This is a genomic window from Pseudomonas sp. NPDC086112 (assembly GCF_044746425.1).
In the GTDB taxonomy this organism is placed as follows: Bacteria; Pseudomonadota; Gammaproteobacteria; order Pseudomonadales; family Pseudomonadaceae; genus Aquipseudomonas.
The window spans coordinates 1-57,671 of record NZ_JBIVCD010000030.1; the positions used below are offsets into that span (position 1 = coordinate 1).

Consider the following 57,671-nt stretch of genomic DNA (forward strand, 5'->3'; position numbering starts at 1 on the left):
ATGGTAGTGTGGGGTTTCCCCATGTGAGAGTAGGTCATCGTCAAGATTAAATTCCGAAACCCCTATCTGCGTATGCAGGTAGGGGTTTTGTTTTGCCCGCAGGAAAGTTCGTACAGCATTATCGGACCGCTCCCGGCTGTCACAGTCTGATGACAGTGCTAAGGTTCGGCCCTAGCTTTTGTATTTTCCCAAGGAAGCCTTTATGCCGGACGCTACGTCCCTCAGTGCTGGTTTTATGGTGGTTCACGGCAACCGTCTGGACGAGTTGCGCAGCCTGGTGGTCAGCTGGATGCGGCGCTACCCGCTGGCTCCCTTGGAAAATGAAATCGCCCTGGTACAGAGCAACGGCATCGCCCAATGGCTGAAGCTGGCATTGGCCGAAGATCCTGAAGATGACGACACGGGCGGCTGCGGAATTGCGGCAGCCATCGATGTGCAACTACCGGGCAGCTTCATGTGGCAGCTCTATCGCATGGTGCTGGGACGTGACGAAATCCCGGTCAAATCCCTGCTCGATAAAGCCCCGCTGACCTGGCGTCTGATGCGTCTGTTGCCACAGTTGATCAACCAACCGCACTTCGAACCTCTGCAGCGCTTTCTTACCCATGACACCGACTTACGTAAACGCTATCAATTGGCGGAGCGACTGGCGGATCTGTTCGACCAATATCAGGTCTACCGTGCCGATTGGCTCGAAGACTGGGCAGAAGGTCGTCATCAGTTACGAAATGGTAGAGGCGAAGCCAAAGCCCTGACCCCGGCCAACTGTTGGCAGGCGGAGCTGTGGCGTGCGTTGTTGCTGGATGTCGGTGAACAAGGCATGGCGCAAAGCCGCGCAGGCGTCCACCAACGTTTTATCGAGCGCATCAATAGCCTCGACATAGCGCCGAGTGGATTGCCTTCGCGGGTGATCGTTTTCGGGATTTCTTCACTGCCTGCTCAGGCCCTGGAAGCGCTTGCCGGGCTTGCTCGATTCAGCCAGGTCTTACTGTGCGTACACAACCCATGTCGTCACCATTGGGCAGACATCGTCGCTGATAAAGATCTGTTGCGACATCAGTACAAGCGCCAGGCTCGCAAGAGCGGCATGCCGGTCGTGCTCGACGCGCAAACGCTCCATCAGCATGCCCATCCGCTACTGGCCGCGTGGGGCAAGCAGGGGCGGGACTACATTAATCTGCTCGACAGCTACGACGATCCCAATAGCTATCGCTCGGCGTTTCGCGACGGGCGCATCGATCTTTTCAGCGAAAGCCAGCCACAGAGCATGCTCAATCAGTTGCAGGACGATATCCTGGAATTGCGTCCCTTGAACGAGACTCGCGAGCGTTGGGCTGCTGTCGATCTGAAAAAGGACGATTCGATCCGTTTTCACATCGCCCATAGCGCTCAACGCGAAGTGGAAATACTCCACGATCAGTTGCTCGCACGATTCAGTGCTGACACAGACCTCAGGCCTCGCGACGTAATCGTGATGGTCCCGGACATCGACAGTTATGCCCCGCATATCCGTGCTGTTTTTGGTCAGATCGATCGCTTTGATCCGCGCTTCATTCCTTTCACACTTGCGGATCAAGGCCAGCGAGGCCGGGATCCGCTACTGATTGCTGTCGAACACCTGCTCAAACTTCCCGACAGTCGTTTCCCTGTCAGCGAGATCCTGGATCTGCTCGACGTTCCCGCATTACGCGCCCGGTTTGGCGTAGAGGAACGAGATCTGCCGACCTTGCATCGCTGGATCGAAGGCGCAGGCATTCGCTGGGGGATGAACGCCGAGCAGCGCGCGGGCCTGGGTCTGCCTGAGGAACTGGAGCAAAACAGCTGGCGTTTCGGTTTGCGACGGATGTTGCTGGGTTATGCCGTGGGCAGCGCCAGTGCCTGCGAGGGGATCGAACCCTACGACGAAATTGGTGGTCTGGATGCCGTGCTCATAGGCCCTTTGGTGGCGTTGTTGGATACATTGGAAGTTGCTCACCAGGAACTCACTCAACCTGCAGCGCCCAAACAATGGGGCTCGCGGTTGCAAGCTTTGGTGCAGTTATTCTTTCTGGCCAGCAACGAGCATGACGACTATTTGTTGGCCCAACTCGAAGAGCTGCGTGAGACCTGGCTTGAGACCTGCGAGTCCGTAGGTTTGCACGACGAATTACCGTTGACCGTAGTCCGTGAAGCCTGGCTGGCGGGTCTCGACCAAGGTCGCCTGTCTCAGCGCTTCCTTGCCGGGGCCGTTAACTTCTGTACCTTGATGCCCATGCGAGCGATCCCCTTCAAACTGGTCTGCCTGCTTGGCATGAATGACGGCGATTACCCTCGCGCGCAGCCGCCGCTGGATTTCGACCTGATGGGCAGTGACTACCGCCCCGGTGATCGCTCCCGACGTGAAGATGATCGCTATCTGTTGCTGGAAGCATTGTTGTCGGCACGCGACCAACTCTATATCAGTTGGGTCGGCCGCAGTATTCGGGACAACAGCGAGCGCCCTGCTTCGGTGTTGATAGGGCAGTTGCGTGATCATCTCGGCAGCGGCTGGCGACTGCACGATGATAATGATGACCTGCTTGAGTCCATGACTCAGGAACACCCGCTGCAACCTTTCAGCGCTCGCTACTTTCATGAAGGCGATGATCTATTCAGCTACGCCAGCGAGTGGCAGGTTCTACATCAAGCCAGTGATCTGGCGACTGATATCGAAGTGCTTGAACCCTACGTCCAGGACGAACCGCTGAGCCTGGGTCAGCTGCAGGATTTTCTGCGCAACCCTGTACGACATTTCTTCAGCCACCGGCTCAAAGTGTTCTTCGAGGCTGCAGAAGTGCCTTTGGCTGATGAAGAGCCATTTGTACTCGACGCGCTGCAACGCTATAGCCTCAGCGACAGCTTGCTTGAAGCGGCACTGGGGCAACTGGACCAAACCGATCAGGTACTGGAGGCGCAGGCAAAACGCCTGCAAAACAGCGGGCTCTTGCCCATGGCCGGTTTTGGTGAATGTCTTCAGCGAGAGTTGATCGAGCCGCTGCCGGATCTGCTGCTGCGCTATCAGCAGCTTCTGGCGTTATGGCCGACCCCGCTCACCAGCGCGTTGCCGGTGAGTCTGGAACTACAAGGATTGCGTCTGGAAGGCTGGCTCAGTGGCCTGCATCAACGCGCAGATGGCGGGTTGTTGTCGGTGACTACGATTCCCAACAGCATCGGTTCGATCAAGGCCCGCAAATGGCATCGCCTGACGCGACCTTGGGTCAATCACCTGGTTGCCTGTGCCAGCGGCATGCCGATGACCACTGCGTTGGTGGCCAGCGACGACAGCTTGTTGCTCGGTCCGATGGAGGAGGCCGCAGCATCCAGGGTGCTGGGCGACCTGTTGTTGGCTTGGCAAACGGGCATGCGCCAGCCGCTGCCGATTGCAGTAAAAACAGCGTTCGCCTGGCTCGCTCAAACCGACCCGGCCAAAGCTGACGCCGCTGCCCGCAAGACTTATGAAGGCGACGGCCAGACCACTGACGGTGAGCGCCGCGAAAGCCCGGCGCTCACTCGGCAATACGCAGATTACGATGCACTGATTGCCGACGAGACCTTCCCCGATTGGTGCAACGCTTTGTATCGGCCGCTGTTTGAGGCCTCCTGGCGTTCATCGACCAGCGAGGAGGCGCGCTCATGACCACGAAAACACCGCTGGCCCTGGCATTCCCCCTGCGTGGCAGCCAACTGATCGAAGCCAGCGCAGGGACCGGCAAGACCTTCACCATTTCTGCGCTGTACTTGCGTCTGGTCCTTGGCCACGGCGGCGAATCAAGTGGTTTTGGCCGTGAGTTGCTGCCGCCGCAAATCCTCGTGGTGACCTTCACCGATGCCGCGACCAAAGAGTTGCGCGAACGTATTCGCACACGGCTGGCCGAAGCCGCACGGTTTTTCCGCGATGAGACACCGGCACCGGATAGCCTCATTGCCGAGTTGCGCGAGCAGTACCTCCCCGAACAGTGGTCCGGCTGTGCAAACCGCCTGGACATCGCCGCCCAGTGGATGGATGAAGCGGCGGTATCGACCATCCACAGTTGGTGCCAGCGCATGTTGCGCGAACATGCGTTCGACAGTGGAAGCCTGTTCACCCAGACCCTGGAAACCGATCATAGTGATTTGCTCGGCGAAGTCCTGCGCGACTACTGGCGACTGTTCTGTTATCCAATGCAAGGCGATGCACTGAACTGGGTTCGCGGCAATTGGGGCGGCCCGGCGGCGTTGCTACCACGAGTGCGTGGGTTGTTCGCCAGTGAGCGTGACAGCGTTGAAGGTAAAGAGCCTGCCGAGTTGATTGCCGAGTGCCTGCAGGAACGACGGGCCGCTTTGCTCGAGCTCAAGATGCCCTGGCGCCAATGGGCGGATGAGTTGCTTGCCATCTGTCACCAGGGTGTCGCAAGCAAGAGCGTCGATGGCCGCAAGATGCAGCCGCGCTACTTCGAACCCTGGTTCGAAAAGTTCCGGGCCTGGGCCGAAGATGAATCTCTCGAGCAACTGGACATTGGCACCGGCTTCACTCGCCTGACCCCCGATGGCATGGCTGAAGCCTGGAAGGGTGAAGCTCCCCGTCATCCCGGTCTCGATGCAATGCCCGGTCTCAAGACCAGTCTCGATAGTTTGCCGACCCCCGATGCCGCCGTGCTGCAACACGCTGCTCACTGGGTGGGTGCACGGTTCGAGGAGGAAAAGCGTCGCCGCGCGGAAATGGGCTTCGATGACATGCTGCTGCGCCTTGATGCGGCGTTGCAGTCCGACGGCGGTGAGCGCCTGGCCACACTGATCCGCGAGCAGTTCCCGGTCGCGTTGATCGACGAATTCCAGGACACCGACCCGGTGCAGTATCGAATCTTCGAGAGCATTTATCGCATCGAAGATAACAATCCTGAAACCGGTCTGTTTCTGATCGGTGACCCGAAGCAGGCGATCTATGCCTTCCGCGGGGCCGACATCTATACCTACCTGCGCGCTCGCCAGGCCACCACTGGCCGCCTGCATACCCTGGGCACTAACTTCCGTTCCAGTCATGGCATGGTCAGTGCGGTAAACCATGTGTTCGAGCGCGCCGAATCTCGCGGGCAGGGACGCGGAGCATTCCTGTTCCGTGAGAAAAGTGGCGAGAACCCGGTACCGTTCCTGCCCGTCGAATCCCAGGGGCGCAAAGAAGTCCTGCAGATTGATGGTCAGGTTGTACCGGCCCTGAACATCTGGCACCTGTCCGCCGATCAGCCACTGTCTGGCGCGGTGTATCGGCAACAATTGGCCGCCGCCTGCGCCAGTGAAATCACCGCGCTGCTCAATGGCGGTCAGCAAGGCTGTGCTGGCTTCATCCAGGACGGTAAGGACTTCAAAGGTCTACTGCCATCGGATATCGCAATTCTGGTGCGCGACGGCAAAGAGGCCCAGGCCGTGCGTGGCGAACTTTCGGCTCGCGGCGTGCGCAGTGTTTACCTGTCAGACAAGGACTCCGTGTTCGCCGCGCAGGAGGCCCATGACCTGCTGACCTGGCTCAAGGCGTGTGCCGAGCCGGATGTCGAGCGTCCCCTCCGCGCCGCGCTGGCCTGCATCACACTGAACCTTTCGCTGGCTGAACTGGAACGGCTGAATCAGGACGAACTGGCGTGGGAAGCGCGGGTCATGCAGTTCCGCGGTTATCGCGAGCTCTGGCGCAAACAGGGTGTGCTACCAATGCTGCGACGTTTGCTGCACGACTTCCAACTGCCCCAGGCGTTGATCGCGCGCAACGATGGCGAGCGGGTGCTGACCAACCTGCTGCACCTGTCCGAGCTGCTACAGCAGGCCGCCGCCGAGCTTGATGGCGAGCAAGCGCTGATCCGTCACTTGTCCGAGCATCTGGCATTGTCCGGTCAGGCTGGCGAAGAACAGATCCTGCGCCTGGAAAGCGACGAGCAACTGGTCAAGGTCGTGACCATTCACAAATCCAAAGGGCTTGAATATCCGTTGGTGTTTCTGCCATTCATCTGCTCGGCAAAACCGGTGGATGGCAGCCGTTTGCCGTTGTATTACCACGACGCGATGGGCAACGCTCAAGTGAGCTTGAAGCCGACACCGGAGTTGATTGTGCAAGCCGATGATGAGCGCTTGGCCGAGGATCTTCGCCTGCTCTATGTCGCCCTGACCCGGGCACAACATGCCTGCTGGCTCGGTGTAACTGACCTCAAGCGCGGCAATAACAATGGCTCGACGCTGCACCTTTCAGCGTTGGGTTACTTGCTGGGCGGTGGTGCGCCATTGGCCGAGTCGACAGGGTTGCGGCGTTGGCTGGAAGATTTGCAGCAGAACTGCCCGGCGCTGAATTACGGTGAAATGCCTGAAGCGAGCGCCGAGCATTACCATCCGCCGCGCAATGAAGCGACCTTGCTTGCGCCGCTGATACCCAAACGCAAGGCCAGCGAAAACTGGTGGATCGCCTCCTACAGCGCCCTGCGCATTGGTGACAGTCTTAGCGTGGGCAGTGACGAAGCCCCGGAGAGCCCGCAAGCACAAAAGCTTTTTGACGACGAACGTCTCGATCCGCAAGCGCCGCGAGAAGTGATTGCCGGCGGCGCTGATATCCATCGATTCCCTCGCGGGCCAAACCCCGGCACTTTTCTCCATGGATTGCTCGAGTGGGCCGGTGACGAAGGTTTTGCCGCTGCACCACAAACTGTGGAAGACGCCATCGCCCGCCGCTGCAATCGCCGTGGCTGGGAAGGCTGGATCACGACGTTGAGTGACTGGCTACAGCACTTGCTCAAATCCCCACTGCACATTGGCGGCGGGCAGGCACCGGTGGTGTTCGAGCAACTGACCCAGTATCGGGTCGAAATGGAGTTCTGGTTCGCCAGCCACAAAGTCGATGTGCTCAAGCTCGATGAACTGGTGCGCCAATACACCCACAACGGCGTGGCCAGGGTGGCCGCCGAACCGGTGCTGCTCAATGGCATGTTCAAAGGCTTCATCGACCTGACGTTCGAGCACGACGGTCGTTATTACGTCGCCGACTACAAATCCAACTGGCTGGGCGTCGATGACGCGGCCTATACCGAGCAGGCCATGGAGCAGTCGATTCTGGACAACCGTTACGACCTGCAATATGTGTTGTACCTGCTCGCCTTGCATCGCCAGCTCAAGGCGCGGCTGGTCGATTACGATTACGATCGGCATGTCGGTGGGGCGTTGTATCTGTTCCTTCGCGGTACTCGCGCGACCAGCCAGGGCGTGTATTTCGCCCGTCCGCCACGGGAACTGATCGAGCGTCTGGACCGGTTGTTCCAGGGTAAGCCAGAGCCCAAGGCCGAACCCGCCTGGGAACAGGGAGTACTGCTATGAGTCGCACCTTCGCCGATTTGCTGCCCACGCCGTTGGCGGCCGAAAGTCTGGCGGACCTGGCCCCGCTGAGTCGCGCAGATGACTTGTTGCTGCTGCTCACGCGCTGGGTCGAACGCGGTTGGCTACGGGCGCTGGACAAGGCCTTCGTGGCCTTTCTCCACGAGCTCGCCCCCGACGATGATCCGCTGGTGCTGCTGGCCGCCGCGTTGACCAGTCACCAGTTGGGCCACGGCCATGTTTGCCTGGATCTGTTCGAAACGCTGAAAGAGCCGGACTTCGCTCTGTCGCTGCCGCCGGAAGGTGATCTGCAAAGTGGCGCGATGTTGCTGCCGTCGCAATTGCTTGAGGCGCTGGAGGGGGCTCATTGGTGCAAGGTGCTGGCGTCCAGCCGCTTGGTGGCTCTGGCCGTCGACGGGCGCGAGGCCGCGCAGCATCGGCCGTTGGTGCTGTCGGGAAAACGCCTGTACCTGCGCCGCTACTGGGCTTACGAACGGCGCATCGATAACGCCCTGCGTCAGCGGCTGGCTGCACACGAAACAACACCGAGTGATTTGCCCCAACGCCTGACCGGCCTGTTCGGCCCTGCCAGGCCTGATGAAGTGATCGACTGGCAGAAGCTCGCTTGCGCCCTGGCTACCCGTAGCGCATTCAGCATCGTCACCGGCGGCCCGGGGACCGGCAAGACCACTACGGTCGTACGCTTGCTCGCATTGCTACAAGCGCCCGCGGTGGAAGCCGGCAAACCGCTGCGCATTCGTCTCGCGGCACCCACTGGCAAAGCTGCCGCACGATTGACCGAATCCATCAGCCAACAGGTTCAAACCCTGGAAGTTGCTGAAACGGTGCGGGAGAAGATCCCGTCGGATGTGACCACCGTGCACCGTTTGCTCGGCAGTCGTCCCGGCACCCGGCATTTTTGGCACCACGCCGGCAATCGTTTGCCGCTGGATGTATTAGTGGTGGACGAAGCCTCGATGATCGACCTGGAAATGATGGCCAATCTGCTCGACGCATTGCCGGCCCATGCCCGTCTGGTACTGCTCGGTGACAAGGATCAACTGGCGTCGGTAGAGGCCGGTGCCGTCCTGGGCGATCTGTGCCGCGATGCCGAAGCCGGTTGGTACAGCCCGCAGACCCGCCAGTGGCTGGAGTCAGTCAGCGGGGAAAACCTTGGTGCCAGCGATTTGCACGAAGACATCAACGGAGCACATCCCCTGGCTCAGCAAGTGGTGATGCTGCGTCACTCACGGCGCTTCGGCGAGGGCAGCGGCATTGGCCAGTTGGCCCGTTGGGTCAACCGGCAGCAACCCGAGGAAGCCCGCAAGTTACTGGCGGCTGGAAGCCATGGCGACGTATTTTCCCTGCCTCTCAAGGGTGAGCAGGACCGGGCGCTGGAGCGTTTACTGCTCGAAGGCCATGGCGAGGGACCGCAAGGTTATCGGCATTACCTGAATCTTTTGCGTAGCCAGCGGCCGCCGCTCGACAGCCCGCTGGACGATCCACGCTGGACCCATTGGGCTCGTGTGGTCCTGCAAGCTTTCGACGCCTTCCAGCTATTGTGCGCGGTACGCAAAGGGCCTTGGGGTGTGGAAGGCTTGAATCAGCGAGTGACCGACGCGCTGCTCAAGGCTCGGCTGATCGACAGCGACCACCAATGGTACGAAGGTCGGCCCGTGCTGATGACCCGCAACGACTATGGCCTGGGTTTGATGAACGGCGACATTGGCATTGCCCTCAAGCTGCCGGAACGTGAAGGCCCCGATGCTGGACGGCAAGTGCTGCGTGTGGCCTTCCCGCGCAACGATGGTCAAGGCGGTGTGCGCTTTGTCCTGCCAAGTCGGCTCAACGATGTCGACACCGTGTACGCCATGACCGTACACAAATCCCAGGGCTCGGAATTTGCCCATACGGCGCTGATTCTGCCGGATGCCCTGAACCCTGTGCTCACCAAGGAACTGATCTATACCGGCATAACCCGGGCCAAACACTGGTTCACCCTGATTGAGCCTCGTGCCGGCGTATTCGAAGAGGCCGTGCGGCGTAAGGTCAAGCGCTTGAGCGGGTTGATGCTGGAGCTGGAAGAGGGGATCGAGCCGGGTCACTGAAAAGGGGAGCAGACGACGGAATCTGTCCGAGGTGCCGTGGTGCGTGGCCTCGCTGGTGTTTCGGTGCTGTGCTATCGTTGCGGCATCATTTCGTTGCGATCGAAGAGAATCCCTGCATGAAGGTGGCTGTCTGGGCGACAGAGCGCGTTGTTGGCTGCAAGCAAGTGCTGCTTGCCGGCCTTCTCTGTTTGTTGACGGGCGTTGCCTTCGCTCAGCCTGAAACCGTCGAGAGCAAGGCAGACCAGCGTGCCAGATCAGTCACTCAGGTGGTGCTCGGGATCCTCAGCTATGCCCGGTGGCCTGTTGAGCCTCAACAGTTGCGTCTGTGCATAGTCGGCCCTACCGAGTACACCGACGATCTGGTCAAGGGCACTACCCAGGCCACTGGTCGGCCTGTCACCGTGCAACGGCTTTTGGCCGACAACCCGGCCATTGCCGGTGAATGCGACGCGGTGTACATCGGCAAGCTGACCAGCGACGAACGCAGTCGATTATTCGCCTCGCTGACAGGGCGCCCGGTGGTGAGCATCAGCGAAGGCGGCGATCAATGCACCGTCGGCAGTCTGTTCTGCCTGCGGGTCGGCGATGAACAAGTATCCTTCGAGGTCAACCTAGACTCAGTCGCTCGCAGCGGTGTGCGCATCCATCCCAGTGTGCTGCAACTGTCGCGTCGCAAGCCGGCGGCACCATGAGTCTATTCAAATCCCGTATACGTCCGACCCTGGGGTCGGTTATAGGTCGTGGACATTTGATCGTCGCCCTGGTGGGCGTGGCCATGGCCAGTGTTTCGTTGACCCTGCTGGGGGTGCTGGCCTTGCGGGTTTATGCCGATCACAACCTGCATCTGATCGCCCGTTCGATCAATTACACCGTGGAAGCCGCGGTGGTGTTCAACGATAAGTTCGCCGCCACTGAGGCGCTGGCGTTGATCGCGTCCACCGAAGAAGTGGCCGACGCACAGGTCCTGGACGAGCAAGGCGAGTTACTTGCACGTTGGCAACGACCGGAAACGGGGTTGCTCTCCGATCTTGAAATGCAGATCGCCCGGGTGATTCTGGAAAAGCCCATCAGCATGCCGATCGTCCATCAAGGTCAGGAAATTGGCAGTATCCTGCTGGTCGGGCACGGTGGCAGCCTGATGCGCTTTTTGCTCAGCGGTCTGATGGGAATCGTCTTGTGTACCGCCATCAGCGCCTGGGTTGCGCTCTATCTGGCGCGGCGGCAATTGAGTGGGATCACCGGCCCTTTGCGCAGCCTGGCTACTGTGGCTCACGCCGCCCGCAGCGAGCGAGCCTTTGACCAGCGCGTACCGCCCGCCGACATTGCCGAACTCGACAACCTGGGTAATGACTTCAATGCCTTGCTCGATGAGCTCGAGTCCTGGCAGACCCACCTGCAAAGCGAAAACGAAACCCTGGCCCACCAAGCCAGCCATGACAGCCTGACCGGACTGCCGAATCGAGCATTTTTCGAAGGCCGCCTGATGCGTGCCTTGCGCAATGCCGGCAAGCTCGATGAACGAGTGGCCGTGCTGTTCCTGGACAGCGACCGGTTCAAGGAGATCAATGATAACTTCGGACACGCTGCCGGCGATGCGGTGCTGGTCGCCGTGGCAACCCGGGTTCGTGCGCAACTGCGTGAAGAGGACCTGGTTGCGCGTCTGGGTGGCGACGAGTTTGCAATCCTGCTCACACCGCTGCACAAGGCCGAAGACGCCGAACGGATTGCTGACAAAATCATCGCCAGCATGGAAATACCCATCCAGTTGCCGGGCAGTACCCAGGTGTTGACTTCACTCAGTATTGGCATCGCCGTGTACCCCGATCATGGGGTCACACCGGGCGAGTTGCTCGATGCTGCCGACGCCGCGATGTACCAGGCCAAACGCCTTTCCCGAGGCGCGCAGCAAACGGCAGGAGCGGAGCTCCCTGTCGCCCATGTTCAAACCAGGAGCTAATTTCTGTGTTCACCTTCAATCAGCGTTCTCTGCGACTTTTCACGATCTCCCTGTTCCTGGCCTTGCTGGCATTGACCGGTTGCCAGACGGCACCGCAAAAGGGCCTGACCCCGGCGCAGATCGCTGTGCTCAAGCAGCAAGGTTTCGAAATGACGGATGATGGCTGGGCCTATGGCCTGTCAGGTAAAGTTTTGTTCGGCAGCGATGTCGAGAGCCTCAATCCTGCCAGTACCGAGATCGTGGAGCGCATTGGCAAGGCGTTGTTGAGTGTGGAAATCGAACGGGTGAGGATCGACGGCCACACCGATGCGTCAGGCAAAGAATCCTATAACGAACAGCTTTCTCTGCGTCGCGCAAAAAGCGTCGGCAAGGTGTTGGCCACTGTCGGCATAAAAGAAGAAAACATCCAACTGCGCGGCCTGGGCAGCAGTAAGCCCGTCGCTTCCAACGACACCGCGGTCGGACGCACCGAGAACCGTCGGGTGTCGATCGTAGTGAGCGCGGATTAATCGGCGAACAACATTTCCCGACTTTCCCCCATCAACAGCGCTTGATTCTGCTCGGTAACGGCACGGATGTAATCCCACAACAGGGTGATCCGCTTGAGCTTGCGCAGGTCCTCGCGGCAGTACATCCAGAACTGCCGGGTAATGGTGATCTCTTGCGGCAACACCGGCAGCAATCGCGGATCCTGAGCCGCCAGGAAGCACGGCAGAATCGCCATTGACCGTCCTTGCTGAGCGGCTACGAACTGCGCAATCACGCTGGTGCTGCGCAGATTGGCACTGGCACCAGGCAACACATTTGCCAGATACAGCAGTTCCGAGCTGAACGCCAGATCGTCCACATAACTGATGAATTGATGCTTGCTCAAGTCTGCCGGGCGGCGGATCGGTGGGTGCTTGTCCAGATAATCCTGAGTCGCATACAGCTGCAATTTGTAATCGCAGAGTTTGCAGCAGACATACGGGCCATGTTCCGGTCGCTCCAGTGCGATGACGATGTCTGCTTCGCGCTTGGACAGGCTGATGAAGTGCGGCAGCGGCAGGATGTCCACCGAGATCGCCGGGTAGGCGTCGACGAAATGGCTAAGCTGCGGAGTGATGAAAAAGCTGCCGAACCCTTCGGTGCAACCCATGCGCACATGCCCGGACAACGCCACGCCGGAGCCCGAAACCTGCTCGCAGGCCATGTGCAGAGTGCTTTCGATCGACTCGGCGTAACCCAGCAGCCGCTGGCCTTCGGCAGTCAGGACGAAACCGCTGGTCCGGGATTTTTCGAACAGCAACGTGCCCAGCGAGGTTTCCAGCGAACTGATGCGTCGCGACACGGTGGTGTAGTCCACCGCCAGGCGCTTGGCTGCGGTACTGGCCTTGCGAGTGCGGGCAACCTCGAGGAAAAACTTGAGGTCATCCCAGTTCAACGAGCCTAAAGACGTGATGTTTTTTTGCATGATGGACCGGCTTTTATGTGCGTTCTTATTAGAAGTTTGCACATCTATACTCCAAAAACAGTCCGATAACCAATTCGTGACACACGCCTCATCTCAAGGCGACTTTCTCGCCTTGGCTCCAAAGATCGCTCTCTAAATAAGAACAACGTCCGGAGACCAATATGAACGCATCGCTAGAAACCACCGTGCAAAAGGTCAAGCTGTTGATCGATGGCGAGTGGGTCGAATCCCAGACCACCGAATGGCACGACATCGTCAACCCGGCGACCCAACAAGTGCTGGCCAAAGTCCCCTTCGCCACAGCCGCCGAAGTCGATGCCGCCATCAGCGCCGCCCATCGCGCCTTCCAGACCTGGAGGCTGACGCCGATCGGCGCGCGGATGCGCATCATGCTCAAGCTTCAGGCGTTGATTCGCGAACACTCCAAGCGTATTGCCGTGGTACTCAGCAACGAGCAGGGCAAAACCATTGCCGACGCTGAAGGCGATATTTTCCGCGGCCTGGAAGTGGTGGAGCACGCCTGCTCCATTGGCAGCCTGCAGATGGGCGAGTTCGCCGAGAACGTCGCTGGCGGTGTTGACACCTACACCTTGCGTCAGCCGATCGGCGTTTGTGCCGGCATTACCCCATTCAACTTCCCGGCGATGATTCCACTGTGGATGTTCCCGATGGCCATCGCCTGCGGCAACACCTTCGTGCTCAAGCCGTCCGAACAGGACCCGATGTCGACCATGCTGTTGGTGGAACTGGCCATCGAGGCCGGCATTCCGCCGGGTGTGCTCAACGTCGTTCATGGCGGCAAGGATGTGGTGGATGCGCTTTGCACCCACAAGGACATCAAGGCTGTTTCGTTCGTCGGTTCGACTGCGGTCGGCACCCATGTCTACGACCTGGCCGGCAAACACGGTAAACGCGTGCAATCGATGATGGGCGCGAAAAACCACGCCGTTGTGCTGCCCGATGCCAATCGCGAGCAGGCCCTCAATGCGCTGGTCGGCGCCGGTTTCGGTGCGGCGGGGCAACGCTGCATGGCCACCTCGGTGGTGGTGTTGGTGGGCGCGGCCAGACAATGGCTGCCAGACCTGAAAGCGCTGGCGCAGAAACTCAAGGTCAATGCCGGCAGCGAGCCGGGCACTGATGTTGGCCCAGTGATTTCCAAGCGGGCCAAGGCGCGGATTCTTGAGCTGATCGAAAGCGGCATCAAGGAAGGCGCCAAGCTCGAACTGGACGGTCGCGACATCAGCGTTCCGGGCTACGAGCAGGGTAACTTTGTCGGCCCGACCCTGTTCTCTGGTGTCACTCCCGAGATGCAGATCTACACCCAGGAAATCTTCGGCCCGGTGCTGGTGGTATTGGAAGTCGATACCCTCGATCAAGCCATCGCACTGGTCAACGCCAACCCGTTCGGCAACGGCACGGGTCTGTTCACCCAGAGCGGTGCGGCGGCGCGTAAATTCCAGACGGAAATCGACGTCGGCCAGGTCGGCATCAACATCCCGATTCCGGTGCCGGTGCCGTTCTTCAGCTTCACCGGTTCTCGTGGTTCGAAGCTCGGTGACCTCGGTCCTTATGGCAAGCAAGTGGTGCAGTTCTACACTCAAACCAAGACCGTCACTGCGCGCTGGTTCGACGACAACAGCGTCAACGACGGTGTGAACACCACCATCCACTTGCGTTAAGGAGCCGGACATGAAAATCGCTTTTATCGGTCTCGGCAACATGGGCGCGCCGATGGCGCGCAACCTGATCAAGGCCGGCCATTCACTGCGCCTGGTCGATCTGAACAAAGCTGTGCTGGCAGAGCTGGAGCAACTGGGCGGCAGCATCAGCGCTTCGGCGCGTGAAGCCGCTCAAGATGCAGAGCTGGTGATCACCATGCTGCCCGCCGCTGTGCATGTGCGCAGCGTCTGGCTGGGCGAAGATGGCGTGCTGGCGGGGATTGCCCAGGGTGTGCCCGCGGTGGATTGCAGCACCATCGATCCGCAGACGGCGCGCGACGTTGCCGCCGCAGCTGCCAAACAAGGCGTGGTCATGGCCGATGCACCGGTCTCCGGCGGTACTGGCGGTGCTGCGGCCGGGACGCTGACCTTCATGGTCGGCGCCACGCCTGAGCTGTTCGCGACCCTGCAACCGGTGCTGGCGCAGATGGGCCGCAACATCGTCCATTGCGGCGAAGTCGGCACCGGGCAAATTGCCAAGATCTGCAACAACTTGCTGCTGGGGATTTCCATGGTTGGCGTCAGCGAAGCCATGGCCTTGGGTGACGCGCTGGGGATCGACACGACGGTGCTCGCGGGGATCATCAACAGTTCCACCGGGCGGTGCTGGAGTTCGGAGATGTACAACCCGTGGCCGGGCATCGTCGAAACGGCGCCGGCCTCGCGCGGTTACACCGGCGGTTTCGGTGCCGAACTGATGCTCAAGGATCTGGGGCTGGCCACTGAGGCGGCACGTCAGGCGCACCAACCGGTGGTGCTCGGCGCGGTGGCGCAGCAGTTGTATCAGGCGATGAGTCAGCGTGGGGAAGGGGGAAAGGACTTCTCGGCGATCATCAATAGCTATCGCAAACCCCAATAAGGATTTTTCGGGATGGTGATGGGAGGCTTGCCTGTGGGCTTTTGTGGCGAGGGAGCTTGCTCCCGTCCGGCTGCGAAGCAGTCGTAAGTCCTGAGTATGCGGTTTATCTGAAACACCGCATCAGCTGTTGGGTTCGCTTCGCGAACCAGCGGGAGCAAGCTCCCTCGCCACAGGATTTTGTGCATGCCAATAGTTTTTTTGCCGAGAGACCACGTCGGGTGGTCTCTCGGTTTTTTGCATCAGGCAAACACGAAATACTTGCGCACGGTCTCAACCACTTCCCACGTGCCTTTCATGCCTGGCTCGATGACGAAAATATCACCGGCGCGAAGATGGATCGGTGCCATGCCTTCCGGGGTGATGATGCAGTAGCCTTCCTGGAAATGGCAGTATTCCCACTTCACGTATTCCACGTACCACTTGCCTGGCGTGCAAATCCAGGTGCCCATGATCTTGCTACCGTCTTCGCTGGTGTAGGCGTTGAGATTGACGGTGTGCGGGTCGCCTTCGAGTTTTTCCCATTTGCAGGCGTCGAGCACGGGCAGTGGATGAGTATCGCGAAGGACGGTAATCGGTGCGGTCATGATGACTCCGGGCAGTGGGTTCAAGAACTGAAGTCGCACCCTATAGCGCCCATACACCGTTCAGTTGTCTGTATTCGACATTGAGCTGTCCAGAAACGCGCAGACTCTCAAAGACTTTCCAGCGGGCAATCGGCTCTGGCCTGTGTGAGGCTGGCTTCAAACTCGACCAATTGCTCGTGTTGATGCCTGAGTGCGGTAATCCTGTCGCTGATTTCGCACTTCTTGGCATCGATGGCTTGCTGCGCCAATGACCAGGGCATCGCCAGGCCTTGATGCCCGGTAAAGATCGCCTGCAACTCCTTGAGCCTGAAACCTAAGTGTTGAGCGCACTTGATGAAGATCAGCAGGTCGACGCTGTGCTGATCATAGACACGGTATTTTCCTTGCCGCCGAGCGGCAGGCAGCAAGCCGATCGACTCGTAATGGCGAATACTCTTGATCGTCGTGCCCGAGCGATGCGCGGCTTGGCCGATGTACATGAAAAGTCCTTTTTTTGCCGAGGGTAAGTCAGCCCCATTATCGGCAGACTCATCGGCTGGCGATAGCCTGGGCTTGCAGCAGCCAGGTTTCGCGCTGACCGGCGCTGGACCCCAGGACTGGCCCGAAGGTGAGCGTGCGCTGAGGTTGGATGCCGCAAAACGCCAGGGTGGTTTTGCGCATTTGATGCAGGCCGGGCATGCGGTAGATCCAGCGGTAGTACCAGGGTGGCGTGTCCATGGTCACGAGCAGATGCGCACTGCGGCCGTGCAGCAATTTGTCGGGAAAGGCTTTGCCTTCGCGATACTTGAAGGCGAAGCCCGGAAGCAACACCCGATCAAGAAAACCCTTGAGCAAGGCCGGTACGCCGCCCCACCAGATCGGATAGACCAGGGCCAGGTGTTCGGCCCACAGAATGTCCGCCTGAGCACGGCGCAAGTCGGCTTCCAGCGGTTGCACGTGTTGGTAGCCTTCGCGCAGCACCGGGTCGAAGTCCATTTTGCCCAGCCACAGTTGGCGCACCTCATGACCGGCACGCAACGCTGATTGTGCGTAGCGTTCGGCAAGTGCGCCGCAGAAACTGTTGCTCGAAGGATGACCGAGGATCACCAGAATTCGCTTGCTCATCGTAACGGTCCCTGAAGATGAAACCTCAAGGGTAAAGTCTGCCCCTCAGGGGAGAGTCAAGACGTTCAGCAAAGCCTGGGCATAACCGGGCAGCACGGCGAAGTCCCGGGCGCACAGCAACAGTTTGCGTCGTGCCCATGGCTCTTTCAGTTCGATGCTTTTGAACGGTGTTTCAGTCGGCCAGCGTTCGACTGCCGCCAAAGGCACGATCGCCAGCCCGGCACCTCGGGCGACCATGCGCATCACGCCATCGAAGCCATCGGCACGGATGCGGATCTGCATCCGTAAACCACTGTGCAGGGCTTGTTCTTCCAGGTACACGGCCAAGGCGCTGTTGGCGTTCAGGCCGACGTAATCGTGGTGCAGGGTGGCGCTGAAACTTAATGGTTCGCTGTCGGCCAAGGGATGATCGCAGGGCAGGATCAGCACCAGTGGGTCGTCACGGAAATAGCGGGTCTGAAGGCCGTCGGCATCCACGGCGTCGGACACGATGCCCAGGTCCGCCGCACCTTGGCGCAAGGCGTGGGTAATGCGCGCGCTGGGCAGCTCTTGCAGGTCGATGTCGAGGTTCGGATGATCGCGCAGAAAGTTTGCCAGCAACTCCGGCAGGTACTCGGTGATTGCAGTGGTGTTGCACAACAATCGCACCTGGCCTTTGACCCCTTTGGCGTATTCGGCCAGGTCCTGCTGCATGCGCTCGGCCTGTTGCAAAAGAACTCGGGCGTGCTGCGCCAGGGCCTTGCCGGCCGGAGTCGGGCTGACACCGCGGCGACCTCGCTCAAGAAACTCGATGCCGAGTGAAGATTCCATGGCGCGGATTCGCGCACTCGCCGCCGCAAGAGACAGATGACTGCGGGCGGCACCGGCGGTGATGTTGCCGGTGTCGAGGATGTTCAGGTAGAGGCGCAGGTCGGTGAGGTCGAAGTGCATCGTTGCAGCCTCGGGAGGTTGGTTGTCTGGACGGGCCCCTTCGCGGGCAAGCCTCGCTCCTACAAGGATGTGTCGATCACACAGTCCCTGTAGGAGCGAGGCTTGCCCGCGAAGACGTCATCAGCCGTAACAAAAACTTTAGCCTCTACCAAATCAAGAGGCAGCCTCAGTATATGGCAGATTTTCAAGGCAACCTTCAGGGCTCAGGATAGCCCCATGAATACACTCGCCGCGTTCTACCAAAATCTGGGATTTGCCTTGTCCTTGCTGGTCATCGCGACCTTCCTGCTGGCCGGGATGATCAAAGGTGTGATCGGCCTCGGCCTGCCGACCATTGCCATGGGCTTGCTCGGTCTGGCTATGGCACCGTCGCAGGCTGCGGCGTTGCTGATTATTCCCGCTACCCTGACCAATGTCTGGCAACTGGCATTCGGCGGTCATTTGCGCGGGCTGCTGAACCGGATGTGGCCGATGCTGCTGACAATTTTCATCGGCACGGGTGCCGGTACTCTGTGGATCGGCATGGCCGGCGGGCATTGGGTCGTGCGGGGACTGGGGGCGGCGTTGTTGATTTACGCCTTGAGCGGATTGTTCCTGCCGACCTTGCGTGTCGGCAGTCGTAACGAGCGTTGGCTCGGTCCGCTGTGCGGTGTGCTGACGGGCATCATCACTTCGGCCACCGGGGTTTTCGTGATTCCGGCGGTGCCTTATCTGCAAGCACTGGGCTTGAGCAAGGATGAACTGGTGCAGGCGCTGGGCCTGTCGTTCACCGTCTCGACCCTTGCATTGGCCGCCGGGCTGTTATGGCGTGGCGCCCTCGGCGGAGGCGAGTTGAGTGCATCGCTGCTGGCGCTGATTCCGGCGGTGCTCGGCATGCTGTTGGGGCAATGGCTGCGCCAGCGGATCAGCGCCGTGTTGTTCAAGCGCGTGTTCTTCATCGGCCTCGGTATGCTCGGCGGCCACTTGCTGATCAGCGGCTAGCGGACGAAGTGCTGAGCATCTCGATCGGCCGGATATCGAAATCCCGTTCCAGATACTCCATGCGCTGGTCGAGGAATTGCTTCATGTGTGGCAGGTTCGAGTGCGTATCCAGATGAGCCTGGGATTGCCAGATCTCGTAGAAGATAAACAGTGTCGGGTCCTGTTTGTCGCGCAGCATGTGGTACTCGATGCAACCGGGTTCGGCGCGACTCGGTTCGACATAAGCACGGAACAACGCTTCGAAGGCCTCGGCTTTTTCCGGGCGGGTCTTGGCGTGCAGAATGAAGCCTTGCAGTTCGCTCATCAGGTTTTCCTTGAAAGTCAGAATCGGCACAAGCTTATGGCAACAATCGCCTGTTGATTCGTGCGTATTGGTCAAATGAATTTTGCTGAATGAGGGCTTATTCCGCGCGAGGTCGATCGCTACTCTGCCGCCATCGAATTTCAACCTTGCGAGACTTCTCATGAAAAAAGTCCTGTTGCTCAATGGCGGCAAAAAATTCGCTCACTCCGATGGTCGCTACAACACGACGCTGCACGAAGCGGCGCTGAGCGTGCTGGATCGCGGCGGTGTGGATGTAAAAGCCACGTTCATTGACGAGGGGTACGACGTCGCGGAGGAAGTCGCCAAATTCCTCTGGGCCGATGTGATCATTTATCAGATGCCCGGTTGGTGGATGGGCGCCCCCTGGACCGTCAAGAAGTACGTCGATGAAGTCTTTACCGAAGGCCACGGTAGCCTCTACGCCAGCGATGGTCGCACGCGTTCCGACGCGTCGCAGAAGTACGGCAGCGGCGGTTTGTTGCACGGTAAAAAATACATGCTGTCGCTGACCTGGAACGCGCCGCAGCAGGCCTTCGACGACCCGACCGACTTCTTCGAAGCCAAAGGCGTGGACGCGGTGTACTTCCCGTTCCACAAGGCCAACACCTTCCTCGGCATGACCGGTTTGCCGACCTTCCTGTGCGTTGACGTGATGAAGCGCCCGAATATCGAAGCCGATGTGGCGCGCTATGAGCAGCATTTGACCGAGGTGTTTGGCCTTAAGGCATAACGCTCGGCTACTATCGAAAGTCTGAACCTGTGGCGAGTTGGCTTGCCCCAACGCCAGTTAGTCATGCGCAATCCAGGTGGGAGCGGGCTTGCTCGCGAAGGCGATTTATCATTCAACATTAATGTCGACTGACACACCGCTTTCGCGAGCAAGCCCGCTCCCACAGGTTCTGCACTTTGGCTGGCATTAGGGTACGCCCCCTCGCCACAGTAGAGCCGCGCCGGACTATCGATAAGGGACACACGTGAAAGCCAGATCCGATGAGTTGCAGATTTTCGTCTGCGTGATTGAGTGCGGGTCGATTTCAGCTGCGGCCGAACAGGTCGGGCAAACACCGTCGGCGGTCAGCCGCACGCTGTCGCGACTGGAGGCCAAGCTCGACACCACGCTGATCAACCGCACCACGCGGCGCATGGACCTGACCGAGGAGGGCAAGTACTTCTTCGAGCACGCCAAGCTGATTCTCGATCAGATGGACGAACTCGAAGAGCGCCTGTCCTCACGCCAGCAAACCCCCTCCGGACGTCTGCGAATCAATGCTGCCTCACCATTCATGCTGCACGCCATCGTGCCGTACATCGATGAGTTCCGCCGTCTCTACCCAGACATCCAGCTCGAACTCAACAGCAATGACCTGATCATCGACCTGCTCGAACAAAGCACCGACATTGCCATCCGCATCGGCACGCTGGCCGACTCGACCTTGCACGCCCGCTCCCTGGGTTGCAGCCCGCTACACATCGTCGCCAGCCCGGCGTATCTGGAACAACACGGCGTACCGGCCGCCGTTACCGACCTGGCCGAACATACGCTGCTTGGGTTTACCCACAACGAAGGCCTCAACCAATGGCCCTTGCGGTATGTCCACGGTGATCGCTGGCCGATCCAGGCGTCGATCAATGCGTCCAGCGGCGAGACGATCCGGCACCTGGCGCTGGCAGGGCAGGGCATCGCCTGCTTGTCGCACTTCATGACCATCGACGACATCCGCGCCGGTCGCTTGCAGGTGCTGCTGGCGGAATTCAACAGTGGATATCGCCAACCGATCAACGCGGTGTACTACCGCAACTCGCAACTTGCCCTACGGATTCAGTGCTTCCTGGACTTCATCCAGGGCAAATTGGCGGCTTATGCGATTGCGGATTTCAAGGGCTGATTCGTAGACCGCGTCATCGTTCTTCGCGAGCAAGCCCGCTCCCACAGTGGACTTGCGTCAATTCACGATAATGGGAGCGACACAGGGCCCATGTGGGAGCGAGCCTGCTCGCGATTGCGTTTCCGGCGCCCCATTCACTGGTCGGCCCGCCCTCAATTCCGTAACATCCGCCCTCTCCTCTCCCGCCTGTATTTTTTAGGTAAGCCATGAAACCCAAACGTCTGCGCGCCGATGTCCTGGCCGGACTCACGACCTCTTTCGCACTGATGCCCGAATGCATCGCCTTCGCGCTGGTGGCCCATCTCAATCCATTGATGGGGCTGTACGGCGCTTTCATCATCTGCACCCTGACTGCGCTGTTTGGCGGGCGGCCGGGGATGGTGTCCGGTGCCGCCGGATCGATGGCTGTGGTGATCGTCGCGCTGGTGGTGCAGCACGGCGTGCAGTACTTGCTGGCGACGGTGCTGCTGGGCGGCTTGATCATGCTGGCGTTCGGTCTGTTGAGGCTGGGCAAACTGGTGCGGATGGTGCCGCACCCGGTAATGCTCGGCTTCGTCAACGGTCTGGCGATTGTCATTGCCCTGGCCCAGTTGGAGCACTTCAAGAGCGGTGACGGCTGGTTGAGTGGTGCGCCGCTGTACATGATGGTCGGGCTGGTGGCGCTGACGATGGCCATCGTTTATTTGATGCCGCGCCTGACGCGTGCCGTGCCACCGGCGCTGGTGGCGATTCTGGGTGTCGGGCTGGCAGTTTACCTGCTCGGCCTGCCGACTCGTACATTGGGTGACATGGCGCACATTGCCGGTGGCTTGCCGAGCTTCGCGCTACCAGACCTGCCGTGGAACCTGGAAACCCTGCGCATCATCGCCCCTTACGCGATATTGATGGCGTTGGTCGGTCTGCTGGAAACCCTGCTGACCCTGAACCTGACCGACGAGATCACCGAGAGCCGTGGCTACCCGGATCGCGAGTGCGTGGCATTGGGCGCTGCCAACATGATTTCTGGTGCGTTCGGAGGCATGGGCGGCTGCGCCATGATCGGGCAAACCGTGATCAACCTCAGCTCCGGCGGTCGTGGTCGGCTGTCCGGTGCAGTGGCCGGGGTGATGGTTCTGTTGTTCGTGCTGTTCCTTTCGCCACTGATCGAACGCATCCCGCTGGCCGCACTGGTCGGGGTGATGTTCGTGGTGTCGCAGCAGACCTTCGCCTGGGCGTCGTTGCGGGTGCTGAACAAGGTGCCGCTCAATGATGTCCTGGTGATCATCGCGGTGACGGTGATTACGGTGTTCACCGATCTGGCCATCGCCGTGTTGTGCGGGATCATCATTGCGGCGCTCAACTTTGCCTGGCAACAGGCTCGCGAACTGTATGCCGACAGCTATCAGGAAAGCGACGGCAGCAAACTCTACCGCCTGCACGGCACACTGTTTTTCGCCTCTACCACGCCATTCCTCAATCAGTTCGACCCCGCCAATGACCCAGCGCAGGTGACCCTTGATTGTCGCCACCTGAGCTTCGTCGACTATTCGGCCATCGCTGCGCTGAAGACATTGCGCGAGCGCTACGCCAAGGCTGGCAAGCAGCTACGCGTGCTGCATTTGTCCGAACGCTGCAAGAAACTGCTCAAACGCGCCAGCGAGCATCACGACTGAAATCGATCAGTGATCGTTCCCACGCCGAGCGTGGGACGGTCAGCGTCGGGGGATGAAAGTCCCCTGGCCAATTTTCATAACTCACGACCTGCCATACCTCTGCACGACGTCCCATAGCCCTCCACGAAAATTACTTTCATTGATCCATGCCTTGTGGTGGCACATTGCAATTAAAGAAAGCCGCTCCCAAGCCGAAGCGCTGACATCCAGCCCAGCTACACACTGGGCCTTCTCAATCTGGGAGCCACTCCATGAGCTTGGGCAAAACCACCCCGATCCTGCGGATTTTCGATGAAACCAAGGCATTGGAGTTTTACGTCGACTTCCTGGGGTTCAAGATCGACTGGCAGCATCGCTTCGAAAAAAACTTCCCGCTGTACCTGCAAATCTCCCGTGGCGAATGTGTGCTGCACCTGTCCGAACATCACGGTGACAGCACACCGGGCTCAGCGTTGCGCATTGAGATCGATGAACTGGAGGCGTTCCAGCAGCAATTGTTGGCCAAGGAGTATGCTTTCGCTCGCCCACAGATTCAGGCCATGCCCTGGGGGAGCCAGGACATGACCATCAGTGATCCGTTCGGCAATCGGTTGGTGTTTACCAATGCGATCAGTGTTTGATTGAGCGAGGTTAAGCGAGACCTGCCGATTTTCCGAGAGGCCTCGCCTGGCCAGTTTCAAATAAAAAACTTGCCTTGCGATTTGTTGTGTTCATTAAGCCTGAACAGTAACTCCCGTCCTCTTTGTATCGTTGCGCGCGAGATGGCAATTTCACTCTGTATTGAGCTGCGGCTTATGAGGCTTGAGCTTTTTACGCCTATACGATCGGCCATTCGATCGGTAACTCGACCCAGCCTGCCTTTCACACCCGCGGCATAAAATTCATCCACACCCAGTTCGTCAAATGCTGCGTTGATGGCGTGAGCATCGTGCTCCAGAAAGTTGTCGAGTTCTATCAGCTCATTGTTCAAACGTTCGATTTTCTGTCCCGGCAGACCGTCGAGGGCTTTGGTCGCTTGGGTCGACGATTCAAAGTTTGGAATCCACGCTCCTTTTACCTCAAGCATCTTTGTCAGAACGAAGCTGGTTGCCATCACTGACAGATTTTTCTGTCCGATTGTGTTCCGCGGATTCAGGTCCTTCTCTTTTGCGTGCTGTAACTTTGCGTTCGCGTCATAGAACGCCGTCCGTGCTGTGTATTCTATATCGTCAGGCTCTAGTCGCCTGGTCTGGGGATACATGGCGACGGGTAGATGCCGTGTTGCATTGAATTTCCCGGCAAGCGAGTCAGTCGTTAAAGAAGTGGCGACAGCCGCCCCCACAATGCCCATCGGTCCGGTTGGTGCGGCCAGCAGGCCCGCCCCCAATGCCATCACATGCCTTACTGCGTTATAGCCGTAACTTTGAAACAGTCTTTTTACGATGTCTCTTTTTCTCATGCTGTTGTAGAGCTGGTGGTTCAGCGTGCCAACTCTTTTGTTCACTTCGCTCAAAATGCCGGAATAGGTCCCTAATTCTTCCTTGATGGCGGCTTCGTCTTTTTGAGTGCCGTGATAATCGATGTAACGCAGCGGATTATTCCCGACCATGCAATACAGGTTCAGCCCGTCAACCGCCCCGGTCGGATCTGGGCTGATCCAGCGTTGCAACCATGGCGCGTAATATCGTGCTCCATAGTAATAGAGGCCGCTGGCATCGCGTTCCTTGCCCGAGTACCGGATGGTGCGGTAATCGGCTTCCACCTTCGAACGAGACGCTGTCCATGCCGTTCCGCCAAATGGGAAGTAGCTCTCCTGACTGATCAAGTCGCCATTGCCATCAAGTTCCAGTGAACTGGAACCCAAATGGTCATCAAGGCTATAGCGCAGTTGATCTGCGGGAATACCGGAGGGCTGGCCTTCGGTCCAGTGCAGGCAACGAACGCTGCCACGACCGGCCTGCACCGTTATGACTTCCAGCCGCTCTTTCCCTCGAGTACGGATTTCGATGCCCGGTAAATAGCGGACCTCTCGGGTGTGAGTGATCGATGCACCCTGGGTGGTGGTCGTTTTGCGAAGACGCTGACCACTGCCGTCATAGTCGTAACGTTCATGGTCGTCAGGGCCATCCTCACGCTTGACCAGCACCACGCGGGTAAGTTGATTGTGTGCATTCCATTGCAGCGACTGGCCCGATTGCAAGTCTTGCAGATTGCCGCTGTCGTCAAAGGTTGTCGCAGTGCCGGGCAATTCAGAGCCCTGGCGCCAGGACACCAGACGATTACTGAGATTTGCCACGTTAAAAGTTCGGGTGTAATTGTTGCGATCCCGCACATGGCGCAGTTCGGTCAGGTTACCGCCAGCGTCGTATGTGTAGTGTTGGGTGAAATTGAACAGTTGCCGGGTATCGATGGGTGTAATGCCGAGCGCAGGAATATGGGGGGCAGTGGTTGTTCCTGCCGCCTCTCTTCCGGTTGCACTGGTCAATTGGTAGAGGCTGTCATAGATGAATGTGCTGACGGCTTCGACTCTCTGGTTACTGCCAAACTGCACGGGCTGAGCTTTGTCCTCGATTTGCGTCACATTACCCACCGCGTCATAGCTGTAGTGCAGCGACTGCCAGGTGCGGTTCGATACGGAGGCAGTCATCGAGGTCAATCGACCGCTGGCGGGATCGAATACCGCGCGGCTCATGACGTTGTTGCCTGCGGTCTGTGATTCAACCTGGCCGAAGGCGTTGTAAACGAGATCCTTCACCAGGGTATTTTCGATTTCGGTATCTTTGAGTTTCAGGCTCACGGTTTTGAGTCGGCCTGCAACATCAAAGGAAAAGCGCTGCTGGTGTTGACCGGCATCCACCTGCCGGATGACCTCGCCCGTTGCGTCGTAGTGCCATTGCGTTTTGTAGCCATCACCCGTTTCTCGTAAGAGGTTTCGGCTGTGTTCCTCTGCTGGCCAGTCTAAAGTTTCGGCACTCGACAAAAAGTGGCGTGTCTGACACGAAGGTTTTCCGCCAAGCGAGTATTCGTCGATAAGCAGGGTGCCTGCTTCGTCGTCGTGGCGAATCAACAAGCCACATCGATTGAGTGCGGCCGAATCTATCGAGTTGTCGCCATAACTGAAGCGTTCGATGATGCGTGCCGACTGCCCCGGCGATTCTTCCTGGATCGTGATTGGCCGTAGTTGATTATCGAAGGTCGTTCGCCAATGATTGCCTCGCTGGTCCCAGTTGCGAAGTGTCTGCCCGGCGTCCCCCGGCAAGTTCAGTCGCCACCCGGCGTCAACGCTGTCTACCCGCAGCGGTCTGCCGGACAGGCTGTAGAGGGTCGTCAGATTGGCCTTCGCAAATTTTCCAAACAGGCGCGGATCCCGCTGCGCTATTACGCGTCCGGCAAGGTCATGGTCCTGGCTGGTAATGCGTGCCTGGGCGCTGTCATCTGCGTTGGCTCGCCAGTAAGTGACTTGCCGTACAGGTAGCCCGCGGCTGTCGAGGGCGTTGATCGTCGGTGTCTTGTTGTGCAGACGTGCGTTCATGCTTCACCTCCGGTAGTGGAGGTGGGTTTCGGCAAGATCTCTTCCAGCGTGTCGTTTTCGTCTTCGTACACGGTGTACCACGGGTGGCGGGTATACCGTCGCATGCAGGAAACACCGTTTTGTTCAGCTTGACGCGTATAAGCAAGGCGGCCTAACGGATCGTAAAACTGTTTGTCGTGGGGGCTGGAATTGCGCAGGAGCGCATCTTCGATATAACGGTGTTTGTCGCAGAACCAGGGGCGGTAAATGCGGATCGGCAATCCCTTGTTGTTGTATTCGACCCGTTCGCTGACACGCCAGCTCTGTTCGGTGACCTTTTGTTTGTGTTGGAGCGTGCGACCGAAACCGTCGAGGTCAGTGACGGTGATGCGAATTTGTTTTTGATCGTCACCTGGAAAACGATCGGCAATCAGGACGGCCATGTGCACTGGTTCACGTATCGAGGCGGTCAGTTCGCTTTTCAGTTTCACGTCATCGACAGAAAGGGGGGCAAGGTCCGACAACCTGGTTCGAGCAGACGCACGGATATGTCCGCTCGGCAGCAAGTCATGATGGGTCACGCAACGTTTCAGCCAGTGTTTGTCCGCCAACGCTACGTCCGATATGCGTCCCATCCAGCTCAATGGCGCGTAAAAGATAGTGCTGGCAGTGTCCTGTAGCGCGTCTTTTTCCCGTTTGATTGCGTCTGTCGGATTATCGAATGCTGGCCGTTTGTATTCGGCGACAGGTTTGAAGCCGACGAGTTCGTTGCCGGAGTTGCGGTGGAAGCTGCTGGCCAACATTTGTCCGAACCCGTTGTAGAGGCACTCTTGTACATTGCCGTTGGGATCACTGATGCTCAGGGGCTGGAATGATCGGTAATCATGGGTGGCCTTGGTGATGCAGCCATCGGGTTGTTCGAACTCGGTGATGAGGCAGTAATAGTTGTCGTAGCGGACCTTGGTCACACCAAAACTCTGGCTCGCCTGGAAGTTCAGTGGCCGGTAGAAACCTTCCAGCCTGGCATAAGTCACGAAGCCGTGTTTGACGGACCAGAGTTTTGCGGCAGCGGTAGAAAGCGGGAGAAATTCGGTCATGCGCTGATAGCCGCTGCGTTCGAGCAGTTTTCCTTTTGGCCGAGAGGCTTTTGGTACAACATCGAAGGCCTTTAAGGCCGTTTCGTCCAGTTCGGCGGTTTCCACATGATCGGACAGCGCCTCGAAGTGAGCGACGCCGTCTGGCAGGGTTTGGGCATCTGTAGAGTGCCTGTAGCGTTGCACGCTCAATGCGGTCAGAAGGCTTTGGGTCGCCCACACGGTTCCCTTGACGAACTCGACGAACTTTTCGTAAGTAATATCCTTTATGGTCAAGCCCCCGGCTTCGGGGGCTTTGGGTAGTCTCAAGGCATTGACGCGCTGACGGTAGGGCAGCCCCAATCGCCATTCCTGATCGCGGTCAAGATGGATGAACTCGGCACGGGTTTCGTTCAGGTAGTAGAACTGTTGCGCCGGATCATGAGCGTCGCGCCACCATTGTTGTTGGTCGGTATCACTGAACGGTGCTGCGTCACTGACGGTTTTGCGTCGGGCGTAATGGACGTTCACGCTATGAGTAAGGGTGCCATAGGCATCGTGCTGCAAATTCAGTGTGTGCTGGCATTGAGGATCATCAGTGATGTTTTCGTACTGGTAACTGATGGACTCCAATGGCAGTGGCAACATCCTTGCGTAGCGCTGATTTTTCCCGGGGGGCTGTAATTGCCGAACCAGGAAGCGGTTTTCCTGAATCGAATACAGCATTCTGGTTTTCTGGTGCTTATCGACTCCGAAGAGCTCGGTACGTAGTAGGCGTCCGCAAAGGGCGCGGGCCATTTCACGGCTAGTCAGTTCATCCGGTGGCAGGATGAGCGTGTCATTGCCTGTGTCAGGGGAGTACTGACACAGCAATGTCTTACCCAGTTTTACTGCTTGCTTGTCTGCGCGGTGATAACGGCCACGTGACGCGTCAACGGCTTGCCCGGTATGGAACCAGCGCTTTTGCAGGCATGGCAGGGTGAAACCTTGGGACTCGGTATCGCCTCCGGTGGTTTGCTGGAGCAGACCGAAGCCGCGAAATTCGCGTTCGCTGCCATCGTAATAGCCTCTGCTATAGGAAAAACTCTGGCTCTGCCGGTTGCCGGTAATCTCATCAAGCCGGGTCAGCTTCGAGACCAGATGCAGGACAAATGGCACGTGGCAGATGGGGGCGCGGTCGGCGTTCACCTCGTTCTTTTTTTCATCCAGCCACTCCTGCGCTGAGCTGCGGTAGTTGATGCTGCCGGCAGCCCCCATATTGTTGTTGGTGCCGGTGAGCAAATAGGGTTTTGCACTGACGAAGTCGTAGCGCCAATGCCGGGGTGTCCTGTGCGGCACGGTCAGAATCAGGCTGGAACAGCCGAGCCCCTGTAGATCGGCGATACTGACCTGACATAAACGGTCATAGCTCACACCCTCCGGCCAGGGGAGGGTAACGGGCGCGTCGAAGCTATTGCCGCTACGGTTCATGAAGATCAGTGCATGGTCCGCGTTCAGATAGATCAGATCGGTTGCCCCGGAACCATCCAGATCTGCCAGGCGAACACATGAAGCGTCGAATGCCTCGTAGGCAATATTCGGCGAGCCCAACACGACTCCTTTGCCGAAGCGTCCACGGCCCAGGTTTGGCCAGCACTTCACTTCGTTGTGACGAATGCGCACCAGATGGTGTTGGCCACTGCCCAAAACATCACTGAAAGCTACCAGCTCGGTGGATGACGGCCTGAGCACTGGAAGGGAGTCGTCATGCATGTCACGGGGCACTTCGCGAGCCGCCGTAAAACCTTGTTCTCGTTGATTGGCGTACAGGCGCACGCTGCGAGGGCCTATTAGCGTCAGATCGCTGAGCCCTTGGCCCATCAGATCGGCCAGTTGCCCTTCAGGGTTGAAAAACTCCAGGGGGAATTGGCTGAACGTGGCGAAATCCGACCAGTTGCGATCAGGCTTGAGGGAAAAGAAACCGTACAATCCGGGTCGGGCAATCACCCAGTCCAGACGTCCATTGCCGGTAAGATCGCTCAGTGACTGATGCATCGGTTTTACAGCATTGGCAACGGGGATAGCGGGCAATGCGCTCCACTGGTCATAAGCCACACTATCTTTTTTGCCCTCGGCTCGCATGGGCTCGCGGTAGTACCAGGCATTTTCATTGGAATAAAGCACCCCCGGCAGTCCTTCGCCGTACAGGTCAACGAGCTGGTAATGCTGCCCGTCATTGAGGCCCGGCATGTTTTCAAACCGCTTCCATTGGCTGACGGAAGGTAGATTGAACTCGCTGTAGTCGAATTCGAGCGGGGGACGGTTTTCGGCGGATGCCAAATCGGTAAACGCCTGATCATGAGCAGCGCTCAAGTGGCAGTACCCCAAAGGCGTTTGGCGGTAATCCAGTAAAAGGCGACGAACCAGAATCGGGTCGGCACCCAACTCGTCAGGGAAACGGTGAAACATCAGAACCTGGCGGCACAGGCGTTCGGTACGTAGTTCAAAGCCATAAGCGAAACTGGAAAAGAGGTCGTCGCGGGTTAGCCATTGTTGCCCCGTATAGGACGGTTTCTGAGCGTAGCCGGCACTGCGCTCGCCGTAGTCAAACAGCAATTCGAAGTGCCATTTCACCGTGGCGAGGCGCTCTGCTGTCCATAAGTAAAGATGGGCATCCGCCGCGAAATTGCCGTAGCAGACATGACTCAAATAGCGTTGGGCCGTGATGCCCTGTTCGTTGGTTTCGGCTTTGTACCGGTAGAGAATGTGTTCGCCGTGTGCGTTCATGCTCTCCTCCAGCAACCACTCCCCGACCCGGCTCGCATTGAGTGGATCGACGCGACGCGATAGCTGACTTTTTCCGTACAAATGAAGGCTGCCATCCGCACTGTGCACCAGCCAGAAGCCCGGCTTGTCGCTCTCCGAGGACCAATGTTCAATGCGCTCGAAAGCGCTTTCGACTCTGGGGAAGTGACGAACTACCGCGTAGATCGTATCCAGTTTCAGGTCGTTATATGTGTTGATGCGCGATTGAATGATGGTGCCGTCGGCATCGCGTTCCGGCATCCACACCACCCCGCTTGGACCGATAATCTCATCCTCTTCGGTATAGGCCGGCACCCCCGTGCTGGTGCGTCGTGCCACAACCGGCAATGAGATTTCCCAGCCGATGCCAAATACGCCGTTGCCCGCAGAGCTTGAATAGCTAAGTGAGAGGGACGGGGCGAAGCCGCGTCCCGGTGAAATCGGCAAGGCAATCTCATAGGACGCCGCGCCATGGGCACCGACGGTGCCCAATCCTTTGCCAATGCTCTGAATAGCCCCCCCTCCTTTGGGCAGTGACGGGGCGTTGACAGGTAATACAGTCTGCTCACTCATTGCGCACCCCCGCCTGCCCGGGCCGTATAGCAAACGTGCACGATGATATCGGTGAGCGATTCGAGCATGGCTTTCTGGGCGGCATGATTGGGAAACGACAGCTTCCATTTAGAAATCGCGCCGGTGTATTCAAACGGCAGGTAGCGCTCGTCTTGAAAACTCAGGGTGAAAAGCCCGTTATCGTCGATACCTGTCGACAGGGCGATTTGTTGATTGGCCCGCAGACCTTTCATCACCGTCTTGTCGGTGCCGGGCATGACGACTTCGGTGCTCGTCTGGGTCAGTGTGGCCCGGATATCTTCATAAGGGCCAAGGACAGCCGGCAGGGAAATACTGATGCTTTTGATCCGGCGCAAACGGTGCCCCGGGTAGTCGTTTTCAAACAGGGACTCCATCAATTCGAACTCGCACGAGCCAGTATCGACCAGTGTGGATTTGATGCCTTTGATCGACGTGTTGTCTGCTGCGAGCGTATCGTCCCAGGGGTTGTTGATCGATGGCGCAGACTTGTCTTCGGTCTTTTCCTTCGTATGAAGTTGGCGTAACGACACGGTCTTGCGAATTTCCAGCTCGCGCTCGTTGCCCAGCAGATAAGCGTTCTTCATCTTCACCAAGCCCAGCTTCATACGCTCGCCAGGGCCGAGCCCACGGTAGGTGCTGTTCCATGTCTGGTGCTGGAAGAACGTTTGAGTGGTGTTGTCGGCTGTCTCGTAGCGCCAACTCCGTTCGGTGAATTGGCACAGAGAGAACGTTGAGTCATACACCTGATAGTAGAAGCTGGAGAGTTGGTGGGTGAACCACTGGTAAAGCTGAGAGTTGGTAAAACGCTGACTGAGAAAGTCATAGGAGCTGCGGGCTTGAGCCAAAGAGGTTTGAGTTTGTCGTAACAGCAGTTGTGAGGCGGTCTCTCGTTCGGTTTCCAGCGCCAGCTGTGCATCGATCTGGGCGATTTCGAGCTTTGCCAGGTCGCGGGCGAGCGTCCAATCCTGATGGCGGCGTCGATACTGCGCGGCGCGTTCCAGGGCCTCTCCAGTGCCGTAAGCTGCGGTCGCCACGCCTTGAGCCATGGCCATCATGGCGTGCGGGCCACCCTCCAGGCGGGTCCCGCCGTCTGCCAGGCCAAAGATGTTGGGCAGCACCTTCAGACCCTGGCCGATTGCATTAGCCGCATGAGCACCCGCTTCAGCGATACGCCCCGACAGATGGAATGCCGCAGCCGTTACTTCTTCTTGATTGACGATCTCGTTGACCAGCTGACTGTAGTAATCCTGGCGGCATTCGACGATGGCTTTACTGGCCAGTAATGCTTCCCGGGATTTCTGGTCGATTTTCAGGGCCTGGGTCTGCAGGTCTACCGCATAGTTGGCCATATCCCAGATGTGTTGTTGCTGAAGCTCTTGATAACTGGCCTGTTCGCTGCGTTCGATGAACGACAGTAGTGTTGTGCCGAACTGAATCACCGTGTCTACGGCACTCATGGCTTGGGCGTGCAGGGCATCGAAACGGTAAGGCGGGATCTCTGTGCCAAGACGCGGGGCCATACCGGGCTCCGCAGCGCGTGGGGTATTGGCGCCGAGCCGATTGTCTGAAGCGGCTGGAGCTGCGAAGAGCGCAAGCCTCAATGGGCGACCCACAATGTCGAGATTATGCCGCAGGTTGTGCAGTCGGCTTTCGAGCTTCTCCCAGCGAGGGAACAGCACGGGATTGAAGGGCAAGCGCGAATGCGGGGCGTCAATCGCATGCGCGGAATGTGAATGGACGTACGGGCGAATACACACTTCAGGGACCAACGCCGGGGTGTCGGTGGTCGGTAGGTGCTTGCGGTCTTTACCCAGCTGTTGCTCAAATTCATGCAGCTTTCTATTGGGCTCCTCGCTGAATGCTTTCAACGTGAGCGCTGCCCAAAGATCGGTTTGCCTGATATCCGGTCGTGGGCCCAAAAGGTTCTGTGCGCGCAAATACCAGAGCTTCGCGTCGGTCAAGCTGTCGGGGCTCAATTCGCGGTAAGCAGTGTCGCCGCGGTTGAGCAGAATATCGATATAGAGCATGTACAAGGCTTTGCGAAAGTGCACGGGATGACTCAGTGCGATCTGGTGCGGATCCTGTGGCCCCTGGATGGCGTAGCTGGATTGACCGGGCTTGGGAGTAGGGCCAGTAATCAGTGGCACCGCGTTCCAGTAGTCAGGGTTATTGCCACTGACTGCTTTTCGGGCGGGATTGAACAAGTACTGCAACCAGCGCTCGGCTTCGCCGTATTGACGCTCCTGGTTAAAGCGGTGTGCCACCAGCCAGGGAAGGTAGAGAAACAGCTCGACAAAGTAGCGGCCGTAGGCACCGTAGAAATCCAGTGTCTCAGACGGTTTGCCGCTCTTGAATGGTGGTTCTTGCAGATGCTGAGAGGACCAGCTCAGCAACGTGTCCATGCTTTCTTCTGCGCGCTCGATCAGGTGCCTGGCGAAGGTAATGTTCATTCGGATGGGGTTGCGAAGCTGGCCTGTCTGGGCCTCGCTGTTCTGTATTTCAGAGTCTTTGAAGTCGATGAATTCTGTTGTACCTGATTTATCGTCCCGATAGGAGTCGATCCGGGGGGCGACGTCCTCAAACGACTTATTGGACGAAATGTTGAATTGGAGAGGTCGTTTGCTGGTCGGTGGCCACATTTCGGCAATCGCTGTTAGCGATTTGTCGTTATTGTTATCTAATCCATTGAGTTTAAGGGTCGGGGCGAAAACGCAATCCTTGTCAATGGTGACCGAAATCCAGAACGGGTGAGAAACCCCTGTCTGAATGTGTGCGGGACTATTGATAAACAGGGCAAGACGCAATAACGCCGTATCGGATGATTGATCGTGGATGGCAATGGTCTGTGTGCTTTCCAGCAACATTGCTAGATCCCGTTCATTGAGAACTTCCTTGGAAGCGTAACCTTGCACGCATGTCTGCGGCGTACTCCAGCTCCCGTCATATTTCTTGAAACACATGTTCAAACGAAACAAAGGTTTGGTGTTGCCCTTTTTTTCTTTGTTTGCCGCCTGACCCTGAAAGATGCACTCAGCCCAGATCACATATAAGCGATTGTTGAACATGACCGGACGGATAGTGTGTTCGAGAGTGCTGTCGGAAACAGGTAGATTGATGCGGTGCCAGTCGGACCATGCCTGGGGTTCCGGTGCATCATATTTGGCCGACCGGGAGCCGGGCACAAAGGGGCGACAAGCCATGTCCAGCGAACGCCAGTACCAGGTATTGGCTGCACGGGATTTGGCAATGAAGTAATAAGTGCTGTTGGCGAAATCGCTTCCGTCGATGTAACCGTTGACGATTTCCAGGTTGGCCACTTCTTCCAGCCTGGTCAGATAGGCCAGCACAGCCGTTTGCACTGACTCGGCAGTGAGCTGGTTGCGGTTGAGGTCGTTTTCCAGTTGTTCGAAGCTTTCGGTTCTGGTTTTGCGAAGCGTCGGATCAAGGTATGCCGCAGGGAAATAGTACAGGCGCTGATTGGTCGCCCAGGCCTGGTAGTGATGTATGACGGTGCGCCAGGTATCGACGTGATCGGTTGGAATCTGCGCGGTGTGATACCCCGGTTCCATGTTGGCCAGAATGCTGTTGATGTATTGCTGAAGACTGGCAATGGCACAGGCAACCGGGGTGGTTGGCACGTCTTGACTGACCAGCACATCAAGTAACCAATACTGGTAAAGGTCATTGGCCGTTTTGAGGTGCTCTGCGATTTTCAGGGTTTTCAGGGTTTCGTCTTTCGGGACGATCGCTGACAGATAGAGCCCGAGCTGCGCATCACGCAGGCTTTCATTCAGCCGTTTTTCAATAGCGACAGACATGTTCATTCCTTGAGCATGTAGTGAGATTTAGTGACTGGCCGCCATGACGGCTTCACCGACTGTTTTCCATTGGGCGACTGGACTGTTGTTGTCGAGGGATGCTGCATTTAGCAGGGCGGTCGCGTTAAGCCCGGTAGCTTTGCAAGCGTTGTGGCAACGCATGACCCAATCGATGTCTCTCATTGTTGTGGCCTGCTTGAACATCAGCTTCGAGGTGAGCACGGTGACTTCAGCCGTGGTCCATTTCATTAATCGGGCCAGGCGGAGGTTGACGACACTTGTCTCGCGATTGAGGGAACTCACGAACTCCAGGTAACTCAGCAGGCTTTCTTCCGGCTGCTGGTAAGTATTCATGAAGTGGTTGAAGCGATCGAACAGATACAAGGTTTTGAACGACAGCTTCAGCTGTGCATCCGGTCTGTCCAGCCAGCTGGCAGTGCTCAGGAACGCTCGCAAAGCCTTGTTGCTCAACTGCAGCCGAACTGCGGCCTCGGTATGGCGCATAAGCGGATGCAGTTTGCGCGCAAGTTCGTAGGAGTTTTTTGAGTCCAGCGTTGCGGTGAGAATTTGATGGACGGAGGTTTTCGCCCACACCACTACATCACTTGCACAGTTCATGGGCAGCAAAAAGGTTTCCTGCAGAAACGCTTCGATCAGGTGCTGCTGACGATCATGGGCCAGCAGGAGAAGGTTTTTAAGTTTTTGCTTGCAGTCGGTCTTGAGCCTGAGGTCTTTGTCGGGATCCGCATCCAGCGCCAACTCAACAAAGATTTTATCCAGCGCATCTGTCAGCTTCTGCGGTACATCGTCTTTGATCGAAGGGGCGAAATTTTTTACCAGACCTTTATCATCGAGCAGGGTATCCGCCAGCTTCGCTCCCCAATCAAACTTTTCCGGCAGTGCCAATGTCGCCAATTCTTGTGCGGTTACCGCGCACTGGCGCGTATCGGCGACAAGTTTGGTGAGGTGATGCTGCAAGTCCACCAAGAGATAGTCGTCATTGGGATGCCGTTCAAGAAGACGTTGCAGCATTGGGATGTCGTAGGCGGACTCCTTGATCCAGCGGGTTATCCAGTCCAACTGCATCAGGATATCGAGAATGTGTGCAGAAGCTTCCTGAGGGGGGGCACTCAGAACGACTTCATCAATCTCGCCAGACAGGGTGTTACCGGTTGCCAGACACCTGGACATACTTTCCCCGCCCAGCAAACTTGCCAGCGTCGACAGTTCGGCAATCGATAGACCGAACATTCGTGCTATCCGGGCCTGGCGATAAATCGATGACAGCGTGGGCAAGTCACACTTGAGCGGACCCAGGTATTTCTGCGTGTTTTTGACCACTAGCAATAGCGAGTCCTCTGTCAGAGGCAGGCCCAGGCTGACGCTCAAGTGCTGGAGAATGGTATGAGAGACCGGGTCCGAATCGTTCGCCTGGAAGGCTCGACCATCGAGCTTCAGTGGCTTTTCGAACAGCCGGGCTTTATTGAACACCTTATCGAATAGGGAAATATTATCGCCGATAGCGCATGGGGATATCTGGTGTAGGAGCGCTGCAAAGTCTTCAGCTGTGATCGAGTACCGCCGGTTCAAAAAAAGATAAACACCGAGAGCTCGAATGACATAGCTGTCGAGTTGCATCTTTGCATTGACTCGCAACTGCGACTCCAATGCGCTGCATATCAGAATGTCCAGCTCGTTGAACGGAATTGCGAGCCAGCGCTGGAGGCGGATCATTCGATGCAGGCGTTCGAGTTTGTCCTCGGTCGCATTGGCGATTTCGCCGGGCTTATTTTCGTTGTCCAATGTCATGCTTTTATCATCGGCAACGACAGGGCCATTTACATAACGGGCACCATAGGGCCGGGAAAAAGGCACCTCCAAGGAGTAATGAGGGGATGTGCGAGGCGCGAATTTACCCTGTGCCAGCAATGCTTCCATTTGCTCGGCCTTAAGTTCGGTTAGCTCCAGAAAGGTCGGAATTTTTTTCAGGTCGGAAATCGACGCGCTGCCATAGATTTTTTCCCAGTAGTTGCCTTTGCGCTCGCTCTGTTCCTCGGGGGGGAGTTGTGTGTGTACCTCATGTGTCAGGGTTTTTTCGGCCCAGGCTGTCAGCAACGCTTGCTGTTTCGGACCAAGCCCGGACATCAGCATCTGAGCTTCATCAGACGCAGTCTCCAGCACCTTGCCGTACGAAGAGCTTCTGGAAGGCGTGAGAGGAAGGGAATCGCTGATGAGATAGTTCAGCTCTCCGAGCGTCGGTTTGTTCGCGCTCAGCCCCAGCAGGCACTGATGATGGAAAAACTCGTAAGGAAGGGCAAAGGGGTAATACCTATGCGCTAAAACCTCATAGGTCGACTTGCCTTTGTCATCGGTGGTCTGCAGCGCGTTCTGAATGTTTTTGTCGAGAATCGCATTGACGATTCCGAGCATCGGTTGCGCAGTGAAGGTGCTTTGCTGATCAATCGACAGATCGGCGAGATCCGGGCGGCGTTTTGCCAACGGGATTCGGTTGGTTTTTTCATCCGATATTTGCGAGGCGCTGGACTCCAGTTCCAGGGCAAACCGGTACAGCGCTCTAAGGTAGGCGACCGGTGAATCAATGGCGGCGATCGAATCATTCTTGCAGGCGTCGTCCCAGTTTTCTTTGAACAGATGGGTATAGGTAGGGCCCTGTTTCTCGACCGCACGAATGCCCAAGGGGTGCCATTGATGCTGTGCCGTTCCGTCTGATGTGCGCTGCTCCCGATAGAGGTGGCTGATCTGAGCGGCGTAACATCTTGCGTCGTTATAGAGTGACTTGGCGTCGATGCTGCCAGCGTGGGCATTGTCGTTATTGATCTCGGTAGCTAAACGGTCCTTGAAGTCGGCTTCGGTCATCCCGGTGATATCGAACACCGAGGTAAGCCGGAGCTTTTCTTTAACGAGCTTTTCAAATTCTGCTGCTTTGCCTTCGGGGGCGTAGGCCTCGATCAATGTATCGAGTAAGGATTTAGCGTTGTTCTCGGTTGAGGGGTTGTCGTCCATGCCGATGCATCTCTGAGGTGGAGAGATCGACATTACGGAGTGGCAGGCGGAAGCGCTGTCAGCTTCTTCGTTCAATGGGAGCTGGAAACTTCGCCACTTGGCAGGAGGAATGAGGCGGGAAGGTTGTAGGACTTTGAACGGAGAATAGTCGTGACATTTGCCAGTAAGCCCCAGGCCCACCAGTAATGATACTGACGGGCCTGAGGCGCGGTGTTACACCCGGAAGTGACTCACCATCATCTGCAACTGATTACCCAACCGTGCCAGCTCAACACTGGATGCAGCGGTTTCGTCGCTGGCGGCGGCGGTCTGTTCGGACACGTCGCGTACGTTGATGATGCTGCGGCTGATCTCTTCGGCCACGGCGCTTTGTTGCTCGGCAGCGGCAGCGATCTGCTGGTTCATCGACTGGATGTTGGACACCGTTCGGGTGATGTTTTCCAGTGACACGCCGGCCTTGCGGGTCAGTGCCACGCTGCTGTCGGTCAGGGCGCGGCTGTTGTTCATCACCACCGACACTTGTTGAGTGCCGTTCTGCAGGCCGGCCACCAGGCCTTCGATTTCCTCGGTGGATTTCTGCGTGCGCTGGGCCAGGCCGCGAACTTCGTCGGCCACCACGGCAAAACCACGACCGGCTTCACCGGCACGGGCCGCTTCGATGGCGGCGTTGAGGGCCAGCAGGTTGGTCTGTTCGGCCACGGCTTTGATCACGTCCATGACGCTGCCGATCTTGTCGCTTTCCTGCTGCAGCACGCTCATGGCTTCGGTGGAGCGCGCCACTTCGCTGGCCAGGCGTTCGATCTGGGCGATGGCTTCGTTGACCACTTTATCGCCTTCGCGCGCTTCTCCATCAGCGGCGGCTGCAGCCTGGGACGCTTCTTCAGCGTTGCGCGCGACTTCCTGCACCGTGGCAGTCATCTCGTGCATGGCGGTGGCCACTTGATCGGTCTCGATTTTCTGGCTGTTGACCCCGGCGCTGGTTTGCTCGGTCACGGCAGACAATTCTTCGGCAGCGCTGGCGATCTGGGTGACGCCATCGCGGATACCGCTGATCAAATCGCGCAGGGTCACGCCCATGCGTGCGATGCCTTGCTGCAGCACGCCGAGTTCGTCGCGACGGGTCACTTTGACGTCCTGGGACAGGTCGCCGCTGGCGATGCGCTCGACCACGGCCAGGGTATCGCGCAACGGGCCGGTGATCTGACGGGTGATGATTACGGCGGCGATGACCCCCACCAGCAAGGCCAGCAAGGTGCTGATCAGTTGCAGCGTGCGGGCCTGGGCGCTTTCGGCGTCGCGGCGGTCGAGCTGGATCTGATACAGCTGGTCACTCAGGGTCACGATGGTGGCACCCTGTTCGGTCATTTCCTTGCGCGCCTGCACCGCCTCGGTGTTCGCGGCTTTATACGCTTGCAAGGCACTGCGGTAGTTGCTCAGCGCGGTTTCCAGCTGGCGCAGCGCATCTTGCTGGGTCTCGGCGAAATACACGCTGAGCTGTTTCAGGCTGGCGATGGCCGTGTCCAGTTGGGCGACGGCTTTTTGCTCGGTCTCGGCGTTGGTGTTAGCCGTGTAACCACGCACTTCGTAGCGAGCCAGGATGAACGCTTCCTTGGCCGCGGTGATGGCCTGGAACTGTTCGAAGCGTTGGTCGCTCAGGGGCATTTGCTGCACGCGGGTGCTGATCGCTTCGATCAACGTGTTGGCGGTTTCAGCATTGGCGCCCATGGCGTCGCGGGCGCTGTTACCGGTGCGGTAGGCGCTGCGCATTTTGTTCAGGGATATCTGGTAGGCGCTGATGGTCGCGCTCTGCTCTTTGAGCAACTTGACGTTTTCCGGGCTCTTGAAACTCGACAGCAACGCTTGTTGCTGAGCGACGAAGCCGTCGAGGGTGGTCTGCACATTCTGGGCGGCGGTTTCGTCACCGTTGGTCAGCATGTATTGCAGGCGAACCACACGCAGCTTGGTCAGGCCGGCGTTGAGCTGAGTGATGTCGCTCATCCAGTTGCTGCGGTCAATCAACCCGCCCAGGCTCGTCCAGCCGGTCAGGGCGAGGACGCAGGTCAGTGCCAGGACCAGGCCGAATCCCAGGCCCAGTTTCAGGTTCACGCTGATATTACCGAACCAGCTATTCATCAATATTCCTCCAGGAACGTTGTGCTTCTTGATCGTCGGTTGGCTGGAAGATTGTTGTTTTAAGAGCCAGCAAGGGGGTTAGCAGGTCTGTATCGGCAGCAATCCCGGGAGCTGAAAGGTTTTTGTTGGACGGATTCTGTAACAAGATTTTTGGGCAAGTCTTAATCTTTTTTTCACATGGGTTTCACCGGCTGCCGACGCGCGCCTCTTTACCCTCGCGACATCGAATCACAATGGTGTATCCCGGCGAGGCGGCTTGATGTGGAATTAAGACTGAGTCTGTTCGGGATAAAACGCTCGATCGATCTGAGCCGTTTGGCCCGTTATCGAAACGCTGCAGTCGTGCTGGCATCTGCCTTGTTGGTTATTCCGCTGACCGTGTGGCTGTTGCGACCCGCCGCCGTCCCAGACCTGGCCCATGGCAATGTGGCGGGTGCCCGGGCGTTGGCGACCGGGTGGGCCAAAGGCGACATGATCGTGCTGGTGCGCCACGTCGAGCGTTGTGATCACTCCACGGCCGCCTGCCTGATCGGCAACGATGGCATCACCGATCGCTCCCGCAGCGTGGCGGTGAGTGTCGGCGCGCAGTTCGAGCATCTGGGGCTGGATCGGGCTGACATCTACAACAGCCCGGTGATGCGCACGGCGCAAACCGCCGGTTACATGTTCAACAAGGTCGGCGTCGGCGAAGACTGGTTGGTCCACTGCAGAGACAACATGCTGCGCGATGCCTTGGCGCACAAGGTAGCCGGACGCAACCTGATTCTGGTGACCCACAGCGAATGCATGGCGCAACTCGAAAAAGATCTCAAGTTATCGACCGAGACCTTGGGTTATGGCGCTTCTCTGTTTATCTCCGCCAAAAAGTCTCAGCCGCCGCGCATGCTCGGTTTCATCGAAGCCTCCGACTGGCATTCGGTGACCACTGAATGAGCCTCACCATCATCCCTCTGGATCAGGACGTACGATGCTGACTGCTTCCCGTTACCGCTTTTACTGGGTGAACTTCGGTATTCCGCTGGCCTGCGCGGTCGTGGTGTTCCTGTTGTTTGACATGACCAAGATAGACATCGCCTTCAGCGATCTTTTCTATGATCCGGCCACACGGTTGTTTCCGTTACAGCATGTCCATCTGTTCGAAAAAATCACTCATAAATGGGCGCGGATCATCCCGAACTGGACTGGTGAGGTCGCGATGATTGGCGCTTTGCTGTCGTTTCTCTGGCCGCGACTGAAGGCTGAAAAACATTCGAAGATCATCACACTCCTGGAAAAAATCAAAGTCGCGCCGATACTTCGGTTCGCCAGTAAACACCGTCGGGACTTCCTCTATGTGGTGTTCGCGTTTTCCATCAGCACTGGCGTTATCCACTACCTCAAAGGCCACACCAGTGTGTATTGCCCGGTCGAAACGACCCAGTACGCCGGCAAAATCGAACACAAGGAGTGGTATCAGAATTTCGACCTGCTGAAAGTCGCAGGCGACGGTCGCTGCTGGCCAGGCGGGCATGCATCAGGCGGCTTCACGATGCTCGCGCTGTACTTTGTGGCTCGCCGCTACCGCTGGCGATATTCCAAAGCGGTGATGCACGGCTCGCTGCTGCTCGGTTTCGTTTACGGCACGACGCGGGTTCTACAGGGTTGGCACTACATGTCCCACACCTTCTGGGCCGGAATCTTTGTATGGCTGGCATGTTTGCTGACGGCGTTGGCGTTCTATGGGCGGGCGCGGTTGGAGCTGCCGGTGCGACAGCAGGCTGAGCGACCTGTCGTTGAACCGTTTACGAGTTCACCCGCCAACGCGGAGATTTAGGCCGGGAGGTCGTTGAACGCCTGAGTAGCAGTGTCCTTCCTGGCACTGCTACTGTTTGACGCTACGGAGTTTGAATTCAAGGAAGATGCAATGGAGCTTTCGCTGACGGTGGGCACTCATACATTGAGATTGAGTGCCCCCGACCCCCAATGGTGTAAAGCGTTGCAGCATGCGCTTAACGCCAGTTTTACCACCCATTCCGAATTTCTGCCCTGGGCCAAACCCTACACCACCGAGAACGAGGCCCGATCGTTCCTCGCACGGGCAGTCGATGAATTCAAAAGCGAAACAGGTGAGCGGCGGCTGTTTATCGTCGACGATGCGGCGCACACGATCATCGGCTGCATTGGTTTGAAGCCCCGGCACCGCAACCGCTACGTCGTCGGCTACTGGGCCAATACCGAGTATTCGGGCAAAGGTTATATGCGCACAGCGCTCGAAGAATTGATCAAAAGCCTGCCCGGTTTCACGTTTTACCTGACCATAGACGTGGCCAACGTGGCGAGCCAACGGCTGGCTGAAGCGACCGGTTTTGGCTTGATCAGGAAGTGTTATCAGGCGCGGTGTTCGCAGCAGCATGGGGAGCAGGAATATTTGTATCGATTGAAATGCCTGCAGGAACTGCCGAAGGTTTCCCCTGCGCGGGCTATTTGAACTGACCGCCAACAAAACCGCAGACAAAAAAAAGCCCGCGGGAGCGCGGGCAAACCGTAGTTTCTTGAATGAGCGAGGGCAATGTACAGGTTGGGGAGAGGTGATGGGGTGAAGAAAAATTCATGTGGATGGAAGGCCTTTGGCGTGGCCTCTGAGTGAACGAGATACCGGGGGAGTCGCAATAATGTTATGCATACGGTACATTTAAATATAAATGTCACGGTAAATGAACATGGATTATTCTCTGTTGATCTCCCGCTTAGGTAAGCAAATACGCGAAAAGCGTATGAATCGTGGCCTGACGCAAGCAAATCTCGCCGAACTCGCCGGGCTGACTCGGCAGAAAGTCATCGCAGTAGAGAAGGGCACTCTTTCTGTGAGCATGAGTGCTTATGCGCGGGTGTTAGGTGCTCTGGATTGCGAATTTGCTGTCATTCCGGCAGCCATGCCGACCCTGGAAGAACTTGGTGAGCTGTTTTAATGAAAATGACCTCGCTCAGAGTCAGTACCCCCGAAGGGAGCAGCGGCCGAATCCTCACCAGCGCGGAGGATTTCATTTTCCGCTACGACGAAGATGCGTTACCCAACATGGCAATCAGCTTGACGATGCCCGTTCGCCCCGACGAGTTTCGTCGACGAGACCTGCACCCTATCTTCCAGATGAACCTGCCGGAAGGCTATGTGCTGGAGCAGCTACGTAATCGCCTGGCTAAAACTGTAAGCGTGCGCCATTTGCACTGAGTTTTGGGTAGCAACAAAGACTGCCGGCATAGCGCATTCAGGACTTAGGCTTCTAGATGTAGCAACGACGGCATCAGCAAAAATGGGCGACCTCAATGAGGCCGCCCATTTTGCTTTTCTACGCCGAAATCTGCGTTTGTAGTCGTCGCTCGATCACTCAGTGAACAACGGGAGGCTTGCCCGCCGGCACCGAAGCGTTCGGATCGAGGTTATCCCGCGCTCGGTTGACCAGAAGCTCGGTCAGCATCGTCAATTGCTGAAGCGCCAGCGCCACATTGCGCTGAGGCCCATCGAGTTTGTTGGCAAAGTCCAGAGTCATGACGTTGAGGGACGCCAGGGTTTCGCTGGCATGAGAGAGCAGGGTGAGCGTGTCGACGTCGGGGCGGACGCTGAAGATGTTCCTGTTCAGGTTGCGCCGGCGGGCGTTGACGGCGCGCTCGGTGGCTTGGGGGCGTTGGGTTGGGTCGAGGGTTTCAGGCTTTGAAGTGGCCGTATTTTCAACTAAATGCAGGGTGATTTTTTTCATAAGGGCGTTCCATGAGGTTAGGGATCCTTACGCTATTTCGGGCTTGTCAAACCGTCCGCAGGGTTTACAGCGAAGCGTGAAGACTATCTGCCGGAAACGTTGTTCGCTAGTTCATGGAAGTCGCTACGGGTTGCGGGAAATTTCCCAGGATGACGTGGTTCTAATCTGTCAGAGAAATCCTTTTTTTATACAAGGGCGAAAGCGTGGCAGCTATGCGTCCGTTGAGTCGACAGTAAGTTACAGATTATGAAACCTACTGTTGAGTCATCTAATGCCGCTCAATCCCAAAAAAGCACCTGCGATATGCTCGTCAGGTGCCTTTTTGTGTTGGGGTAGCGGTAACGACTTCTATGCTGGGTTCGTTACAACGCCGAAACCTGCATCTGTAACCTTCGCCCAACCACATCCAGCAAATCGCAGCCATCACGCAGCGAAGTCACCAACACCCGCGCCAGCTCACTGTGAACGCCTTCGTTCACAGCGAAACTCTCCAGCAATTGAGTCGCCGTGCGGATGCGGTAGGCCGCCGTTTCATGCAGCACATCCAGCGGTGCTTCGGTGTCGATCAGCAGCGACGCAATGGTGCAGTCGATGCCGGTGACCGGCATGTATCGATCCATGACAAAACCTCCATTCGATCAACGAGCGTGATCACTCAGTGGCAGACGGGCGTGACCGCCGGCATAGGTGAATCGAGGTTATCCAGCGCTCGGTTGATCAACATCTCGGCCAGCACGGCCAGTTGCTGAATCGCCAATGCCACATTGCGATGCGAGCCTTCGAGCTGGTCGGCCAGATCGGTGGTCATGACATTCATGGAGGCCAGGGTTTCGCTGGCGTGAGCGAGCAGGGTGGGTGTGTCGACGTCGGGGAGGATGGTGAAAACATGGCTCACCGGATCGGGCTGTTTCGGGTCGCGCAAGCGGGCGCTGACGGCGCGTTGGGTGGCTTTGGAGAGTTGGGTCAGGTCGAGGGTTTCCGACTCTGGAGTGACTGGGTTTCCACGTGGCTTTGGTTTGGTCTTTTTCATGGGGGAGCTCCGGAAATTTAGGGATCCCTACGCTTTTCGGCCTGTCAAAACCGTTCGCCGGGTTGCAGCGAAGATGGAAGGTTATCTTTACGGGGCGTTACTCGCCAGTTCATGGAGTTCGCCACAGCTTGAGGGAAATTTCCTAGGACGTGGTTAGTTTGCCTCCAGCAATAGCTGCAAGCCTGCCGCCACTGCCTTCGCTGCCGCCGCCACTGCCTTCGCTGCCGCCGCCACTGCCTTCGCTGCCGCCGCCACTGCCGCGTCCTCCTCTTACGTGGGTATTCTGTAGGGGCCGGTGTGCGCATGTATGCCAATGAAATCCTGCCTACCTACCATGCTGGCGACGTACTGGTCAGCATCGAGGCGCAGGTCAACGGCGGTATCGGCCCGCAACGCACCCTCTCGACACTGATCATCAAGACCTGACTGGAGACGCACATGTCCGAAATTACCCAACTGGTCATTGCACTGGTGCTGTCCTTTCTGTTCGACCGGTTTCTCAAGCCGTATCTGCTACGCAAGTGGTTAGGGGTGGTGCTGGTGGCGGCTGGTGCGGTCGGCTGCGTTGCTGCAAGCCAGATCCGCTTGTTGGGATTTGATCTGGGGTTGCTGTCGATCTTTGCCGTGGCGCTGGGGGTCGGATTGTTCCTGAAGCGGCGGCGGTTCGAGCAGATTGGCTGAAGGGATGTAGGGATTTATGGCTACTAGGGAAGGTTTCGGGCAGCGCTGCGTATCCGTGTTGATGATGCGGTCAGCTGGGATCAGGTTGCCGTCGTCCGGCGCAGGGGGGATGCGGGTAGCTGACAATTTTCCAAACCCAGATGCAACAAAGCCCGCACTTGGCGGGCTTTGTCGTTTTCGGATTGGTGGGCCGGGGTAATCTGAACGGAACCTTTAACTAATTGATTTTTATAAAATATTAGCGATTTAATTTTTTACAGGAATACCGTTTGGAATACCCCACGAAGTTGGATCGCACTGACCGTAGCTTGTATCAGATCTGGCAATCTTGCTACGCATCCATAATGAGCGGATGTCCTCTTACTGTTGCTGAAAAGAGCAGCATCGACCCTGGCGCTGTGTAGTATTTTTTGGTCTCTACGACCTCCGGAAGTGGGACTGAAATTCGCGTCCCTGCCCCAAGTCAGCTCTGCTATCAGCCGATTAGCCGGACCTTCCGGATTACACAAAGGCGTGCGCGCATCAATTTTTGACTTGGGTTTCCATCCGAGGCTGCATTGAAAGCCAACCGGCGTTACCATGATGTCAGAATGTCATTGTTCTCAACGAGCATAGTCAGGTACGACGGTTGACGACTCATAGCCAATACACGTGTGCAATTGGAAACAGTCTGTGTATTCATTTCCCAGCTCTGTTTCATGAGCTAACGCCCAAGCACCGCTTATTTGACCACGTCAGTGGTTTTTCGCATTTGTTCGCTGAGGCACTCAATATGGTGCGGAGTCGTACCATTGAATGGGGGCTTGAGCGGGTAGGCTTCGATCTACAGCAATCGCATCGGATTATGCGTCGTCTCGATGGGCTGAGTTTGGTGGAAGGTTGCAATCTGATCAGTTGCGCGAAACTGTTTCTTAAGGCTAAGCGACTACTTTATGGGCAGACAAATTGCCTTTGGCTCGGCGGTAACTATAAGCGGCAATTATTTTGCGTTGTGCAGGTTGTTGAGCTAGATGACGAGGCTAAGGTTGTATTCCTACCATGGCATCTTGGCGAAGGAAAAACTGTCATTGCCCGAGCATTGATTATGGGGAGGATTGTGACCGGCGGAAAAATCGTATCTGGGTGTAGTCAGCCCGCTCTTCGCAAATCGCTGACTACCGTAATTTCCCGAGCGAAGCTTCACCTGCTCTACGGTTATCGCGATTTTTTCGTTGGTTGAACTCAAAAAAGATCGGAGAAAATATGTTGCCAACATGCGATGTGCCTCTGTCTCTTAGGAATCGAAGAAACTGTGAAGGAATTAGGTGTGTGATATGTGTACGGCTTTAAGTGGTCTGATAGGTTGCTAGACGTCGAGTTGTTTATTGTAATTTGGAGCTGGCAGGTAAATCCATGGATACCATGATTCAGTTTGGGAAGGTTTCAAAAGAGTTTTTGCTTACATTGTTTTTTTCTCTGTTTCCGATATTGTGCGGTTCGTCGTTATCGGCTATGTGGACGACTGTCGATATTAAAACCGCGCTCTCCGCAAACTTTAGTTCTGGTGAGGTTTTTATTTATACCTCCGCATTTTTGACGCCCTATATACTAACTAGATTGAAAGAGAGAGGGCCGAACATACTAAGAGAATTTTGCTTTTATTTGTTTCTTTATGCGCTTGGTGTTGGTGCTTTTCTTTTTATCTCCGTTCGACTTGAGAGCATGCTGGCTATTAGTATGAGTGTTGATAAAGAGCTTGTTATGTATATTGGGTATACTATTGTGGTTGCAACTTTGGCTCTGTGGTACTACAGTATTTGGCCTAATTATAACAACTTTGATCCTGTGAAGTCGCAGGCTGATGAGGCTCGTAGTCTTGATGTCAAAATGAGTAAGCTGATTGATAAAGGGACTAAATGAATGAACTCGATTAAGGGAAGTTTTTTACGCGTCTCTCAGCCTATTGGTGATTTTTATTGTAGTGTAATGAGAGCTAGGGATCTTTATGAAATATCATACTCCGATGTCAGGCGTTTAGAAGACGAACAGGGTGGAGACGGCTTAGACACATATCTAGGTATTCAGCGAGAGCTAAATCCAAGTCGTGTTAAAAGGATTCGTGAGTACGTTGCTGCTGTGGATGCTACTTTTCCAAATTCGATAATTGTCGCTGTTGATGAGCGCTACGTTACTCTGGAAGATAATGTGTTATGGATTAAGTATCCTGACGATCAAAAGGGTAAAATAGCAAAAATTTTAGATGGCCAGCATCGTCTCGCTGGTTTTGAAGGGACTGATTTCTGCTATAGCTCGCCAAATGGCGAGAGAGTAGACTTTGAGCTGTTGGTAACTATTTTCGTAGAAGCGGATCTTCACACGCAGGCTCAAGTTTTTACGATGGTTAATCAAAATCAGACGAAAGTTAATCGTAGTCTTGTTTATGATCTTGAGTCACTAGCCTTGGCTAGGAGTCCAACAAAATCAGCGCATCAGATAGCCTCGCTGCTCAACTCAAAAATAGGCTCTCCATTTTACCAACGTATTAAAAGACTTGGTTTAAAAACCCCAGGTGTGGCTACCGAGTTGCTCACCCAGGCGGCATTTGTAGAAAATCTAGTAAAATTAATATCAAAAAGACCTAGTTTAGATCGCGACATTTTGTTGGGTAGAAAGAAAAACTTTTTTGGTATGAAAGATAAAACGTTATCGAATATGGACAGACTTGACTTCAAGCGGTTGCCATTTCGTAAAAGTTTTTCTGAAGGAAATGATTCTGTTGTAGCTGCAAATGTGTATAACTTTTTTTCAGCTGTAGCAGAATGTTGGCCGGATAGTTGGAGGTTTGACAATAAATCTTCTGCGCTAAATAAAACCGTAGGGTTGATAGCTTTGATGAGGCTCCTGAGAGACGCATATAATGATGCGGTCGCTCAAGGTCAGGTTGATTATGGTGATGTGGTAGAAGAACATGACTTTCTCAAGTTTCTGCGTGGTTCCGGAATAAAGGATAATTTCTTTTCTGAGTTGGATGCAGTATCTAAAACAGCCGGAGTAATTTACAAGGCAATAAAAAATAAGTCGTCAGCACCGAAGGCTAAATTTTTTCATGTGGTGTTAACAGACCGTTCTGGTCAGTCTAAAAAAATGGTGGTGCCTGCAAGAAGCAAGCAAGTTATTGAGGCGTATTTAGTCGAAAGTGAATTCGATTTTGTTGTTGGTGAAAGCTTTTTTGCTGATCTAAGTGAGATCACGTTTGAGTCAGATCTACCAGTATTTCACTTCGATTTTTTTGGTGAAAAAGTGGTCTTTGAAAAAGAGGATTTTGGCTATAGCTATTTGTCATTTATGTATCATTCAACTATTGTTAATGCCATGGCTGATGATTGATTGTTATGAGTGTAGAGTGCTCCGATTATAGCTCTATTGTTAAATAGTAAAGGGTTTGTGAATGACAATAACAGAAGCTATTCGGTTTGTGATGAGTAAGCAAAGAAACCCTATGACTGCCGATGATGCTTATTATGCAATTATTGAGGCTGGGTTATATACTTTTCATGCGGACAATCCTCGGCATGTTGTACGTAGCCAAATTCGACGTCATTGTGAAGGGATTGTTTTTCCAAGTTCCTCACCAAAAAAATACTTTTCTCTTGTAGGCGAAAATCGCTACATACCGATCACTAAAGATAATTCAACCGAAATTCAGATTGGTGTTAGTAGTTCGGTGGAAGTTGACTCGGTTCAAGATACGCTTGCTTCGAGACTTTACGAGCTCCAAACGTTGAATGAGAAATACATAGTTGAGTTTAAAAGAAAAATACTTAATGATCTCAAAAGGATGTCACCTTCTGGATTTGAATTGTTCGCAAAAAAATTAATGGATGTTTATGGGTTTCACGATACGGCTGTGACAAAGGTTTCAAGCGATGGTGGAATTGATGGGTACGGAAAGCTAAAAGTTGGACTGGCGAATTTGAATGTAGCGTTCCAATGCAAGCGTTGGACTAAGGGTAATATACAACGTCCGGAGATTGATAGATTTCGTGGCGCAGCACAAGGAGATTTTGAGCAAGGGCTTTTTTTCACTACTGCATCATTTTCCGCGGGTGCCATTTTTGCGTCGATTAAACGTGGGGCTGTGCCGATTATTCTCGTCGATGGAGAGTCGATTGTTGAACTAATGATAGACAAAGGGTTTGGAGTTCAAGTGGATACGATATCGATTCCTTCGTATGCACTCGATCTTGCCTTAGGAGAGGATGAGGGTGGTGCTAACTTAAAGTGAGAGTAGAGCGTGGAAAATCTTAGCTTTAACCTGATCCGGCGCCATCACGCTTATAAGTTGGAGTTGGATTTTTAGCTGTATGAAGAAGTAGCCTTACGTGGGATTGATGAAGCCCATCTCGAAAGATGGACTCTATGTCAATCGTTTATTATCAATAGCGCGACATCTTTGAGAGACCGTACATGTCCCATTTTATGCAAGCCTACTTCAACGAGAGAAGCTACATGCCTGACTGGATCCCAGTCTAAATTACTTTGATGTGTAAACTGTCGAAGCAAGGCCTCGTAAATATCCAAGTGCTCGCCAAATAGGGTGGGGGCATTGAACTCCTGTCCTTCTAAATCCGATACGCTGGCATTGCCTAGGCCATTTTCATCGGCCAGTGCAAGGGCGATTGCGTACCTGCTTAAGATGTTAGGCGTTAGACCAGTCTTGGATTTCAGATATTTTAGTTTCGCGGTCGACGAACTGGATATCTTAAATTTATGCGGAAATGTATTCATGCGTTATTAACCCACCGCCAGAAATATCCTTCCTCGGCTTGAGTGGATCGAGTTTCTGGGTTGTATACCAGGTGATAGGAGTGAGAAATACTTCCCTGAAGTCCTTCATAAAAAGCGTAATCAATTTCTGTATCTGTCGAGAGAATAATTACTTGATGGCTGGTTTTAGGGAAATAATTCTCCACGAGTTTTTTACGATGAACAGAATCGAGGCGACCAAGCGGCGTGTCGATTACTACTGGCAGGCTTCGTCCCGACGTTCGTGCTAACGCCTCTAGGATAGAGATTGCGAAAATCTGCTTTTCACCTGCTGAGAGTTCATCCTTACGTAACGTCACACCTTCATCGTCAATAAGAACGACCTCGAAGGAGCTCGGATCAATTTGTATGCAGAGATTCCGATCCGCTTTGCGAGCGAGACCGTTAAATGATGTGAAAAACTGCGACTCAAGCTCCTTGAGCTTTTCAATTCGAGCGCGTGCAGAGAACTCTCTTAAAACTTCTCTGGCATTTTGCGCAAGACCGGTTAGACGCTCTGCTTCTTGGGACTCTGCAATTTCTGTATATAGCTCATCTAATTGACGTGCTGCAGTGGACAATTGATTGAGAAGCATCTTTGCTTCTTCAACTATCAAAGATTTTTGTTCTTCTAGAACTGACAAGCGCCCTTGTAGTTGCCCTTGTTCGTTAAACAGTGGCATCAGCACTTTTTCTTCTGGAGCTCTGGCAATATTTTCTTTAGCAGATTCGATTCCGTTATCAGTGTCCTGAAGCTTTGCCACTAGACCAGCAGCTCGTTGTTGGAGCGCTCCCACATCATTCATCAGGCGGTGAGTGATGCTGGATCGCTGGGTGTCCGAGAGTTCATGTACCGGCGATAGGCTTCGATCGCTATTACTGAGCTCTGAACCGAATGTCCTAAGGAAAATATCTTGAAGGGCAGGTCGCTGCTCCTTGCCGATTTTTAGCGTCGATTCGAGTTCTGTCAGGAAATTGTTTTTCTGACGCTCCAGATATTCAGAAAGAACCTGAGCTTTTTCGGCACGCTGCTCAGAGTCTAGTTGATCGAGGAGTTTTTCGTTCAATTTCCGGGTAATTGCAAACGGCAGTAAGCCACTCAGCATCTCATGCAAAGTATGCTCTATGGCCTTTTTCTCACTAGCCAGTGAGTCAAGACTAGCCGTTTCTTCCTCTCTTGTAGCGCTCCAGGCACCGCCGCGCGCATTAATACTTGCCTCAATATTGGCCAGGTTTTTGTTAGCTTCGACGGTATTGACACGCATATGGACAAGTTTTTCGCGTGTATCAGAGAGCTGCCTCTTTAGATCCTCGTAAGTTCGTTCTGCTTCAGCTATTTTTTGCTTGCGATCTTCAGATGCTTTTTTTACTGAGCGGCCTCTGATGATCACGGATAGGTCAGAATGCAGCCTATCGATGAGGTCCAAGCCTAAAAGTTTGTTGATCGACTCTCGCAGAGCGTCCCCGGATGTTTCTTCAGCGAGGCTTGCGATTTTTTCGCCGTCAAAGAAGAACAGCTCGGATACACCAATCGGGATCAACTCGTTAAGAAAAGCTTGTGCCTGATCATATGAAAGCTCGGTCAGGTGTTGGCCGTCTCTAGAAATTATAAGGCCTTCTTTGATCTTGCCGCTATGATCAACAAACCAATCCCGTGTCAATTGATAGCTCGAGATGATTCCATACTGCGCATAGCGGAAGGTAAGTTCGACAGCCGCCCGTGTAGGTTTGGCAATGCTGTTGTGTGCTCTATGGATGCAGTCACGAAGATATTGGTGATATTCGACAACTGTTGCGCCAGAGCCAAGTACGCCTTTGCCATACAAGGCAAGTTTTAGCGCGCTAAGAATGGTTGTCTTACCGCCGCCATTTAAACCACCGAACAAAACGATAGGCGCGTTTTTGCCTCTTTTGATCTTAGGAACCAGATCAAAGTCGTGGGCTCCGCTAAAAACTCGGAAATCTAGTACTGAAAGGGAATCTATAATCATTGCAACAAGCCATCTAGTTCGGCTTTCAGAGATTCGAAAGCGGTCTTATACGTATCGTTAACCGTAGGTACGGCGCGACGTTCCAGCGCTTCATCCAGTCCCCCCCAGTCTTGCTCCAGGATTTTTTGCAGCTCCTCCAGAATTCCTTTCCGACGTGAGAGGCCTGAGAATGATAATTCGGTATCGATCAGCTTCATGATTAGGACCGCCGGCACTCCGTGCTCCTGTTCCAATGCGTTGAGGATGGCCGCATCGGGCTCAGTGAAGGCGCCGGCGTCATTCTTGATCCACTCAACCGTATCCGCTGGATAGACCTCGGCGTAAATTTTAGGGAGTGAATCAATCCAGTCCGGCTCATTCGGGTCTTTTAGCCATTGCTGGCGAATCACTTGCAGCTCATCACGGCCGATCAGTTCGATATCACGATCCGTCTCACGAATACCTTTCTCAATTTCCAGAAGCAGCTTCAGCCACTCTTTGCGATATTTCATCCAATACGGGCCAGGCACGTGTTTGGTTGCAGCATTCGTGTCGTCGTCTATAGCCCCTCTCGCGAAGGTCACTTTCCCGGTACGACGTTTGTAGTTACGGTATTCAGTTTTGTTTTCGGGGAGTGAGCTGGCATGCAGCTGGTTGCGGAACTGCAGCAGCGGCAGCATCCAATCCTCGCCGCTGTTTACGAGACCCTCGATCGCTTTGTCATGAGTCACCACGGTGCACGTCCAGCAGCCGAAGCGTGAGTTGCCACAGGATGGTGTATTGGTGTCGATTACCAGTGGGCACTCGCCAGCGTTGGAGTCTTTGTACAGCTCAAACAACACTCGATTGGAACCCCCCCAAGGCCTGGCAGCACTCATGAGATATTCCCAGACATCGTCAGCATGCCATAGCTCAATGGGCATATAGGTATAGGCATTTGGCAGGGTGGTATGCCGACCCAAAGCAGATCCATCGATTTTGTGGCGCGTGATCACTTGCGCACGCGTGTTGCTTTCTTCACGTCTCGAGCCGAGCACCACCACGACTTCGCCGAAACGGGCTACCTTGTCTTTGATAAACTCGCTAACTGGATCGATTTTCATCCGCTCTGTGCACCAGCGAAACGCCTTGGTCGGCGCCGGGTAGCCCTTACCTAGGAGGTTGGCCCAGAACGTTTCTCCAACTTTAGGGGTGACAGAATGGGCTGTCATCGGAATCTGATCTTCAACGGCTTGAGCGTTCACCGAATCAAGTACTTGGTGGATCATGTCGACTACTACGGGGGTTTCCACTCGAGTGTCGGAGGAGACGACGTAAACGTGCTTGTGGCGTTCCTCAGGCGGTAACATCTTCAGCGCATAGTAGGTGAGCGAAAGGATGACAGTAGAGTCCTTGCCGCCGCTGAAACCCACTACCCATGGGCGATTATCGGCCTTGTAGATGCTTTGAAGCTCACGGACAGAATCCGCTAGCGGTCTTCCAGAAATGATCGCTTCTTGAACGAAATCATCGTGCGATGGATAGAGGAATTGATCATTACTCATTGTTGAGGAAACCTGTTTTCTAACTCGCGTTCAACTGTGGATAGCGGGACGCCAAGTTTTTTCTTGATAAGACTTGCTGTGAGCGCCACGTTCGTTGTGGCTTTAGAGATCCGGCCATGAACCATGGCGCGACCTTCCCATTCCGGGTTTGCTCGAGACCAATCGATGTTCCGGAGCTGGCTGATGGTATTTTTCCATTCAGACTCCTTACGGATAATGAGTTCAGCTCCGACGAGTCCCATTGCTTGCAGCATCACGCCGTGGGCGTGAATGTAATTGTCCCGTAATTCGGACGTCGACAGCTCTTTGTTTTTTGCTCTGATCCAATCAGGCATCTGCAAGGAGACTTCCTCCCAGAATACTTTCGCTAGCTCCCGCTCATTCTGCGCAATGAAGTCGCCTTTCCCTTTTCTCAGCAAGACGCGAGACGCGTTTTTTATTGCGCTGAGGGTGAATAGCTTAGAGCTACGAGGTGAGAGGCTAGACTTCTCCACTTCCGTCATCCTAGAGAAAATTTCGACGTTTTTGGCTAAGTACCTAGCCAGATCGGAAATCTGATCTCTATGATCGTAAAGCGTACTGATGGAGCTGCTCGGCCGTACGGCATGCTTGTTGAGGTCAGCAAACATTTGCTGGCTACGGTTGAGGCCCTCATCAATGAAGAAGAGCACGGGGATGTTGTCGTAGCCCAATTCTGGGTTTTCACGAATTGCTTGCTCAATGGCTGCGCGCCGGTGCTGACCGTCATTGATCAGTATCTGGGCCTCCATCGGTATGGTCAGTGTCCCGATACTCTGTTCAAGGCCGGTATCGGAAGCGGGGTTGAATTGGACCACCCCATCAACTGATGCGGTGATTGCCGAAAGGGTGTAGTCGTCGCGATTGTCAAGCAAATATGCGGAAATTTCAGGAACCCTGGCTAGGTTCAAGGTGCGCTGTGCGCGCAAATCCGCAGGCACGTTCTCCTCATTGAAAATGAAGATCTTCGGCACGAGACGCATTGGGCACATCGCTATGTAGCAAGGTCTGCCGGACTGGATGCCTCTGACGCATGGAAAGGAGTGGACGTAGGTACTCATGTGACTGCACGTTTTTTTAAATTAGGTACGTTATTTTGCACAATTTTAACGTACACGCAAGGTTGCCGTCAGGTTTCACGAAACCTAGGGAAATCCTGAAAAAGACTTGGTAAAACTGCTCAAATAGCCCCAAGCCCCAAGCCCCAAGCCTGAGCCGTGCCATGAAACAGATGACCTTCGCAGATGATGAATACTCCGGAAAGTGCAAGCATGCCCGCAGAGAGCTGTTCCTGATCCAGCCCCACTATCCAACCAGTGAAGGTGGCCGGCCGTGTTACCCGCTGAAGGCCATGTTGCGTGTTCATCTGATGCAAAATTGGTTCGGCTACAGCGACGCTGCCATGGAAGAGGCGTTGTATGAAATGAAGATGCTGCGCCAGTTTTCGGGCCTGAGCTTGGAGAGGATTCCAGACAAAACCACGATTCTCAACTCTCGTCGGTTGCTGGAGAAACACAACCTGGTGGCGGGAATATTGGAGGCCATCAATCAGTACCTTGGCAATCAACGAGTGTCGCTGCGCCAATGGACGATTGTCGATGCCACACTGATTCACGCGCCCAGTTCCACCAAGAACAAAGACGGTAAACGTGACCCGGGAAATGCACCAGACGGAGAAAAGGCAACCCATATGCAAGAAAAGTCTGTTGATACGGGCGTTCTGGATGCATTGATAAAGGAGTTCGATCTGTATGTTTGAAGAAATCGATCTTCCGCTGTCGATTAATACTTCTTCCGAAGATCCCAACGCGATCTTCTTCGACCCGGTGCTAAAGAGAGCAATCACCTACGACGTAGGTGTGGGGTATTTTACCTCCGGTTGGATTGCGGATACAGCTCAGGGTGTCTCGCAGTTCGCCCACTCCCGGGGCAAAGCTCGATGGATTGTCGGCCATGAGTTGCAGGAGAAGGACCTAGAATGCATCGTGAATTCGAAAGCCATGGCGGATAAGGAGTTTCAGGCCAAACGGATTTTTGAGGAAGAGGTGGATCAGGTGTTCTCGGCGCTCAAAGAGGACGCCCGTCTAGTGCTGGCTTGGCTGATCAGGGATGGCATTGTTGAGCTGAAAGTGGCAGTGCCCACCAATAAGCTGAGTGGGATTTACCATGCGAAAAATGGCATTTTTTCGGACGAGGCGGGCAACGATATTGCCTTCAGCGGCTCGTACAATTTGACCTCCAGAGCCTCGTCCAACTGGGAGACCATTGATATTTATCGGTCGTGGGCCAGTGAGGAAGGCCGCCAGCGGTGCGAAAAGAAGAAGCACGAATTCGAGAGCACCTGGCGAGGTAGAGACGCCAATCTCCTGATCTTTACACCCACATCCACGACGCTGGATAAAATCAAAGCTTATGCCACGACGGGCTCTCGCCCCTACAGCTTGCCATCTGGCCGCCCGGCCGTCCCCCAAGCCATTCAAAATGAAGAGGGCAAGATCCGGGGGTACCAGGAAAAAGGCATCAAAGCCTGGTTTGCCCAGAATGGGCAAGGGCTGTTCTGCATGGCCACCGGAGCCGGCAAAACCATCACTGCCCTGACCGCGGCCACCCGGTTATTGGACCACTTCCGCACTCAACAAGCCAAGCTTGTCATCGTTATCACTGTCCCCTACTTGCACTTAGGGGAGCAGTGGGCGGACGAAGCGGCGTTCTTTGGCTATGATGCGATCAAATGCTACGGGGGCAAAGACAAGTGGTTGGGTACGCTGCAGTCCGCCTACAATCAGCTGCTGTCAGGGGACCGTGACCATATAGTAGCCATTGCGGTCAATGACACCTTCAAGAACAGCCAGTTCCAGTCGTTCCTTGATGGTGTCCGGACCAACTTGCTGTTAGTGTCGGACGAGGTGCATAACATGGGCGCTGAGAACATTGCCCAGAAGCTGCCCCAACAGGCGCGATTCCGAATTGGGTTGTCGGCCACGCCCATCCGCCACAACGACCCCTTTGGCACCAAGGCCATCTTTGACTACTTCGGTGAGCCCGTAATTGAGTTTGACATCAAGGACGCCATCGACGCCGGCTTTCTGTGCAAGTACAACTATTACCCGATCCTCTGTGAGTTGGATCCGGAGGAACTGGACGAATACTTCCGGTTAAGCAAAAAGATTGCCCGGCTCATGGCCATGGGGAATAAAGACGATTTTTCCACCAACCTAAAGCTTGAGCTCATCAAGCGCGCCAAGCTCACCGGCAGCAGTGCGGACAAAAAACGCAAACTGAAACAACTGCTGAACGACAGTCAAGACCGACAACACACCCTGATCTATTCCAGTGAGGCCATTAACGACGGCGAACGGGATATCGACCGGATTGTTCAAATTGCCGGGAGGGACTGTCAATGGCGCGTGGCCAAGTTCACGGCCGAAGAAAGCAAAGAACAGCGCGCCGAGATTCTTGCCAGTTTTAAGGCCGGCGAAATTGACGCTGTTGTTGCTATTAAGTGTCTCGATGAGGGGGTTGACATCCCGCAAACGAAAACCGCTTACATCCTGGCGTCCTCGACAAACCCGCGCCAGTCCATTCAAAGACGAGGACGGGTTCTGCGTCAGTACGACGGTAAGGGCCTTGCTTCCATCTATGACTTTGTCGCGATTCCGCCCCTGGATAAGTTGGGGGAGGATGAAGAAACGTTCAACATCGAAAAGAGCATGATTGAGCGTGAGCTTGAACGAATTAATGAGTTTGCCGAGATTTCCGAAAACTACGGACACACACTCTCCACCTTACGCGACATCCGAAAAAAACTGAAACTGTTAGGTGCTTAATATGAAGAAGCCCAATGAGGTCATCGAAGCTGCTTCTCCGGAAGTCCGGTCGATCATAAATCAAGTCCTGAAAATTCATCAAGAAGGCAAGCATTACAGAAATCTGCCAGGGGACATGGAACGGGACTTCTGCGAACGCATCATCAAGGTGATCAAGGACGAAGTGAAGGCATGAAATTAAAAAAACTAACCATCAGAAACTTTCGGCAGTTCTATGGCGAAGTGTCGATCAGTTTTTCAACCGATGACAAGGCCAGCGTCACGGTCATCC

44 protein-coding genes and 2 pseudogenes (1 of these 46 running past the window's edge) are annotated in these 57,671 nt (G+C 55.6%); 28 read left to right on the forward strand and 18 right to left on the reverse strand.

What is annotated here, in order from left to right:
• The first annotated feature begins 202 nt into the window (after positions 1-202).
• The 6 genes from recC (at position 203) to ACIPLA_RS19580 (ending at position 11,912) form a co-directional block, all read left to right on the forward strand.
• Positions 203-3,655, forward strand: a complete 3,453-nt coding sequence (recC, locus tag ACIPLA_RS19555; protein WP_401175171.1) for an exodeoxyribonuclease V subunit gamma — start codon at positions 203-205, stop codon at positions 3,653-3,655.
• On the forward strand, positions 3,652-7,341 hold the full coding sequence (gene recB, locus ACIPLA_RS19560) for an exodeoxyribonuclease V subunit beta (protein ID WP_401175174.1): 3,690 nt from the start codon (positions 3,652-3,654) through the stop codon (positions 7,339-7,341). The genes recC and recB overlap by 4 nt, the downstream gene beginning before the upstream one ends.
• Positions 7,338-9,446 carry an exodeoxyribonuclease V subunit alpha gene (gene recD, locus ACIPLA_RS19565; protein ID WP_401175177.1) on the forward strand — a complete coding sequence of 703 codons (2,109 nt, stop codon included), beginning with the start codon at positions 7,338-7,340 and terminating at the stop codon, positions 9,444-9,446. The genes recB and recD overlap by 4 nt, the downstream gene beginning before the upstream one ends.
• 116 nt (positions 9,447-9,562) lie before the next feature.
• Positions 9,563-10,138 (forward strand): YfiR family protein, encoded by a 576-nt coding sequence (locus ACIPLA_RS19570; RefSeq protein ID WP_123498807.1) that lies wholly within the window; start codon positions 9,563-9,565, stop codon positions 10,136-10,138.
• A complete protein-coding gene (locus ACIPLA_RS19575) occupies positions 10,135-11,403 on the forward strand; it encodes a diguanylate cyclase domain-containing protein (RefSeq protein ID WP_401175180.1) in 1,269 nt (422 codons plus the stop codon). Before ACIPLA_RS19570 ends, ACIPLA_RS19575 begins: the two co-directional genes overlap by 4 nt.
• A 5-nt stretch (positions 11,404-11,408) precedes the next feature.
• The gene (locus ACIPLA_RS19580; RefSeq protein ID WP_192346930.1) at positions 11,409-11,912 is read left to right on the forward strand and encodes an OmpA family protein; all 504 of its coding nucleotides are present in this window, start codon (positions 11,409-11,411) and stop codon (positions 11,910-11,912) included.
• Here ACIPLA_RS19580 and ACIPLA_RS19585 read toward each other — a convergent pair.
• On the reverse strand, positions 11,909-12,856 hold the full coding sequence (locus ACIPLA_RS19585; RefSeq protein ID WP_401175184.1) for a LysR family transcriptional regulator: 948 nt from the start codon (positions 12,854-12,856) through the stop codon (positions 11,909-11,911). The genes ACIPLA_RS19580 and ACIPLA_RS19585 overlap by 4 nt on opposite strands.
• Before the next feature lie 161 nt (positions 12,857-13,017).
• On the opposite strand from ACIPLA_RS19585, the gene ACIPLA_RS19590 reads away from it, so the two are divergent.
• Positions 13,018-14,535: a CoA-acylating methylmalonate-semialdehyde dehydrogenase gene (locus ACIPLA_RS19590; RefSeq protein ID WP_218398593.1), complete on the forward strand. Its 1,518-nt coding sequence runs from the start codon at positions 13,018-13,020 to the stop codon at positions 14,533-14,535.
• Between the two features lie 10 nt (positions 14,536-14,545).
• Entirely contained in the window at positions 14,546-15,433 is an 888-nt protein-coding gene (gene mmsB, locus ACIPLA_RS19595) for a 3-hydroxyisobutyrate dehydrogenase (RefSeq protein ID WP_123498817.1), read from the forward strand.
• Positions 15,434-15,672: 239 nt separating this feature from the next.
• Here mmsB and ACIPLA_RS19600 read toward each other — a convergent pair whose 3' ends face one another.
• The 4 genes from ACIPLA_RS19600 to ACIPLA_RS19615 form a co-directional block, all read right to left on the reverse strand.
• Complete coding sequence (locus ACIPLA_RS19600; protein ID WP_007900627.1) at positions 15,673-16,017, reverse strand: cupin domain-containing protein; 345 nt, start codon at positions 16,015-16,017, stop codon at positions 15,673-15,675.
• A 107-nt stretch (positions 16,018-16,124) separates the two neighbouring features.
• Positions 16,125-16,496: a MerR family transcriptional regulator gene (locus ACIPLA_RS19605; protein ID WP_123498819.1), complete on the reverse strand. Its 372-nt coding sequence runs from the start codon at positions 16,494-16,496 to the stop codon at positions 16,125-16,127.
• 49 nt (positions 16,497-16,545) lie between these two features.
• Complete coding sequence (locus ACIPLA_RS19610; protein WP_401175190.1) at positions 16,546-17,121, reverse strand: NAD(P)H-dependent oxidoreductase; 576 nt, start codon at positions 17,119-17,121, stop codon at positions 16,546-16,548.
• A 45-nt stretch (positions 17,122-17,166) separates the two neighbouring features.
• Positions 17,167-18,051: a LysR substrate-binding domain-containing protein gene (locus ACIPLA_RS19615; RefSeq protein WP_218398595.1), complete on the reverse strand. Its 885-nt coding sequence runs from the start codon at positions 18,049-18,051 to the stop codon at positions 17,167-17,169.
• A gap of 216 nt (positions 18,052-18,267) precedes the next feature.
• Here ACIPLA_RS19615 and ACIPLA_RS19620 point away from each other — a divergent pair, with 216 nt between their 5' ends.
• Complete coding sequence (locus tag ACIPLA_RS19620; protein ID WP_401175193.1) at positions 18,268-19,032, forward strand: sulfite exporter TauE/SafE family protein; 765 nt, start codon at positions 18,268-18,270, stop codon at positions 19,030-19,032.
• Here the strand turns inward: ACIPLA_RS19620 and ACIPLA_RS19625 are convergent.
• Positions 19,022-19,336: a putative quinol monooxygenase gene (locus tag ACIPLA_RS19625; RefSeq protein ID WP_218398597.1), complete on the reverse strand. Its 315-nt coding sequence runs from the start codon at positions 19,334-19,336 to the stop codon at positions 19,022-19,024. The genes ACIPLA_RS19620 and ACIPLA_RS19625 overlap by 11 nt on opposite strands.
• Positions 19,337-19,496: 160 nt before the next feature.
• Between ACIPLA_RS19625 and ACIPLA_RS19630 the strand changes: the two genes are divergently transcribed.
• From ACIPLA_RS19630 to ACIPLA_RS19645, 4 genes are all read left to right on the forward strand, one after another.
• Positions 19,497-20,087 carry an NAD(P)H-dependent oxidoreductase gene (locus ACIPLA_RS19630; RefSeq protein ID WP_401175197.1) on the forward strand — a complete coding sequence of 197 codons (591 nt, stop codon included), beginning with the start codon at positions 19,497-19,499 and terminating at the stop codon, positions 20,085-20,087.
• A 244-nt stretch (positions 20,088-20,331) separates the two neighbouring features.
• A complete protein-coding gene (locus ACIPLA_RS19635; RefSeq protein WP_401175200.1) occupies positions 20,332-21,243 on the forward strand; it encodes a LysR substrate-binding domain-containing protein in 912 nt (303 codons plus the stop codon).
• Positions 21,244-21,449: 206 nt separating this feature from the next.
• The gene (locus tag ACIPLA_RS19640; protein ID WP_218398599.1) at positions 21,450-22,895 is read left to right on the forward strand and encodes a SulP family inorganic anion transporter; all 1,446 of its coding nucleotides are present in this window, start codon (positions 21,450-21,452) and stop codon (positions 22,893-22,895) included.
• A 251-nt stretch (positions 22,896-23,146) separates the two neighbouring features.
• The gene (locus ACIPLA_RS19645) at positions 23,147-23,515 is read left to right on the forward strand and encodes a glyoxalase superfamily protein (RefSeq protein WP_401175203.1); all 369 of its coding nucleotides are present in this window, start codon (positions 23,147-23,149) and stop codon (positions 23,513-23,515) included.
• 56 nt (positions 23,516-23,571) lie between these two features.
• On the opposite strand, the gene ACIPLA_RS19650 is transcribed toward ACIPLA_RS19645, so the two are convergent.
• The 5 genes from ACIPLA_RS19650 to ACIPLA_RS19670 form a co-directional block, all read right to left on the reverse strand.
• A complete protein-coding gene (locus ACIPLA_RS19650; protein ID WP_401175206.1) occupies positions 23,572-26,406 on the reverse strand; it encodes an RHS repeat domain-containing protein in 2,835 nt (944 codons plus the stop codon).
• Positions 26,403-30,815 carry a SpvB/TcaC N-terminal domain-containing protein gene (locus ACIPLA_RS19655; protein ID WP_401175209.1) on the reverse strand — a complete coding sequence of 1,471 codons (4,413 nt, stop codon included), beginning with the start codon at positions 30,813-30,815 and terminating at the stop codon, positions 26,403-26,405. The genes ACIPLA_RS19650 and ACIPLA_RS19655 overlap by 4 nt, the downstream gene beginning before the upstream one ends.
• Entirely contained in the window at positions 30,812-34,654 is a 3,843-nt protein-coding gene (locus ACIPLA_RS19660) for a neuraminidase-like domain-containing protein (protein WP_401175211.1), read from the reverse strand. The genes ACIPLA_RS19655 and ACIPLA_RS19660 overlap by 4 nt, the downstream gene beginning before the upstream one ends.
• Before the next feature lie 27 nt (positions 34,655-34,681).
• Complete coding sequence (locus ACIPLA_RS19665; protein WP_401175214.1) at positions 34,682-37,678, reverse strand: Tc toxin subunit A; 2,997 nt, start codon at positions 37,676-37,678, stop codon at positions 34,682-34,684.
• 213 nt (positions 37,679-37,891) lie between these two features.
• A complete protein-coding gene (locus ACIPLA_RS19670; protein ID WP_218398605.1) occupies positions 37,892-39,811 on the reverse strand; it encodes a methyl-accepting chemotaxis protein in 1,920 nt (639 codons plus the stop codon).
• Positions 39,812-40,072: 261 nt separating this feature from the next.
• Between ACIPLA_RS19670 and ACIPLA_RS19675 the strand changes: the two genes are divergently transcribed.
• From ACIPLA_RS19675 to ACIPLA_RS19695, 5 genes and pseudogenes are all read left to right on the forward strand, one after another.
• Positions 40,073-40,744, forward strand: a complete 672-nt coding sequence (locus ACIPLA_RS19675) for a histidine phosphatase family protein (protein ID WP_192346889.1) — start codon at positions 40,073-40,075, stop codon at positions 40,742-40,744.
• A 34-nt stretch (positions 40,745-40,778) separates the two neighbouring features.
• Positions 40,779-41,624, forward strand: coding sequence for a phosphatase PAP2 family protein (locus ACIPLA_RS19680; RefSeq protein ID WP_401175218.1), 846 nt, complete (start codon positions 40,779-40,781; stop codon positions 41,622-41,624).
• A 90-nt stretch (positions 41,625-41,714) separates the two neighbouring features.
• Positions 41,715-42,278 carry a GNAT family N-acetyltransferase gene (locus tag ACIPLA_RS19685; RefSeq protein ID WP_401175221.1) on the forward strand — a complete coding sequence of 188 codons (564 nt, stop codon included), beginning with the start codon at positions 41,715-41,717 and terminating at the stop codon, positions 42,276-42,278.
• Between the two features lie 232 nt (positions 42,279-42,510).
• Positions 42,511-42,759 carry a helix-turn-helix transcriptional regulator gene (locus tag ACIPLA_RS19690; protein ID WP_032830757.1) on the forward strand — a complete coding sequence of 83 codons (249 nt, stop codon included), beginning with the start codon at positions 42,511-42,513 and terminating at the stop codon, positions 42,757-42,759.
• Positions 42,759-43,004: pseudogene (locus ACIPLA_RS19695) on the forward strand (HipA N-terminal domain-containing protein); the annotation flags it as partial. The gene ACIPLA_RS19690 and the pseudogene ACIPLA_RS19695, both read left to right, overlap by 1 nt.
• Before the next feature lie 172 nt (positions 43,005-43,176).
• Here ACIPLA_RS19695 and ACIPLA_RS19700 read toward each other — a convergent pair.
• The 3 genes from ACIPLA_RS19700 to ACIPLA_RS19710 all read right to left on the reverse strand — a co-directional run bounded on the left by ACIPLA_RS19700 (position 43,177) and on the right by ACIPLA_RS19710 (position 44,575).
• Positions 43,177-43,545 carry a DUF6124 family protein gene (locus tag ACIPLA_RS19700; RefSeq protein ID WP_218398608.1) on the reverse strand — a complete coding sequence of 123 codons (369 nt, stop codon included), beginning with the start codon at positions 43,543-43,545 and terminating at the stop codon, positions 43,177-43,179.
• A gap of 362 nt (positions 43,546-43,907) precedes the next feature.
• The gene (locus ACIPLA_RS19705; RefSeq protein ID WP_007900566.1) at positions 43,908-44,165 is read right to left on the reverse strand and encodes a hypothetical protein; all 258 of its coding nucleotides are present in this window, start codon (positions 44,163-44,165) and stop codon (positions 43,908-43,910) included.
• Positions 44,166-44,200: 35 nt separating this feature from the next.
• The gene (locus tag ACIPLA_RS19710) at positions 44,201-44,575 is read right to left on the reverse strand and encodes a DUF6124 family protein (protein WP_218398609.1); all 375 of its coding nucleotides are present in this window, start codon (positions 44,573-44,575) and stop codon (positions 44,201-44,203) included.
• A gap of 303 nt (positions 44,576-44,878) precedes the next feature.
• On the opposite strand from ACIPLA_RS19710, the gene ACIPLA_RS19715 reads away from it, so the two are divergent.
• From ACIPLA_RS19715 to ACIPLA_RS19740, 6 genes are all read left to right on the forward strand, one after another.
• Positions 44,879-45,001 (forward strand): hypothetical protein, encoded by a 123-nt coding sequence (locus tag ACIPLA_RS19715; protein ID WP_401175226.1) that lies wholly within the window; start codon positions 44,879-44,881, stop codon positions 44,999-45,001.
• A 12-nt stretch (positions 45,002-45,013) separates the two neighbouring features.
• Positions 45,014-45,256 (forward strand): hypothetical protein, encoded by a 243-nt coding sequence (locus tag ACIPLA_RS19720; RefSeq protein ID WP_401175229.1) that lies wholly within the window; start codon positions 45,014-45,016, stop codon positions 45,254-45,256.
• A gap of 628 nt (positions 45,257-45,884) precedes the next feature.
• On the forward strand, positions 45,885-46,475 hold the full coding sequence (locus ACIPLA_RS19725; protein WP_401175232.1) for a hypothetical protein: 591 nt from the start codon (positions 45,885-45,887) through the stop codon (positions 46,473-46,475).
• A gap of 173 nt (positions 46,476-46,648) precedes the next feature.
• Entirely contained in the window at positions 46,649-47,155 is a 507-nt protein-coding gene (locus ACIPLA_RS19730; protein ID WP_401175234.1) for a hypothetical protein, read from the forward strand.
• On the forward strand, positions 47,156-48,622 hold the full coding sequence (locus ACIPLA_RS19735) for a DGQHR domain-containing protein (protein WP_401175237.1): 1,467 nt from the start codon (positions 47,156-47,158) through the stop codon (positions 48,620-48,622).
• 112 nt (positions 48,623-48,734) lie between these two features.
• Positions 48,735-49,520, forward strand: coding sequence for a restriction endonuclease (locus ACIPLA_RS19740; RefSeq protein WP_401175240.1), 786 nt, complete (start codon positions 48,735-48,737; stop codon positions 49,518-49,520).
• A 137-nt stretch (positions 49,521-49,657) separates the two neighbouring features.
• Here the strand turns inward: ACIPLA_RS19740 and ACIPLA_RS19745 are convergent, their stop codons facing one another.
• Genes ACIPLA_RS19745 through dndB form a run of 4 tightly spaced genes read right to left on the reverse strand, consistent with a single transcriptional unit; the run spans position 49,658 to position 54,634 of the window.
• Positions 49,658-50,023, reverse strand: a complete 366-nt coding sequence (locus ACIPLA_RS19745; protein WP_401175243.1) for a DndE family protein — start codon at positions 50,021-50,023, stop codon at positions 49,658-49,660.
• Positions 50,020-52,032, reverse strand: coding sequence for a DNA sulfur modification protein DndD (dndD, locus tag ACIPLA_RS19750; protein WP_401175246.1), 2,013 nt, complete (start codon positions 52,030-52,032; stop codon positions 50,020-50,022). The genes ACIPLA_RS19745 and dndD overlap by 4 nt, the downstream gene beginning before the upstream one ends.
• Entirely contained in the window at positions 52,029-53,555 is a 1,527-nt protein-coding gene (gene dndC / locus ACIPLA_RS19755; RefSeq protein ID WP_401175249.1) for a DNA phosphorothioation system sulfurtransferase DndC, read from the reverse strand. Before dndC ends, dndD begins: the two co-directional genes overlap by 4 nt.
• Entirely contained in the window at positions 53,552-54,634 is a 1,083-nt protein-coding gene (dndB, locus tag ACIPLA_RS19760; RefSeq protein ID WP_401175252.1) for a DNA sulfur modification protein DndB, read from the reverse strand. The genes dndC and dndB overlap by 4 nt, the downstream gene beginning before the upstream one ends.
• A gap of 161 nt (positions 54,635-54,795) precedes the next feature.
• Here dndB and ACIPLA_RS19765 point away from each other — a divergent pair.
• The 4 genes and pseudogenes from ACIPLA_RS19765 to ACIPLA_RS19780 form a co-directional block, all read left to right on the forward strand.
• Positions 54,796-55,252 (forward strand): annotated as a pseudogene (locus tag ACIPLA_RS19765) (IS5 family transposase); the annotation flags it as partial.
• A 72-nt stretch (positions 55,253-55,324) separates the two neighbouring features.
• Positions 55,325-57,400: a DEAD/DEAH box helicase family protein gene (locus ACIPLA_RS19770; protein ID WP_401175255.1), complete on the forward strand. Its 2,076-nt coding sequence runs from the start codon at positions 55,325-55,327 to the stop codon at positions 57,398-57,400.
• Position 57,401: 1 nt separating this feature from the next.
• On the forward strand, positions 57,402-57,575 hold the full coding sequence (locus tag ACIPLA_RS19775) for a hypothetical protein (protein WP_401175258.1): 174 nt from the start codon (positions 57,402-57,404) through the stop codon (positions 57,573-57,575).
• Positions 57,572-57,671, forward strand: the beginning of a protein-coding gene (locus tag ACIPLA_RS19780; protein ID WP_401175261.1) for an AAA family ATPase. It continues 1,910 nt past the right edge of the window; 100 of the gene's 2,010 nt are visible here — the first part of the coding sequence; the start codon lies at positions 57,572-57,574; the stop codon falls past the right edge of the window. Before ACIPLA_RS19775 ends, ACIPLA_RS19780 begins: the two co-directional genes overlap by 4 nt.

Excerpts from the sequence above, each read along its gene's own strand:
- recC (WP_401175171.1), top strand. The coding sequence starts at position 203 with ATGCCGGACGCTACGTCCCTCAGTGCTGGTTTTATGGTGGTTCACGGC.
- recB (WP_401175174.1), top strand. The coding sequence starts at position 3,652 with ATGACCACGAAAACACCGCTGGCCCTGGCATTCCCCCTGCGTGGCAGC.
- recD (WP_401175177.1), top strand. The coding sequence starts at position 7,338 with ATGAGTCGCACCTTCGCCGATTTGCTGCCCACGCCGTTGGCGGCCGAA.
- ACIPLA_RS19570 (WP_123498807.1), top strand. The coding sequence starts at position 9,563 with ATGAAGGTGGCTGTCTGGGCGACAGAGCGCGTTGTTGGCTGCAAGCAA.
- ACIPLA_RS19575 (WP_401175180.1), top strand. The coding sequence starts at position 10,135 with ATGAGTCTATTCAAATCCCGTATACGTCCGACCCTGGGGTCGGTTATA.
- ACIPLA_RS19585 (WP_401175184.1), bottom strand. The coding sequence starts at position 12,856 with ATGCAAAAAAACATCACGTCTTTAGGCTCGTTGAACTGGGATGACCTC.
- ACIPLA_RS19590 (WP_218398593.1), top strand. The coding sequence starts at position 13,018 with ATGAACGCATCGCTAGAAACCACCGTGCAAAAGGTCAAGCTGTTGATC.
- mmsB (WP_123498817.1), top strand. The coding sequence starts at position 14,546 with ATGAAAATCGCTTTTATCGGTCTCGGCAACATGGGCGCGCCGATGGCG.
- ACIPLA_RS19600 (WP_007900627.1), bottom strand. The coding sequence starts at position 16,017 with ATGACCGCACCGATTACCGTCCTTCGCGATACTCATCCACTGCCCGTG.
- ACIPLA_RS19605 (WP_123498819.1), bottom strand. The coding sequence starts at position 16,496 with ATGTACATCGGCCAAGCCGCGCATCGCTCGGGCACGACGATCAAGAGT.
- ACIPLA_RS19610 (WP_401175190.1), bottom strand. The coding sequence starts at position 17,121 with ATGAGCAAGCGAATTCTGGTGATCCTCGGTCATCCTTCGAGCAACAGT.
- ACIPLA_RS19615 (WP_218398595.1), bottom strand. The coding sequence starts at position 18,051 with ATGCACTTCGACCTCACCGACCTGCGCCTCTACCTGAACATCCTCGAC.
- ACIPLA_RS19620 (WP_401175193.1), top strand. The coding sequence starts at position 18,268 with ATGAATACACTCGCCGCGTTCTACCAAAATCTGGGATTTGCCTTGTCC.
- ACIPLA_RS19625 (WP_218398597.1), bottom strand. The coding sequence starts at position 19,336 with ATGAGCGAACTGCAAGGCTTCATTCTGCACGCCAAGACCCGCCCGGAA.
- ACIPLA_RS19630 (WP_401175197.1), top strand. The coding sequence starts at position 19,497 with ATGAAAAAAGTCCTGTTGCTCAATGGCGGCAAAAAATTCGCTCACTCC.
- ACIPLA_RS19640 (WP_218398599.1), top strand. The coding sequence starts at position 21,450 with ATGAAACCCAAACGTCTGCGCGCCGATGTCCTGGCCGGACTCACGACC.
- ACIPLA_RS19645 (WP_401175203.1), top strand. The coding sequence starts at position 23,147 with ATGAGCTTGGGCAAAACCACCCCGATCCTGCGGATTTTCGATGAAACC.
- ACIPLA_RS19650 (WP_401175206.1), bottom strand. The coding sequence starts at position 26,406 with ATGAACGCACGTCTGCACAACAAGACACCGACGATCAACGCCCTCGAC.
- ACIPLA_RS19655 (WP_401175209.1), bottom strand. The coding sequence starts at position 30,815 with ATGAGTGAGCAGACTGTATTACCTGTCAACGCCCCGTCACTGCCCAAA.
- ACIPLA_RS19660 (WP_401175211.1), bottom strand. The coding sequence starts at position 34,654 with ATGTCTGTCGCTATTGAAAAACGGCTGAATGAAAGCCTGCGTGATGCG.
- ACIPLA_RS19665 (WP_401175214.1), bottom strand. The coding sequence starts at position 37,678 with ATGGACGACAACCCCTCAACCGAGAACAACGCTAAATCCTTACTCGAT.
- ACIPLA_RS19670 (WP_218398605.1), bottom strand. The coding sequence starts at position 39,811 with ATGAATAGCTGGTTCGGTAATATCAGCGTGAACCTGAAACTGGGCCTG.
- ACIPLA_RS19680 (WP_401175218.1), top strand. The coding sequence starts at position 40,779 with ATGCTGACTGCTTCCCGTTACCGCTTTTACTGGGTGAACTTCGGTATT.
- ACIPLA_RS19685 (WP_401175221.1), top strand. The coding sequence starts at position 41,715 with ATGGAGCTTTCGCTGACGGTGGGCACTCATACATTGAGATTGAGTGCC.
- ACIPLA_RS19690 (WP_032830757.1), top strand. The coding sequence starts at position 42,511 with ATGGATTATTCTCTGTTGATCTCCCGCTTAGGTAAGCAAATACGCGAA.
- ACIPLA_RS19700 (WP_218398608.1), bottom strand. The coding sequence starts at position 43,545 with ATGAAAAAAATCACCCTGCATTTAGTTGAAAATACGGCCACTTCAAAG.
- ACIPLA_RS19705 (WP_007900566.1), bottom strand. The coding sequence starts at position 44,165 with ATGGATCGATACATGCCGGTCACCGGCATCGACTGCACCATTGCGTCG.
- ACIPLA_RS19710 (WP_218398609.1), bottom strand. The coding sequence starts at position 44,575 with ATGAAAAAGACCAAACCAAAGCCACGTGGAAACCCAGTCACTCCAGAG.
- ACIPLA_RS19715 (WP_401175226.1), top strand. The coding sequence starts at position 44,879 with ATGTATGCCAATGAAATCCTGCCTACCTACCATGCTGGCGACGTACTG.
- ACIPLA_RS19720 (WP_401175229.1), top strand. The coding sequence starts at position 45,014 with ATGTCCGAAATTACCCAACTGGTCATTGCACTGGTGCTGTCCTTTCTG.
- ACIPLA_RS19730 (WP_401175234.1), top strand. The coding sequence starts at position 46,649 with ATGGATACCATGATTCAGTTTGGGAAGGTTTCAAAAGAGTTTTTGCTT.
- ACIPLA_RS19735 (WP_401175237.1), top strand. The coding sequence starts at position 47,156 with ATGAACTCGATTAAGGGAAGTTTTTTACGCGTCTCTCAGCCTATTGGT.
- ACIPLA_RS19740 (WP_401175240.1), top strand. The coding sequence starts at position 48,735 with ATGACTGCCGATGATGCTTATTATGCAATTATTGAGGCTGGGTTATAT.
- ACIPLA_RS19745 (WP_401175243.1), bottom strand. The coding sequence starts at position 50,023 with ATGAATACATTTCCGCATAAATTTAAGATATCCAGTTCGTCGACCGCG.
- dndD (WP_401175246.1), bottom strand. The coding sequence starts at position 52,032 with ATGATTATAGATTCCCTTTCAGTACTAGATTTCCGAGTTTTTAGCGGA.
- dndC (WP_401175249.1), bottom strand. The coding sequence starts at position 53,555 with ATGAGTAATGATCAATTCCTCTATCCATCGCACGATGATTTCGTTCAA.
- dndB (WP_401175252.1), bottom strand. The coding sequence starts at position 54,634 with ATGAGTACCTACGTCCACTCCTTTCCATGCGTCAGAGGCATCCAGTCC.
- ACIPLA_RS19770 (WP_401175255.1), top strand. The coding sequence starts at position 55,325 with ATGTTTGAAGAAATCGATCTTCCGCTGTCGATTAATACTTCTTCCGAA.
- ACIPLA_RS19775 (WP_401175258.1), top strand. The coding sequence starts at position 57,402 with ATGAAGAAGCCCAATGAGGTCATCGAAGCTGCTTCTCCGGAAGTCCGG.